52 protein-coding genes, 5 tRNA genes and 1 riboswitch are annotated in these 55,862 nt (G+C 70.9%); of the genes, 26 read left to right on the top strand and 31 right to left on the bottom strand.

What is annotated here, in order from left to right:
• Positions 1-183: 183 nt before the first annotated feature.
• The gene (gene ctaD / locus E1285_RS07920) at positions 184-1,881 is read left to right on the top strand and encodes a cytochrome c oxidase subunit I (protein WP_132149628.1); all 1,698 of its coding nucleotides are present in this window, start codon (positions 184-186) and stop codon (positions 1,879-1,881) included.
• Position 1,882: 1 nt separating this feature from the next.
• Here ctaD and E1285_RS07915 read toward each other — a convergent pair whose 3' ends face one another.
• The 4 genes from E1285_RS07915 to E1285_RS07900 all read right to left on the bottom strand — a co-directional run bounded on the left by E1285_RS07915 (position 1,883) and on the right by E1285_RS07900 (position 6,131).
• A complete protein-coding gene (locus tag E1285_RS07915; protein WP_132149626.1) occupies positions 1,883-3,505 on the bottom strand; it encodes a ubiquinol-cytochrome c reductase cytochrome b subunit in 1,623 nt (540 codons plus the stop codon).
• An 86-nt stretch (positions 3,506-3,591) separates the two neighbouring features.
• On the bottom strand, positions 3,592-4,680 hold the full coding sequence (locus tag E1285_RS07910) for a PrsW family intramembrane metalloprotease (protein WP_132149624.1): 1,089 nt from the start codon (positions 4,678-4,680) through the stop codon (positions 3,592-3,594).
• The gene (locus E1285_RS07905) at positions 4,677-5,246 is read right to left on the bottom strand and encodes a hypothetical protein (protein ID WP_132149622.1); all 570 of its coding nucleotides are present in this window, start codon (positions 5,244-5,246) and stop codon (positions 4,677-4,679) included. The genes E1285_RS07910 and E1285_RS07905 overlap by 4 nt, the downstream gene beginning before the upstream one ends.
• 81 nt (positions 5,247-5,327) lie before the next feature.
• Positions 5,328-6,131: a pentapeptide repeat-containing protein gene (locus tag E1285_RS07900; protein ID WP_207946470.1), complete on the bottom strand. Its 804-nt coding sequence runs from the start codon at positions 6,129-6,131 to the stop codon at positions 5,328-5,330.
• A 99-nt stretch (positions 6,132-6,230) separates the two neighbouring features.
• Here E1285_RS07900 and E1285_RS07895 point away from each other — a divergent pair, with 99 nt between their 5' ends.
• The 7 genes from E1285_RS07895 to E1285_RS07880 all read left to right on the top strand — a co-directional run bounded on the left by E1285_RS07895 (position 6,231) and on the right by E1285_RS07880 (position 7,998).
• Complete coding sequence (locus E1285_RS07895; RefSeq protein WP_132149618.1) at positions 6,231-7,013, top strand: putative protein N(5)-glutamine methyltransferase; 783 nt, start codon at positions 6,231-6,233, stop codon at positions 7,011-7,013.
• A gap of 53 nt (positions 7,014-7,066) precedes the next feature.
• Entirely contained in the window at positions 7,067-7,204 is a 138-nt protein-coding gene (locus tag E1285_RS45405; protein ID WP_165966503.1) for an LPFR motif small protein, read from the top strand.
• Between the two features lie 283 nt (positions 7,205-7,487).
• Positions 7,488-7,560, top strand: a tRNA-Phe gene (locus E1285_RS07890).
• A gap of 5 nt (positions 7,561-7,565) precedes the next feature.
• Positions 7,566-7,639: transfer RNA gene (locus E1285_RS07885), tRNA-Arg, on the top strand.
• A 27-nt stretch (positions 7,640-7,666) separates the two neighbouring features.
• Positions 7,667-7,739: transfer RNA gene (locus E1285_RS45400), tRNA-Gly, on the top strand.
• A gap of 87 nt (positions 7,740-7,826) precedes the next feature.
• Positions 7,827-7,898 (top strand) — tRNA-Gln (locus tag E1285_RS45395).
• A gap of 27 nt (positions 7,899-7,925) precedes the next feature.
• A tRNA-Val gene (locus E1285_RS07880) sits at positions 7,926-7,998 on the top strand.
• Positions 7,999-8,014: 16 nt separating this feature from the next.
• Here the strand turns inward: E1285_RS07880 and kdgD are convergent.
• Positions 8,015-8,929: a 5-dehydro-4-deoxyglucarate dehydratase gene (gene kdgD, locus E1285_RS07875; RefSeq protein ID WP_132149616.1), complete on the bottom strand. Its 915-nt coding sequence runs from the start codon at positions 8,927-8,929 to the stop codon at positions 8,015-8,017.
• Positions 8,930-9,003: 74 nt separating this feature from the next.
• Between kdgD and E1285_RS07870 the strand changes: the two genes are divergently transcribed.
• Positions 9,004-9,879 carry a LysR substrate-binding domain-containing protein gene (locus E1285_RS07870; RefSeq protein ID WP_132149614.1) on the top strand — a complete coding sequence of 292 codons (876 nt, stop codon included), beginning with the start codon at positions 9,004-9,006 and terminating at the stop codon, positions 9,877-9,879.
• Between the two features lie 136 nt (positions 9,880-10,015).
• Complete coding sequence (locus E1285_RS07865) at positions 10,016-11,182, top strand: acyl-CoA dehydrogenase family protein (RefSeq protein ID WP_132149612.1); 1,167 nt, start codon at positions 10,016-10,018, stop codon at positions 11,180-11,182.
• Here E1285_RS07865 and E1285_RS07860 read toward each other — a convergent pair.
• Entirely contained in the window at positions 11,175-12,599 is a 1,425-nt protein-coding gene (locus E1285_RS07860; RefSeq protein WP_207946469.1) for a HAMP domain-containing sensor histidine kinase, read from the bottom strand. The two genes, E1285_RS07865 and E1285_RS07860, sit on opposite strands and share 8 nt — an antisense overlap.
• Before the next feature lies 1 nt (position 12,600).
• Positions 12,601-13,281: a response regulator transcription factor gene (locus tag E1285_RS07855; protein WP_132149610.1), complete on the bottom strand. Its 681-nt coding sequence runs from the start codon at positions 13,279-13,281 to the stop codon at positions 12,601-12,603.
• Positions 13,282-13,419: 138 nt separating this feature from the next.
• Here E1285_RS07855 and E1285_RS07850 point away from each other — a divergent pair, with 138 nt between their 5' ends.
• Both E1285_RS07850 and E1285_RS07845 read left to right on the top strand, forming a co-directional pair.
• The gene (locus E1285_RS07850) at positions 13,420-14,112 is read left to right on the top strand and encodes a PepSY domain-containing protein (protein WP_132149608.1); all 693 of its coding nucleotides are present in this window, start codon (positions 13,420-13,422) and stop codon (positions 14,110-14,112) included.
• 126 nt (positions 14,113-14,238) lie between these two features.
• Positions 14,239-15,024: a metalloregulator ArsR/SmtB family transcription factor gene (locus E1285_RS07845; RefSeq protein ID WP_132149606.1), complete on the top strand. Its 786-nt coding sequence runs from the start codon at positions 14,239-14,241 to the stop codon at positions 15,022-15,024.
• A 40-nt stretch (positions 15,025-15,064) separates the two neighbouring features.
• On the opposite strand, the gene E1285_RS07840 is transcribed toward E1285_RS07845, so the two are convergent.
• The 4 genes from E1285_RS07840 to E1285_RS07825 form a co-directional block, all read right to left on the bottom strand.
• Positions 15,065-15,346 carry a hypothetical protein gene (locus E1285_RS07840; protein ID WP_132149604.1) on the bottom strand — a complete coding sequence of 94 codons (282 nt, stop codon included), beginning with the start codon at positions 15,344-15,346 and terminating at the stop codon, positions 15,065-15,067.
• 439 nt (positions 15,347-15,785) lie between these two features.
• A complete protein-coding gene (locus tag E1285_RS07835; protein WP_165966504.1) occupies positions 15,786-15,974 on the bottom strand; it encodes a DUF5999 family protein in 189 nt (62 codons plus the stop codon).
• A gap of 159 nt (positions 15,975-16,133) precedes the next feature.
• Positions 16,134-16,628: a hypothetical protein gene (locus E1285_RS07830; RefSeq protein ID WP_243722630.1), complete on the bottom strand. Its 495-nt coding sequence runs from the start codon at positions 16,626-16,628 to the stop codon at positions 16,134-16,136.
• Between the two features lie 259 nt (positions 16,629-16,887).
• The gene (locus E1285_RS07825) at positions 16,888-17,703 is read right to left on the bottom strand and encodes an SAM-dependent methyltransferase (protein ID WP_132149600.1); all 816 of its coding nucleotides are present in this window, start codon (positions 17,701-17,703) and stop codon (positions 16,888-16,890) included.
• Between the two features lie 224 nt (positions 17,704-17,927).
• Between E1285_RS07825 and E1285_RS07820 the strand changes: the two genes are divergently transcribed.
• The 3 genes from E1285_RS07820 (at position 17,928) to E1285_RS07810 (ending at position 20,866) form a co-directional block, all read left to right on the top strand.
• Positions 17,928-18,641: a DedA family protein gene (locus tag E1285_RS07820; protein WP_132149598.1), complete on the top strand. Its 714-nt coding sequence runs from the start codon at positions 17,928-17,930 to the stop codon at positions 18,639-18,641.
• Positions 18,642-18,967: 326 nt separating this feature from the next.
• Entirely contained in the window at positions 18,968-20,182 is a 1,215-nt protein-coding gene (fdhA, locus tag E1285_RS07815; protein ID WP_207946468.1) for a formaldehyde dehydrogenase, glutathione-independent, read from the top strand.
• A 108-nt stretch (positions 20,183-20,290) separates the two neighbouring features.
• Entirely contained in the window at positions 20,291-20,866 is a 576-nt protein-coding gene (locus tag E1285_RS07810) for an HD domain-containing protein (RefSeq protein ID WP_132149596.1), read from the top strand.
• A gap of 9 nt (positions 20,867-20,875) precedes the next feature.
• Here the strand turns inward: E1285_RS07810 and E1285_RS07805 are convergent, their stop codons facing one another.
• On the bottom strand, positions 20,876-21,988 hold the full coding sequence (locus tag E1285_RS07805; protein ID WP_132149594.1) for an FAD-binding protein: 1,113 nt from the start codon (positions 21,986-21,988) through the stop codon (positions 20,876-20,878).
• 9 nt (positions 21,989-21,997) lie between these two features.
• Positions 21,998-22,468, bottom strand: a complete 471-nt coding sequence (locus E1285_RS07800; RefSeq protein ID WP_132149592.1) for a MarR family transcriptional regulator — start codon at positions 22,466-22,468, stop codon at positions 21,998-22,000.
• A gap of 364 nt (positions 22,469-22,832) precedes the next feature.
• Here E1285_RS07800 and E1285_RS07795 point away from each other — a divergent pair, with 364 nt between their 5' ends.
• The gene (locus tag E1285_RS07795; protein WP_132149590.1) at positions 22,833-24,266 is read left to right on the top strand and encodes a trehalose-6-phosphate synthase; all 1,434 of its coding nucleotides are present in this window, start codon (positions 22,833-22,835) and stop codon (positions 24,264-24,266) included.
• Here the strand turns inward: E1285_RS07795 and E1285_RS07790 are convergent.
• On the bottom strand, positions 24,199-24,876 hold the full coding sequence (locus E1285_RS07790; RefSeq protein WP_132149588.1) for an ATP-binding protein: 678 nt from the start codon (positions 24,874-24,876) through the stop codon (positions 24,199-24,201). The genes E1285_RS07795 and E1285_RS07790 overlap by 68 nt on opposite strands.
• 194 nt (positions 24,877-25,070) lie before the next feature.
• Here E1285_RS07790 and E1285_RS07785 point away from each other — a divergent pair, with 194 nt between their 5' ends.
• Complete coding sequence (locus E1285_RS07785; RefSeq protein ID WP_131880646.1) at positions 25,071-25,301, top strand: DUF397 domain-containing protein; 231 nt, start codon at positions 25,071-25,073, stop codon at positions 25,299-25,301.
• A 72-nt stretch (positions 25,302-25,373) separates the two neighbouring features.
• Complete coding sequence (locus E1285_RS07780) at positions 25,374-26,906, top strand: acyl-CoA synthetase (protein WP_132149586.1); 1,533 nt, start codon at positions 25,374-25,376, stop codon at positions 26,904-26,906.
• A gap of 76 nt (positions 26,907-26,982) precedes the next feature.
• Here the strand turns inward: E1285_RS07780 and E1285_RS07775 are convergent, their stop codons facing one another.
• A complete protein-coding gene (locus E1285_RS07775) occupies positions 26,983-28,494 on the bottom strand; it encodes a DHA2 family efflux MFS transporter permease subunit (protein ID WP_132149584.1) in 1,512 nt (503 codons plus the stop codon).
• A 334-nt stretch (positions 28,495-28,828) separates the two neighbouring features.
• A complete protein-coding gene (locus E1285_RS07770) occupies positions 28,829-29,452 on the bottom strand; it encodes a hypothetical protein (RefSeq protein WP_243722629.1) in 624 nt (207 codons plus the stop codon).
• 481 nt (positions 29,453-29,933) lie between these two features.
• Here E1285_RS07770 and E1285_RS07765 point away from each other — a divergent pair, with 481 nt between their 5' ends.
• Positions 29,934-30,821, top strand: a complete 888-nt coding sequence (locus tag E1285_RS07765; RefSeq protein WP_243722627.1) for a helix-turn-helix transcriptional regulator — start codon at positions 29,934-29,936, stop codon at positions 30,819-30,821.
• A gap of 65 nt (positions 30,822-30,886) precedes the next feature.
• Here the strand turns inward: E1285_RS07765 and E1285_RS07760 are convergent, their stop codons facing one another.
• The 4 genes from E1285_RS07760 to E1285_RS07745 all read right to left on the bottom strand — a co-directional run bounded on the left by E1285_RS07760 (position 30,887) and on the right by E1285_RS07745 (position 35,399).
• Positions 30,887-31,087 carry a DUF397 domain-containing protein gene (locus tag E1285_RS07760; RefSeq protein ID WP_132149634.1) on the bottom strand — a complete coding sequence of 67 codons (201 nt, stop codon included), beginning with the start codon at positions 31,085-31,087 and terminating at the stop codon, positions 30,887-30,889.
• 543 nt (positions 31,088-31,630) lie between these two features.
• Entirely contained in the window at positions 31,631-32,266 is a 636-nt protein-coding gene (locus tag E1285_RS07755; protein WP_132149578.1) for a leucine-rich repeat domain-containing protein, read from the bottom strand.
• 11 nt (positions 32,267-32,277) lie between these two features.
• Positions 32,278-34,884 (bottom strand): NACHT domain-containing protein, encoded by a 2,607-nt coding sequence (locus E1285_RS07750; protein ID WP_132149576.1) that lies wholly within the window; start codon positions 34,882-34,884, stop codon positions 32,278-32,280.
• A gap of 119 nt (positions 34,885-35,003) precedes the next feature.
• A complete protein-coding gene (locus tag E1285_RS07745) occupies positions 35,004-35,399 on the bottom strand; it encodes an ATP-binding protein (RefSeq protein WP_132149574.1) in 396 nt (131 codons plus the stop codon).
• Positions 35,400-35,632: 233 nt separating this feature from the next.
• Between E1285_RS07745 and E1285_RS07740 the strand changes: the two genes are divergently transcribed.
• From E1285_RS07740 to E1285_RS07730, 3 genes are all read left to right on the top strand, one after another.
• Complete coding sequence (locus E1285_RS07740) at positions 35,633-36,433, top strand: helix-turn-helix transcriptional regulator (protein ID WP_165966502.1); 801 nt, start codon at positions 35,633-35,635, stop codon at positions 36,431-36,433.
• Positions 36,430-36,705: a DUF397 domain-containing protein gene (locus E1285_RS07735; protein ID WP_132149570.1), complete on the top strand. Its 276-nt coding sequence runs from the start codon at positions 36,430-36,432 to the stop codon at positions 36,703-36,705. Before E1285_RS07740 ends, E1285_RS07735 begins: the two co-directional genes overlap by 4 nt.
• A 70-nt stretch (positions 36,706-36,775) precedes the next feature.
• Complete coding sequence (locus tag E1285_RS07730; protein ID WP_132149568.1) at positions 36,776-37,363, top strand: methyltransferase domain-containing protein; 588 nt, start codon at positions 36,776-36,778, stop codon at positions 37,361-37,363.
• Positions 37,364-37,381: 18 nt separating this feature from the next.
• On the opposite strand, the gene E1285_RS07725 is transcribed toward E1285_RS07730, so the two are convergent.
• The 5 genes from E1285_RS07725 to E1285_RS07705 are packed head-to-tail and all read right to left on the bottom strand — an operon-like array spanning position 37,382 to position 43,819.
• Entirely contained in the window at positions 37,382-38,140 is a 759-nt protein-coding gene (locus E1285_RS07725) for an FkbM family methyltransferase (protein ID WP_132149566.1), read from the bottom strand.
• Between the two features lie 41 nt (positions 38,141-38,181).
• Positions 38,182-39,330, bottom strand: coding sequence for an acyl-CoA dehydrogenase family protein (locus E1285_RS07720; protein ID WP_132149564.1), 1,149 nt, complete (start codon positions 39,328-39,330; stop codon positions 38,182-38,184).
• 3 nt (positions 39,331-39,333) lie between these two features.
• The gene (locus E1285_RS07715; RefSeq protein WP_207946467.1) at positions 39,334-40,257 is read right to left on the bottom strand and encodes a hydroxymethylglutaryl-CoA lyase; all 924 of its coding nucleotides are present in this window, start codon (positions 40,255-40,257) and stop codon (positions 39,334-39,336) included.
• 2 nt (positions 40,258-40,259) lie between these two features.
• Positions 40,260-42,197 carry a biotin carboxylase N-terminal domain-containing protein gene (locus E1285_RS07710; RefSeq protein ID WP_132149560.1) on the bottom strand — a complete coding sequence of 646 codons (1,938 nt, stop codon included), beginning with the start codon at positions 42,195-42,197 and terminating at the stop codon, positions 40,260-40,262.
• Positions 42,198-42,205: 8 nt separating this feature from the next.
• Positions 42,206-43,819: a carboxyl transferase domain-containing protein gene (locus E1285_RS07705; protein ID WP_132149558.1), complete on the bottom strand. Its 1,614-nt coding sequence runs from the start codon at positions 43,817-43,819 to the stop codon at positions 42,206-42,208.
• A 78-nt stretch (positions 43,820-43,897) separates the two neighbouring features.
• On the opposite strand from E1285_RS07705, the gene E1285_RS07700 reads away from it, so the two are divergent.
• A complete protein-coding gene (locus E1285_RS07700) occupies positions 43,898-44,527 on the top strand; it encodes a TetR/AcrR family transcriptional regulator (protein WP_132149556.1) in 630 nt (209 codons plus the stop codon).
• Here E1285_RS07700 and E1285_RS07695 read toward each other — a convergent pair.
• Both E1285_RS07695 and E1285_RS45390 read right to left on the bottom strand, forming a co-directional pair.
• On the bottom strand, positions 44,524-45,885 hold the full coding sequence (locus E1285_RS07695) for an extracellular solute-binding protein (protein ID WP_165966501.1): 1,362 nt from the start codon (positions 45,883-45,885) through the stop codon (positions 44,524-44,526). The genes E1285_RS07700 and E1285_RS07695 overlap by 4 nt on opposite strands.
• A 10-nt stretch (positions 45,886-45,895) precedes the next feature.
• Positions 45,896-47,974 carry a VWA domain-containing protein gene (locus tag E1285_RS45390; RefSeq protein WP_165966500.1) on the bottom strand — a complete coding sequence of 693 codons (2,079 nt, stop codon included), beginning with the start codon at positions 47,972-47,974 and terminating at the stop codon, positions 45,896-45,898.
• Positions 47,975-48,198: 224 nt separating this feature from the next.
• Between E1285_RS45390 and E1285_RS07685 the strand changes: the two genes are divergently transcribed.
• Both E1285_RS07685 and E1285_RS07680 read left to right on the top strand, forming a co-directional pair.
• Positions 48,199-49,746, top strand: coding sequence for an AMP-binding protein (locus E1285_RS07685; protein ID WP_132149552.1), 1,548 nt, complete (start codon positions 48,199-48,201; stop codon positions 49,744-49,746).
• An 89-nt stretch (positions 49,747-49,835) separates the two neighbouring features.
• Positions 49,836-51,197 carry a chromosome segregation ATPase gene (locus tag E1285_RS07680; protein ID WP_132149550.1) on the top strand — a complete coding sequence of 454 codons (1,362 nt, stop codon included), beginning with the start codon at positions 49,836-49,838 and terminating at the stop codon, positions 51,195-51,197.
• Positions 51,198-51,353: 156 nt separating this feature from the next.
• Here the strand turns inward: E1285_RS07680 and E1285_RS07675 are convergent, their stop codons facing one another.
• The 4 genes from E1285_RS07675 to E1285_RS07660 form a co-directional block, all read right to left on the bottom strand.
• On the bottom strand, positions 51,354-52,127 hold the full coding sequence (locus E1285_RS07675; protein WP_132149548.1) for an adenosylcobinamide amidohydrolase: 774 nt from the start codon (positions 52,125-52,127) through the stop codon (positions 51,354-51,356).
• Entirely contained in the window at positions 52,124-52,894 is a 771-nt protein-coding gene (locus E1285_RS07670) for an ABC transporter ATP-binding protein (RefSeq protein ID WP_132149546.1), read from the bottom strand. The genes E1285_RS07675 and E1285_RS07670 overlap by 4 nt, the downstream gene beginning before the upstream one ends.
• Complete coding sequence (locus E1285_RS07665) at positions 52,891-53,946, bottom strand: iron ABC transporter permease (RefSeq protein ID WP_132149632.1); 1,056 nt, start codon at positions 53,944-53,946, stop codon at positions 52,891-52,893. Before E1285_RS07665 ends, E1285_RS07670 begins: the two co-directional genes overlap by 4 nt.
• Positions 53,947-54,295: 349 nt before the next feature.
• On the bottom strand, positions 54,296-55,213 hold the full coding sequence (locus tag E1285_RS07660; protein WP_132149544.1) for an ABC transporter substrate-binding protein: 918 nt from the start codon (positions 55,211-55,213) through the stop codon (positions 54,296-54,298).
• Between the two features lie 72 nt (positions 55,214-55,285).
• Positions 55,286-55,408, bottom strand: a riboswitch (cobalamin riboswitch).
• An 83-nt stretch (positions 55,409-55,491) separates the two neighbouring features.
• On the opposite strand from E1285_RS07660, the gene E1285_RS07655 reads away from it, so the two are divergent.
• The coding region (locus tag E1285_RS07655; RefSeq protein ID WP_243722626.1) for a TetR/AcrR family transcriptional regulator at positions 55,492-55,862 on the top strand (371 nt) is incomplete at its 3' end.

The following is a 55,862-nucleotide window of genomic DNA, read 5'->3' as shown; positions in this document are numbered from 1 at the left end:
GGATCGGGCCGTCGTGGGCGAACGCGGGGCTCCTCAGCGTCATCTCTTCCATGCCGCCGTGGTGCCCGGTAAGGGGCCGACAATGCCCCGGTGCGCACCCCGTTCGAAACGGGCCCGCCGCGTTTGAAAGGGGGCTGCGCGGTAACTGCCCCGGTGGGCTCGGACGTGGGGAGGGCAGGCTGGATGACGGCCGTGCACGGCAAGGACGACACCAGCGTCGCCGACGCGCTCGCGCGGCACCGGCGGGGCACCAGGATCGGGAACGTCCTGGCGACGACGGACCACAAGGTCGTCGGCTACCTGTACCTCGGCACCTCGTTCACGCTGTTCCTGCTCGCCGGGCTGATGGCCATGGTCATGCGGGCCGAGCTGCTGGAACCCGGACTCCAGGTCGTGGACAACCAGCAGTACAACCAGATGTTCACCATCCACGGCACGATCATGCTGCTGCTGTTCGCGACCCCGCTGTTCGCGGGGTTCGCCAACGTGATCGTCCCGCTGCAGATCGGCGCGCCGGACGTGGCGTTCCCCCGGCTCAACACGCTCAGCTACTGGCTGTTCCTGTTCGGCGCGCTCATGGTGCTGGGCGGATTCGTCGTGCCGGGCGGCGCGGCGGCCTTCGGCTGGTTCTCCTACTCCCCGCTCGCGTCGGAGACCTACTCGCCCGGCCTGGGCGGCGACCTGTGGGTGATGGGCCTGGTGCTGTCCGGGTTCGGGACGATCTTCACCTCGGTCAACCTGATCACCACGATCATCACGATGCGCGCCCCCGGCATGGTGATGTTCCGGATGCCGATCTTCTGCTGGAACGTCCTGCTGACCAGCCTGATGGTGCTGATGGCCTTCCCGGTGCTGGCCGCCGCGCTGCTGGCCCTGGAGGCCGACCGCAAGCTCGGCGCGCACATCTACGACCCCTCGCACGGCGGCGCGCTGCTCTGGCAGCACCTGTTCTGGTTCTTCGGCCACCCCGAGGTCTACATCATCGCGCTGCCGTTCTTCGGGATCATCACCGAGATCATCCCGGTGTTCTCCCGCAAGCCCATCTTCGGCTACCTCGGCATGGTGGGGGCGACCATCGCGATCACCGGGCTGTCGATGACGGTGTGGGCGCACCACATGTTCGCCACCGGGCGGGTCCTGCTGCCGTTCTTCTCCCTGACCTCCTTCATGATCGCCGTGCCGACCGGCATCAAGTTCTTCAACTGGGTCGGCACGATGTGGAAGGGGCAACTGACGTTCGAGGCCCCGATGCTGTTCGCGCTGGGGTTCCTCGCCACCTTCCTGTTCGGCGGCCTGACCGGGGTGATCCTCGCCTCCCCGCCCATGGACTTCCACCTCACCGACTCCTACTTCGTCGTCGGCCACTTCCACTACGTCGTCTTCGGCACCGTCGTGTTCGCCATGTTCGGCGGCTTCTACTTCTGGTGGCCGAAGATGACCGGCAAGAAGCTGGACGAGGCCTGGGGGCAGGTGCACTTCTGGTCGCTGTTCATCGGATTCCACACGACGTTCCTCGTCCAGCACTGGCTCGGCGCCGAGGGCATGCCCCGCAGGTACGCCGACTACGCCGACGAGTTCACCACGCTGAACCTCGTCTCCTCGATCGGCTCGTTCGTCCTCGGCGCCTCCACGTTCGCGTTCCTCTGGAACATCTGGCGGACGCACAGGCGGGCCCCGCTGGTCGAGAAGGACGACCCCTGGGGCGCCGGCGGGTCGCTGGAATGGGCGACGTCCTGCCCCCCGCCGCGGCACAACTTCGTCTCGATGCCTCAGATCCGCTCCGTGCGTCCCGCGTTCGACCTGAACCACCCGGCCCTGGAGCCACCGCAGGAGGCCGAGCCGTCCCTTCCCCCGCCCAGGGAGGACCGGGGCCGGGACTGACTCACTGGCCGTCCTGCCGACCGTCGCGCTCCAGGTCGCCCTGGCCGCCGCCGTACGACTCGGCCTGGTAGTTCATGTAGAAGCGGTTGACGCGGGTCCGCACCTGGGTGCGGGCGCGGTCGGGCGTCGGCAGCGGAAGTACGTGGTTCGGGTAGGGGGCGACGAGTTCCCCGGGCTGCCGCGTCCGCAGCAGCGCCTCCTGCTCCCGCGACGGCTGCTCGTGCCGCTCGCCGTAACCGCCTTCCGGGCTAAGCGAGATCAGGCCGCTCTCCACGCCCTCCCGGCGTTCCTGCAGGTCCTTGCGCTGCAGGCTGAGGCAGATCCGCCGGGCGACGATGAACGCCGTCACCGGCGCGGCGATGAACCCCACGCGGAAGATCCAGGTCGTCCAGTACAGCGGGATGCCGAAGACGTAGGCGATGATGTCGTTGCCGCCGGCCGCCCACAGGTTGCCGTACCAGGCGACGGCCGCGGCCCCGATCGCGGTCCTGGTCGCGGCGTTCCGCGGACGGTCGAGCAGGTGATGCAGGCGTTCGTCTCCCGTGGCCCAGCGCTCCGCGAACGGGTACATCGCGATGAGCGTGAAGAAGACCCCGGGCAGCACGACGGCGGGCAGCAGCGTGTTCCACGCGATGCTGTGCCCGAAGAGCGTCGTCTCCAGGGGCGGCATGATGCGCAGGGAGCCTTCGAGGAAGCCGACGTACCAGTCGGGCTGGGAGCCGCTCGAGATCTGGTCCGGCTCGTACGGGCCGTAGAGCCAGACGGGGTTGATCTGCAGGAACGCCCCCATCCCGGCCAGGATGCCGAACGCGAACAGGAAGTACGCGGCGCTCTGCGCGGCGAAGTGCGGGAACGTCGGCTCACCGGACACCGACCGCTCCCGGCGGCCCTTCCCCGGCCAGATCGTGTGCGTCTGGTGCCAGAGGATCATCAGGTGCGCCGTGATGAGCGCGATCAGCAGCCCGGGGATGAGCAGGATGTGCACGGTGAACAGCCGCGGGAGGAAGTCCTCGCTGGCGGGGAACTCGCCGCCGAAGACCCACAGGCTCAGATAGGTGCCGACGACGGGGATCGACAGCACGATGCCCTGCATGATCCGCAGGCCCGTGCCGGACAGCAGGTCGTCGGGGAGCGAGTAGCCGGCGAACCCCTCGGCCAGCGCCAGCACGAACAGCGTGACCCCGATCAGCCAGTTGATCTCGCGCGGCTTCCGGAACGCCCCGGTGAAGAAGATGCGCATCAGGTGGACGGTGATCGCGGCGAGGAACACGAGCGCCGCCCAGTGGTGGATCTGCCGCATCAGCAGCCCGCCCCGCACATCGAACGAGATGTGCAGCGTGGACGCGTACGCCTCGCTCATCACGAGGCCGTTCATAGACGTGTACGAGCCGTCGTAGACGACCGGCGCGCCGCTCGGCTTGAAGAACAGCGTCAGGTAGACGCCGGTGATCAGCAGGATGATGAACGCGTAGAGCGCGATCTCGCCCAGCAGGAACGACCAGTGCTTGGGGAACGCCTTGCGGATGTTGCGGTGGAGGAACTCGGTCGAGCCGAGCCTGTCGTTGACACCCCAGGCGACGTTCTCCAGCCCCTCGGCCTTCGACCTGCCCTTCCGACCCGCCATCACGCATCTCCCCTGGCCGAGCTGTGAACCCCGGAGGGCGGGTACCCGGGGCCCGGTGGGACAAACAGCGCTCCTCGGCCCCCATGTCACGCCGCGCGGGGATGTCCGGCCGAGGCGTCGAGGAGCCGGCGCAGGTCACTGACCTCGGCCCGCAGCCGGTCGGCCGACCGGGGATCGTGCTCCAGCCCGCCGAGGCCGTCCTCGATCAGGTCGAGCTCGGTCGCCCGCAGCCGCGCGAGGAGCCGGCGCGGCTCCCCGGCGGGCACCTTCCACTGCTCCTTCCTGCGCCACTTGGGGTAGGCGAGGACATGGCCCTCACCCGGGACGAGGACGCCCCTGATGGTCTCGGCGCGCGTCGTCCGCCGGAAGTGCGACAGGTAGCGGCGCCTGGAGACCCGGTACGTGACGATCGCCGCGAGCAGGATCGGCGCACCCTTCACCGGCAGCAGCAGCACCCCCTGCAAGACGGGCGAGTTGCACCAGGCGTGCAGCGCCGTCGCCAGGACGAACGCCCCCGCGGCCGCTGCCGCGCTCGTCCGCGACACCCGGCCGAGCAGGCACCCGAGGCCAGCGCCGGCGATCGCCGTCATCGCCCAGTGGCTCCACCACGCGCCGCCGATCACCCGGCTGCCGAACGAGAACAGCGCCGCGTTCACGTCCTGCGTCGCGCCCGTCAGCACGATGGTGTTGAGCACGTACAGGAAGTTCTCCGACGCCTGGAAGCCCAGCCCGCACAGCGCGCCGTACCCCCAGCCGTCCAGGGGGCCGCGGATCGCGGACGGCGCCATCAGCGCCAGCGTCGCGACGCCGAGCAGCTTCAGGATCTCCTCGTCGACCGGCGCGGCGATCGACGCGCCCCACGCGGAGTTGAACTCCGGCCCGGCCGTCTTCCCGATGACCGCCTGGAACGCCGCGTTGGTGGGCAGCGCCAGCCCGAACGCCGCCAGCCCGCCCCAGCCCACCGCGATGAGCGCGTACCCCGCCGGGCGCGACCGGACCGGATGCAGCCGCCGCAGCAGCCAGGTTCCCGCCACCGCGGTCGGCGCCAGCAGCACCAGACCGGCGATCGACCCGACCGGGAACGCCCGGACCGCCGCCTCCATCCCCCGCCACGCGATCCAGACGCCGAGCAGGCACACCGCCGCCCACAGCCAGAACGCGGGACGGCGCGTCATGGCCACGGCGATCTGATCCGCACGGTCCGCACCATCGCCTCGATCTGCGCGGCCGCGCTCCGGTAGGCGCGCGGCGGGCCCGCCGCCGTCACCGTGGCCCCGAGCGTGTCCGTGGCGAACACGGCGGCGGTGCCCGCGCGGTCCCGCCCGGTGATCCTCCCGGCCAGCCCCGTCAGGCCGTGCGCCGTCGTGGTCGGCGCGGGCTCGGCGCCCACCCGCGCCTGCCCGCCGACCGAGACGATCCGCCCGAGGCCGTCCCACAGCCTGCCGGCGTCCAGCGGGCCGAGCGGGACGACCACGTTCAGGTTGAACACGACGTCGCCGCTGAACAGTTCGACGCCGCTCGACAGCGAGGTGTCCGCCTCGCTGAGCACCCAGCCCGCGGACGGGACGGCGAACGTCACCGGTCGGACGCCCTCGCGTTCCGTCCCGGCCGACAGCACCGTCCCGGGCGCCAGCGGCCTGCCGCCGCTTCCCAGGGCGGTGTTCAGCAGCGGCAGCCCGGCGCAGAGGACCAGCAGCACGAGCGCCACGACGCCCGTACCCCACCATCTCACCCGCGTCACACAGTCCCCCCGATGACGTGCGCTGCGGAAATGCCCCGTGGCGACCGCCCTAAACAAGATCAGGAACGGGCCCGGGGGAGGTCACCAGTGCGCGGGCCTGCCCAGCGCCCCGGGCGTCCGCGTGGCGGCGTCGCCGCGGGCGGAGTCGAGCTGGGACCGCGTGACGAAGACGCTCCCGGTGAGGTCGGCCCCGCGCAGGTCGGCGTCCCGCAGGTCCGCCCCGATCAGGTCCGCCGCCCGCAGGTCGGCGCCGCGGAGGTCGGCGGCGATCAGGTAAGCGCCGCGCAGATCGGCCCCGCGCAGGTCCGCGCCCTTCAGCTTCGCCCCGATGAGGTCGGCTCCCCGGTGGTTCCTCTTCCGGCCAGGGACGGAGGCCCTGACGAGTTCGCTGACCCGGAGCAGCAGGACGTTCACCTTCTCCCGTACCGCCGGGACGTCCACGTCCGCGAGTTCCGCCGGGCCCGCATCGGTGAGGCGGGCGACGTCGTCCAGGGCCCCGCGGAGGTCTTCGTGGACGGGTTCGGCGGACGGCAGCGCCAGCGCTTGATCAAGGTAATAGAGCAGTTCGTGAAGCTGCCGCATGACGGGGAAGACCCGGAACATCTGGCGCGCGACGTCCGGCCCCCGCCGCCAGTCCCGCCCGCCGAAGGTGCCTTGCGACACCTTCTGCCCGGCCCCGAAACAGTCGAAGACCGTGCAGCCCTGGAAACCCTGTTGGCGGAGATCCGCGTGGATGCCGCACCGGAAGTCGGCCAGGAGATTGCGGCACGGCTCGCCCGCCTCCTTGTCGACCGCGAAATCGGCCGACTTGGCGAACGGCAGCGCGACGCAGCACAACCCGAAGCAGTTCGCGCAGTCGGCCGCGAGGCCGCGCCTCTCCGACAACACTGACCCCCGATATCTGGACTGCACACCATTGTCCCGCCGCCCCGCCCATGCTCGGGACGGCCGTCGGCAATCCTTGGGATAATGTGGCCGTCGCCCATGCAGACACCGCACACCGAGTCCGCCGTCGTCTCCAGGCTGCGCGCCGCCGGCTGCGTCTTCGCCGAGGACGAGGCGAGGCTCATCCTCTCCACGGCCCGCACACCGGACGACGTGTCCGCGATGGTGGAGCGGCGCGCAGCCGGGCTGCCCCTGGAACACGTCCTCGGCTGGGCGGAGTTCTGCGGTCTCCGGATCGCGGTGGACCCCGGTGTCTTCGTCCCCCGCCGCCGGACCGAGTTCCTCGTCCGGGAGGCCGCCGGCCTCACTCCGCCCCGGCCGGTCGTCGTCGACCTCTGTTGCGGTTCCGGCGCGCTGGGGGCCGCGCTGGTCTCCGGCTTGGACGAGTACGCGCTGCACGCCGCCGACGTCGAACCGTCCGCCGTGCGTTGCGCCCGCCGCAATCTCGCGCGGTTCGGCGGCCAGGTGCACGAGGGCGACCTCTTCGAACCGCTGCCGGACGCCCTGCGCGGCCGCGTCGACGTCCTGCTCGCCAACGTGCCCTACGTCCCGGCGGACGATCTGGCGCTGATGCCGCCGGAGGCGCGGGACCACGAGCCGCGCGTCGCGCTGGACGGCGGTGCCGACGGCCTCGCCGTCCTGCGCCGCGTGACCGCCGAGGCGCCGCGCTGGCTGGTGCCGGGCGGCCACCTGCTGTTCGAGACGAGCGAACGGCAGGTTCCGGACGCGGTCGCGGCGGTCGAGCGCGGCGGGCTGGCCGCGGCCGTGTCGACGTCCGAGGATTTCCACGCCACGGTCATCATCGGGGCCAATCCCGTGTAAAACCCCATGTACGGGTATAGGGCGCTTTAGGACGACTCAAAGGAGTGAATCCAATGCGCCGCATCAGCGCAGCGCTCAGCGCCATCATCGGCACGATCGTCAGTATCGTGACCCTGCCGCTCAGGGTCCTGCAGCGTCTGCTGACCCCTTCGCGCGGCCGCTCGACGCGTACGCGCCGCCGGGGCATCTGACCGGACCACCGCCGCACCGGGGCCCGTGAGCCACACGGGCCCCGGTGCGGTCCGCGTAAAAAGCGATTGCACATGCGCGGGCCGTGCCGCACCATATGAGTAACGGAGCGAGCCACGGCACGGAAGGGAGCCGCACGATGACCGGGATTTTCGCCCAGCAGCAGCGCCGCCCCTTCGGCGTCCGGCCCCAGGGCCGATTCGCCGTGCCCGTGGATGCCTCTGGATAGAGCCGAAAGGTTCCAGTGGAGGCCGCCCGGGAGACCATCCCCGGCGGCTTTTTCATGGCCTTCTAGCTCATCTGGAAGAGCGCCCGTGTGAAGAGCGGGAGGCATGAGGTTCGACTCCTCAGAAGGCCACGCAAGCCTCTGTAGCTCAGTGGATCAGAGCGTCGCACTACGAATGCGAAAGTCCCAGGTTCGAGTCCTGGCAGAGGTGCTGCGGAGCCCGCGGGCTCCGCGCTACGCCGCACAAGCCGAAATGGTCAGGCGCCTGGCTTCCACCCAGGAGTCATCGAGTTCGATTCTCGAGTGCGGCTCTGGACTGGACCGGCGGGAGTAACGACCCCCGGCCGGTCCTCCCGTGCCCAGGCGGGCGGACGCCACCTCCCGCCGGAGGGCACCCGTGCTGGATCATCCAAACGGAAGGATGCGCGACTCTGGATCGCGTCATGCAGGTTCGAATCCTGCTCCGGCAGCGAGCCCCGGAGTTCGTCTCCGGGTGATGACCGGTAGCTCAGGTGGCAGAGCGGCTGCCTTACAAGCAGCGGGTCGCAGGTTCGAGCCCTGTCCGGTCAACGATCGGCGGGGTCCGTCATGCCGCCTTCCCGATGAGTCCGGCCAGGGCGGTGGACTCGTCCTCGGCCAGGTCCGTCAACGGCGGGCGGACGGGGCCCGCCGGGCGCCCGACGGCCCTCATGCCCGCCTTCACGATGCTCACGGCGTAACCGGCGCGGCGGTTGCGGATCTCGCAGTACGGCAGGACGAACTCCTCCAGGCGGCGCCGCACCCCGTCCCGGTCGCGGGCGCGGACGGCGTCGTAGAACGCGAGGGCGAAGTCCGGGACGAAGTTGAAGATCGCCGAGGAGTACGTCGTCACGCCCATCTCCAGGTAGGGCTGCGCGAACGTCTCGGCGGTCGGCAGCCCGCCGATGTAGACGAGCCGCTCCCCGAGCCTCGCCCGGATCCGCGTCATCAGCTCCAGGTCCCCGACGCCGTCCTTGAACCCGACGAGGTTGGGGCACGCGTCGGCGATCCGGGCGACGGTCGTGTCCTGGTAGACCGCGTTGGCCCGGCTGTAGATCGTCACGCCGAGGCGGGTCGCGGCGCAGACGGCCCGCACGTGGGCGGCCAGCCCGTCCTGCGACGCCTCGGTCAGGTAGGGCGGGAACAGCAGGACTCCGTCCGCGCCGGCGCGCTCGGCGTCGCGGGCCATCTCGGCGGCCGCCGCCGTCCCGTACCCGGCGGGCGCGATCACCGGGACGCCGTCCGGCGCGTCCCGCACCGCCGCGCGGACGACCCGCCGGACCTCGTCGGCCGTCAGGGAGAAGAACTCGCCCGTCCCGCCCGCCGCGAACAGGCCGGCGAGGCCCTCCCGGCCGAGCCCGGCGATGTTCTCGCGGTAGGCGCCCTCGTCGAAGGACAGGTCCTCGCGGAAGTGGGTGACGGGGAACGACAGGAGGCCGGAGCCGAGCCGGCGGGCGATCTCGTCGGGCGCGGTCTGCTGCATGGCCCGAGGCTAGGATGGCGGATTGATCCAGGTCCAACACGAAAAAGGCATTCACTGATACCCGCAGGGAATCGATGTTCACGCTCAACCAACTCGCGAACTTCGTGGCCGTCGCCGAGGAACTGCACTTCGGCCGGGCCGCGGAGCGGCTGCGGATGACGCAGCCGCCGCTGAGCCGCCAGATCCAGCTGCTGGAGAACGACCTGAAGGTGCGGCTGTTCGACCGGACGAACCGTTCGGTGCGCCTCACCCCCGCCGGGCGCGCGTTCCTGATCGAGGCCCGCCGGCTGCTCCACCAGGCCGACCACGCCGCGATGTCGGTCCGGCAGGTGTCGGCGGGGGAGACCGGGAGCATCGCGGTCGGGTTCACCGCCGCCAGCGCGTACGCCGCGCTCGGGCGCCTGCTGGAGGTCGCGCGGACGGCGCTGCCCGGCGTCGGCATCGTCCTGCGGGAGATGGTCACCAGGGACCAGGTACAGGCCCTGGCGGAAGGCGGCCTGGACCTCGGGCTCGTCCGCCCGCCGGTCACCGACCCGGACCTGGAGGAGCGCGGCGCCGACCGCGAGCCGCTGCTGGCCGCGATCCCCAACGGCCACCCCCTCGCCGACGGGGACGGCCCGGTACGCCTTGGCGACCTCGACGGGCAGCGGTTCATCATGTACTCGCCGGTGGAGGCCCGCTACTTCCACGAGCTGCTGATCAGCCTGTTCCGGCAGGCCGGCGTCACGCCCGTGTACGCGCAGCACCTCAGCCAGGTGCACAGCATCCTGGCGCTGGTCAACTGCGGCTGGGGCCTCGCGCTGGTGCCCGCCGCCGCGGCCCGGCTCCGCTACGCGGGGCTGACGTTCCGGGCCGTCGAACTCGACGATCCGGCCCCCGTCGAACTGAGCCTGACCTGGCGGCGCGGCAACGACAACCCGGCGCTCGCCGAACTCCTGCGGCGGCTGTGACCGGCGTCGAGGCGGTGTGACGCGTATCGCCCGGCCCCGACTTGACCGGGCGGCGCGGCCTCGATTATTTTGGCGTTCAAATATTGGCCGTCAAACTAAACGGCCGCCGACGCGGCCGGGACACCGCGGAGGAACGATGAGCGACTTTCCCACCTACGCGCCATCCGAGGAGCACGAGATGCTCCGGCGCACGGTGCGCGAACTGGCCGACGCCAAGATCGCTCCGTTCGCCGCGGAGGTGGACGAGGAGTCGCGGTTCCCGCAGGAGGCCCTCGACGCGCTCGCGGCCGCCGATCTGCACGCGGTGCACGTCCCCGAATCGTACGGGGGATCGGGCGCGGACGCGCTGGCGACGGTGATCGTGATCGAGGAGGTGGCCCGCGCGTGCGCCTCCTCGTCGCTGATCCCGGCCGTGAACAAGCTGGGCACCGTCCCGGTGCTGCTGTCCGGCTCGGAGGAGCTGAAGAAGAGGTACCTCGCCCCGGTGGCGCGCGGCGAAGGGATGTTCTCCTACGCGCTGTCGGAGGCCGACGCGGGGTCGGACGCGGCGGGCATGAAGACCCGCGCGGTGCGCGACGGCGACACCTGGGTGCTCAACGGCACCAAGATGTGGATCACCAACGCGGGGGTGTCGGAGTACTACACGGTGATGGCGGTCACCGACCCGGCGGCCGGAGCCCGCGGCATCTCGGCGTTCGTGGTGGAGAAGTCCGACCCGGGCGTGTCGTTCGGGCCCAAGGAGCGCAAGCTGGGCATCAAGGGCTCCCCGACCCGGCAGGTGATCCTCGAGGACGTGCGGATCCCGGCCGACCGGATCATCGGCGCCGAGGGAACCGGCTTCAAGACGGCGCTGGCGACGCTGGACCACACCCGGATCACCATCGCCGCACAGGCGCTCGGCATCGCGCAGGGCGCGCTGGACTTCGCGGTCGGCTACGTCAAGGACCGGCGCCAGTTCGGCAAGCCGATCGGCGACTTCCAGGGCGTGCAGTTCATGCTGGCCGACATGGCGATGCGGCTTGAGGGCGCCCGCCAGCTGACCTACCACGCCGCGATCAAGTCCGAGCGGGCGATGCACGGGGAGAAGATCGCGGACCTGACGTTCGTCTCCTCGGCCTGCAAGGCGCTGGCCTCGGACGTCGCGATGGACGTCACCACCGACGCCGTCCAGCTCCTCGGCGGCTACGGCTACACGCGGGAGTTCCCGGTGGAGCGGATGATGCGCGACGCCAAGATCACCCAGATCTACGAGGGCACCAACCAGATCCAGCGCATGGTGATGGCCCGCCAGCTCCTCAGGTAACCGGCAGCCGCAGCTCGAACAGCGCGCCGCCTTCGGGGGCCTCGCCGACCGTGAGGTCCCCGCCGTGCGCCATCGCCAGATCCCTGGCGATGGCCAGGCCGAGCCCCGACCCGCCCTCGTCCCGGCTGCGGGCGTCGTCCAGCCGCACGAACCTCTCGAAGATCCGCTCGCGGTCGGGGGCCGGCACGCCCGGCCCGTCGTCGGCGACCCTGATCACCGCCGCGCCCGCCTCCTCGGCCAGCGACAGCCGGACGACCTCGTCCGCATGGCGTCCGGCGTTGTCGAGCAGGTTGCCGACGAGCCGTGACAGCTGCCGCGGCACGCCCGTGACCTGCGGCTCCGCCTCGATCGACAGCCGGGCGGGGACCCGGTCGCCCGCCGCCCGGTGTTCCACCTCGTCCCGCAGGAGGCCGGCGAGCGCCACGGTCTGCCGCGGTGCCCGGTCCCCGGCGTCGAGACGGGCCAGGAGCAGCAGGTCGGCGGCCAGGTGCTGGAGCCGCACGGTGTCCTCGATGAGACCGTCCACGTCCAGCAGCGCCGGATGCGCCGCCGCGACCTCCAGCTGCGTGCGCAGCGACGCGATCGGGCTGCGCAGCTCGTGCGACGCGTCCGCGACGAACCCGCGCTGCTGCGCCGTCGATTCCTGCAGCCGGGCCAGGGTCTCGTTCGTCGTGGCCGCCAGCCTCGCGATCTCGTCCCTCGATCGGGGGACGGGGACTCGCCGGCCGAGATCGCCGGCCGCGGTGATCTCGGCCAGTTCCGCCCGGACGGCCTCGACCGGACGCAGCGCACGCCGCGTGACCCGCCACGTCACGCCCGCCACCACGGCGAGCACCAGCGGAAAGCCCGCGAGCATCGCCCGGGTGGCGGTGCCGACCGCGTCCCGGGCCGCGGCCAGGTCAGCACCCGCGTACACGGTGACCGTCTCGTCCCGCGGGGTGGTCACGTCGACGGCCGCGAACCGGTACTCGGCGGTCTGGCCGTCCACGGTCGCGCCGCCGGTGGAGAAGCCGGGGTCCCTGTCCGCCACCTCGCCACGCTCGGGATCGTCGTCGTCATCGTCATCATCGTCGTCGTCACCGGCCGGCGGAGCCGGCGCGGGCCGCACGCCGGGGGAGCCGGTTCCCTCGATCGCCTCCAGGTCCTCGCTGGCCGCCAGGATCCGTCCGTCCTCGGCGACCACCTGCACCGGGTGGTCCTCGCCGTCCGGCAGGTCGAGGCCCCCGTAGCGGGCCCCCGCCGCGATCTGCGACGCGATGTCCCGCGCGGTCACCTCCGCCTTCAGGTCCGCCTGGTCGCCGAGGCTCGAACGCAGCAGCAGCACGACGGCGAGCCCGGCCACGATCAGCGCGCCGGCCACCACGGCGGTGGCTCCCAGCGTCGTCTGCGCCCGTACCGACGACAGGGGCCTGCCCACGTCAGGCGCCCCCGTCCCTGGCCAGCCGGTACCCAGCACCGCGCACCGTCGTGATGGACCTGCGCCCGAACGGGACGTCGAGCTTGCGGCGCAGTGCGCTCACGTACACCTCGACGATGTTGGGGTCGCCCTCGTAGGCCAGGTCCCAGACGGCCTGCATGATCTGCGACTTCGACACGACCTGGCCCGCGTTCGCCGCCAGATGCTCCAGCACGGCGAACTCCTTGGCCGTCAGCTCCACCTCCACGTCCCCCCGGAACACCCGCCGCGCCGACGGATCCACGGTGAGGTCGCCCAGTTCGATGTTCGGCGCCGCGCCGCGCGTCCGGCGGCGCAGCAGCGCGCGGACGCGGGCGACCAGCACCACGTAGGAGAAGGGCTTGGTGAGATAGTCGTCGGCCCCCGTGTCGAGGCCCTCGGCCTCGTCGTACTCGCCGTCCTTGGCGGTCAGCATCAGGATCGGCGTCTCGTCGCCCGCCGCGCGCAGCGACGCGCACACCCGGTAGCCGTTCATGCCGGGCAGCATGATGTCCAGGATGATCAGGTCGAACTCCCCGCCGAGTGCCCGGTCGAGACCCTCGCCGCCGTCATGGACGGTCTCGACCACGAACCCCTCGGCCGTCAGTCCCTGTGCGAGAGACCTGGCCAGGCGTTTCTCGTCCTCCACGAGCAGCAGGCGCATCTCCACAGAGTGCCAAACCCAAGCTGAAGGCGGCTTCAGGTTGCTTCAGGTTCGGTACAGGAACCATCACCATCGTGGAGATCGCACGGGGAGGCCGGATCACCGGCCCGGATGCGACACCACGGAGGTGGGGGTTCGATGAGCAACAACGTACGGGGGATCTTCTCGGGTCGGGGACTGCTGGTCACGGTGGTCACCACCGGCGTCCTCGTCGGCGGCGGAGCCGCCGCGGTCGCCGCCGCGGGCGGCGGCGAGCCGCGCGGGCAGAACGCCGCCACCACCGGCGCCGCATCGGCGGCGACCCCGTCCCCGTCCGACGACCGGCCCGCCACCCGGCCGTCCGCCAAGCAGGTCACGGCGGTGCAGGCGGCCGCCGCGGCGCTGCAGAAGGTCCCCGGCAAGGTCGACGGGATCGAACTCGACGACTCCCGCTGGGAGATCGACATCCTGGCCGAGAACGGCGAATGGCGCGAAGTGACCGTCAGCGCCGAGAACGGCGAGGTCCTGTCCAACCGCGCGGACGACGACGATGACGACGACCGGGACGACGCCGCCGCGCTGCGGAAGGCGAAGGTCACGGCGTCGGCCGCCGCCGAGGCCGCGCTGAAGACCGCGCCCGGCACCGTGACGTCCGTCGACTTCGACGATGACGACGGCAAGGCCGGCTGGGAGGTCGAGATCACCGGCCAGGACGGCGACGAGCGCGAGTTCGACGTGAACGCCGCGACCGGCAAGGTCCAGGCGGACGACGATGGCGACGACGGGGACGACCGCGACGACAGGGACGACCGCGACGACAGGGACGGCGATGACGACCGCGGCGACGACTGACGGCCGCCGGGGCGCAGCGCGAACGTCCCTCTGACGGACGGCGCAGCCCGAGCACGCGTCCTTGACATGCAGCCATCCGGGTGCCTATATTTTAGGCAGCCGGATGGCTGCATATTTGGACGGTACATGGACGAGGTCTTCAAAGCGCTGGCCGACACGAGCCGGCGCCGGCTGCTGGACAGCCTGAACGCGCGCAACGGGCAGACGCTCCGGGAACTGTGCGCCGGGCTCGACATGACCCGGCAGTCGGTCAGCAAGCACCTGGCCGTGCTGGAGGCCGCGACCCTGGTGACGACGGCCCGCCGCGGCCGCGAGAAGCTCCACTACCTCAACGCCGCCCCGATCAACGCCATCGCCGACCGCTGGATGAGCCGGTACGACCGTGCGCGGGCACGCGCACTCGCCGACCTGAAGGCCGTATTGGAGGAGACCCCGATGGCCATGAGCGAGTTCGTCTACACGACCTACATCAGGACCACGCCGGAACGACTCTGGGAGGCCCTGACAGACCCGGCCTTCACCCGCCACTACTGGGGTGTCGCCTTCGAAACGGACTGGAAGCCCGGCTCCACCATCACCTGGCGCGACGAGGGCGCGACGATGTCCGATCCCGAGCAGGTCGTTCTGGAAGCCGACCCGCCGCGCCGCCTCTCCTACACCTGGCACACGTTCACGCCGGAGTGGGCCGCCTCGGTCGGCGTCGATGAGGAGACGCGCGCCAGGCTCCTCACCGAACCCCGCTCAAAGGTGACCTACGAGATCGAACCGGCCGGCGAGACCGTCAAACTGACCGTCGTCCACGAGGCGGGCGAGGCCCTCCTGGACATGTCCCGCCACGGCTGGCCCTCCATCGTGTCCGGCCTGAAGACCCTCCTGGAGACCGGCACCCCGCTCCCAGCCCCTGCCGAGTGAAGGCGCGGGGTTCACGCCTGTGGGCGCGGGGCTGGGCGGTTCACAGGAGCATGTCGCTGCCGCCGGATTCTTCCTCGCCGTCCGTGGTGTGCTCCAGTTCGGCGTACTCGTCTTCGGGCCAGAGAGCGTCGGCGAGGAAGGCCAGGTACTCCTCGTCCCCGGGGTCGAGTTCGGCGGTCATCGACTCAGGGTGGACGTCGTCCTGCGGTGGTGGGCCGGGGGGCGGGTCGTGGTCGGGCGCCGACGGCATGGGACGGAGCAGGTTCGGCAGGCAGAGGCCGAACAGGGCGACCAGAGACACGAGGACCAGCACCGTGATCACACCACACCGTCCTTTCGCGGTCGAGTTCCACATGATTCTTGCGTAAGTAGCAAAACAGTTGAACGTTAGCGGGCCGGCCCCGCGGATGGGAGGCCGACATGCTGACCGCCGGTGCAATGGTCCCGTGGAGTCGCGTTCGGACGCGCGTGCACGTGAGCCAGTCAAGATCGCCTGGGGCCTTTCGCCCTACGCCCACTCCAAGGCTGACGTGAACCTGGCGCTGGCGTGTCACGACACGCGGGGCGGCGGGCCATGCGGACCCGGCTTTGGCGTGGGGGACGGGCTCCGCGGTGGAGAGGGGATCCCGGTCGCGAGGCCGTCCATGTCGCGGGGCGCCGGCCGCGGTGCGGCGCCGGCGCGCGGCGTACGGGGCTCGGGGGCGACCGGGTCGGGGCGGACGAACCGCCGGTCATGTGCTTTCGGGGGGAACAGGAAGGACTTAGACGGCCGTGGCGGGGCGGTGCGGGTCGATCACCCGGCCGTCGGGCAGCAGCTCGCCGGTGTCCTCGAAGACGACGATGCCGTTGCAGAGGAGGCTCCACCCCTGCTCCGGGTGGCTGGCGACGGTGCGCGCGGCCTCGCGGTCCTGCGCGTCCGGCGTCGGACAGGACGGCTCGTGTGTGCAGATCGAGTCGTTGTGTGCGGTCACGGGTTCCTCCACGGGTGTCCCTGTGATTAAGGACATGGATTCAGCCTGCCGTCGTTCGTCCGAAATATGCAAGTAGATGAGAAATTCTTTACCGTTCAGTACGTGTGAAGACGGACAAGACCGGGCAACTTGTGACATTCAGTACAGGCGGCCGTCCGGTTCGTCGCCGTGGTCCACGTCCAGGCCGACCACGGAGGTGCAGCCCGTGCAGACCCACTCCCCGATGACCGCCTCGGAGTTGGTGCCGTGGGTGCGGTACGGGCGGTCCACCCTCCTGCGCCGCATCCCGTGCCCGCAGGACGAGTGCAGGAGCCGGCCGCACGTGGGGCACGGCCAGACGTCCTCCCGGCGCAGGTTGCAGTGGGGGCACAGGGGCGACGGGTAGGGTCCGTCCGGGTCGGCGGGCTCGGATTCCCCGATCCACTCGTACTCGAGGTCGAGGTACTCGTCGCCCGGCCAGTGGTGATCGGCCAGCCAGGCGAGGTACTCCTCGTCCCCCGGGCCCAGGACGGCCGTCAGGGACTCGGGGTGCTCCTCCTGCGGTCGGTGTCGGCGCCTGCCGTGCCGCGCGGTGGCCAGGAGCGTCAGCAGGCCGAGGAGCGCGGCCGCGGCCAGGCCTGTCGCCATGGGCATCGCGGCGTCCTTACATGATCTTGTGGCGGGAAATCCGATCATGAATGCACTTCACAAAACGCTGCGAACGCTACAAGAAAGGCTGTTTACGGAAAAGTCGATCAAAAAGATCCTTTACCCGGACCGGGTGGGCTGGGGTGTCCGAAACCGGGACTGGATCCGTCCGGAACCCGTTGCTGCCTGCGGGAACCGAGGGCCCGAGCCTTCCGGGCCGCCCGGCCCGACGGTGCAAGTTTCACTCTCCGCTGAATCCGCCCGGTCAGTCCTTGCGGCCCAGCACAGCCACCATCTGGGTGTGCAGGGGATGCTCAAGCGGTCCCGCGGGTGCGTCCGGCCGCCACGCGGTCACGTGCGTCACCCCCGGGTCGAGGATGGTCAGCCCGTCCATGAAGCGCTCGATCTCCGAGGAGTGGCGGAAGTAGGACCCGCCGAGCCCCGACTGCAGGATGCCCTTGGCCTCCTCGACGCGCGGGTCGTCCCCGGAGTCGTGCAGGTGCGTGAGCATGACGTGGCTGCCCGGCGCCAGGAACGGGTGCAGCCCCCGGACGACGCCGGCAGGGTCCCGTTCGTCGGGCACGTGGTGGATGATCGCGGCCAGCACCACCGCCACCGGGCGCGACAGGTCGAGCATCCTGTTCAGCGCCGGATCGCTGAAGATCTTCTCCGGCTCGTAGAGATCCCCTTGGATGAACGCCGCGACGCCCGTCTCGGTGAGCAGCGCCCGCCCGTGCGCCAGCACGATCGGGTCGTTGTCGACGTAGACGACCCGCGCGGCGGGATTCGCGGCCCGCGCGAACTGGTGCACGTTGGACGAGGTGGGCAGCCCCGACCCGATGTCGACGAACTGGTCGATGCCGAGTTCGGCGGCCAGGTACGTCACCGCCCGCTCGATCGCGACGCGGTTCCCCTGCGCCACCACGGGAGCCTCCGGCACGAGCCGCATCACCATGTCGGCCACCTCGCGGTCGGCGGCGAAGTTGTCCTTGCCGCCGAGGAAGTAGTCGTAGACGCGCGCGAAGGTCGGAGTGGAGGGATCGATGCCGGCAGGCGCGCTCTCTGGGAGGTCGTCGGCCACGCGGCGGCTCCTTCGGGGGGCAGGCCCGTGGCGATGCGCACGGGTAAGAGCGGGGGTTAACGATATTAAGCTGGTTCACCGTGGCGGGGAGTGCTTTCGCGTCACCCCGTCCCCGTCCCCGTACCGAGGGTGTGTTTCCGCAGGGGACGGAGTGTGGTATTCGGCCCCCGGGTATGCGTCGTTCTTCGTAGTGACGAGGTCAAACGATCCCTAATATCTCAGGCATGATCGAAACTGTGTACGCGGCGGCGTCCGAAGGCGGGCCCACCGACGGCATCGCCGGCTGGGCGACCGACCTGATGGAGAAACTCGGCGCGCCGGGCGCCGGGCTGGCGATCGCGCTGGAGAACCTGTTCCCGCCGCTGCCGAGCGAGGTGATCCTGCCGCTGGCCGGGTTCACGGCCGCACAGGGCAAGATGAGCCTGGTGGGCGCGCTCGTGTGGACCACGATAGGGAGCGTCGTCGGGGCGCTGGCCCTCTACGGCATCGGAGCGCTGATCGGACGGGACCGGATCCGCGCGCTCGTGGCGCGGCTGCCCCTGGTCAAGATCGAGGACCTGGACCGGACGGAGGCGTGGTTCGCCCGGCACGGATCCAAGGCGGTGTTCTTCGGCCGGATGATCCCGATCTTCCGCAGCCTGATCTCCATCCCCGCCGGGGTGGAACGCATGCCGATGATGACGTTCCTGCTGTACACGACGCTCGGGAGCGCGCTGTGGAACACGATCTTCATCCTCGCCGGGTACCAGCTCGGTGACAACTGGCACAAGGTCGAGGAGTACATGGGCACCTACTCCAAGGGGGTGCTCGCCCTGGTCGTCCTGGCCGTCGTGGCGTTCATCGCCGTCCGTATCGTGAAGGCACGGCGCGGTGGAGGCAGGCCGCCGGGAAAACACCACGCGGGACCTAGAGAATACGAGCGTGACGGCACCGCCTGACGTTCGTGGCCCGGGTGCCGTCGTGCGGGCCGCGTCGGGGTTGGTTCTGGGTGCCTTCACCGCGAGCGTGGAACTGGTCCTGCTCGCGGTGGCGGCGCTCCTGACGGCCTGCTCGCTCTCCTTCTCCCGCGGCCGGCGGACGGTCCCGGCGATGGTCGCCGGGGACGTCGCGAACGGGTGCGCCGAAATCGGACTAACGGGCATGGACGGGGTATGGCTCCGGGCGTACCATCGCGCACACCCGAGCCGCCCGGGGGCGGGGCGACGAGCACGGGCCTTCGCCCAGGGCGCCGGCGAGCCGAATCCTCAACGTGGAGGGAGAGGTCGTGGCGGACACCAACCGAGGCGTCGTGTACCAGGGACCGGGCAAGGTCACGGTCGAGGACCTGGACTTCCCCCGGCTCGTGCTGGCCGAGCAAGACGGCCGCAAGCTGGAGCACGGCGTAATCCTGAAGGTACTGGCCACCAACATCTGCGGATCCGACCAGCACATGGTGCGCGGCCGGACGACCGCGCCCGCCGGGCTCACGCTCGGCCACGAGATCACCGGCGAGGTGATCGAACTCGGCAGGGACGTCGAGTTCGTCAAGCAGGGCGACCTCGTCAGCGTCCCGTTCAACATCGCCTGCGGCCGCTGCCGCAACTGCAAGGAGCGCCACACCGGCGTCTGCGAGAACGTCAACCCGGCCCGCGCGGGAGCCGCGTACGGATACGTCGACATGGGCGGCTGGCACGGCGGCCAGGCGCGGTACGCGGTCGTCCCGTACGCCGACTTCAACCTGCTGAAGTTCCCCGCCGACCGCGACACCGTGATGGCGAAGCTGCCCGACCTGGCGATGCTGTCCGACATCCTGCCGACCGGCTACCACGGTGCCTACACGGCGGGTGTGACGACCGGATCGACCGTGTACGTCGCGGGCGCGGGCCCGGTCGGGCTCGCCTGCGCCACCGCCTGCCTGCTGCTCGGCGCCGCCGTCGTGATCGTCGGCGACATGAACCCGCAGCGGCTGGAGCAGGCCCGCCGGTTCGGCTGCGAGACGATCGACCTGTCCCGGCACGACAACGTGCCCGAGCAGATCGAGCAGATCCTCGGCATCCCGGAGGTGGACGCGGCGGTCGACTGCGTCGGGTTCGAGGCGCGCGGCCACGGTCCCGAGGGGTCCGCCGGCGAGCAGCCCGCGACCGTCCTGAACACGCTGATGGACATCACCCGCGCCGCCGGCGGGCTCGGCATCCCCGGCCTGTACGTCACCGACGACCCGGGCGCGCCGGAGGAGAAGGCCAAGGCGGGGCAGCTCGGGCTGCGGCTCGGCCTCGGCTGGGCCAAGTCGCATTACCTCGTCACGGGCCAGTGCCCGGTGATGAAGTACAACCGGCAGCTGATGATGGCGATCCTGCACGACCGGGTGAACGTCGCGAGCAACGTCAACGCCGCGGCGATCCCGCTCGACCAGGCGCCCGAGGGCTACGCCGAGTTCGACCGCGGCGCGGCGACCAAGTACATCCTCGACCCGCACGGCGTGGTGGGAGCCGGGGTCTGACCCCGGCTGCGCGGGCTCACGGACGGGGCGTGCCCGTGAGCCCGCCGCCCACTGCCCGTCCGACGTCCTCGCCCTCGCCCTCGCCCTGTGACCGGATACCGTGCCGGGATGTCCTCCCTCCACCGCGCGCTGACCGATCCGGGCCTGCGGCCGCTGCCGGAACGGGTCTCCCTGCTGCTGAAGGAGCTCGACGCCCCGCCCCGCCTGGCCGCGCACCTGCGCGCCGTCCACGACGTGGCGGCCGGGCTGGTCGCCTGGGTCCGTGAACGCCACCCGGCGCTCGGCGTCGACGGCGAGGCCGTCCTGTTCGGCGCGGCCACGCACGACGTCGGCAAGACCTTGCACCCGTCCGAGCTGACCGGTCCGGGCGGCGAGCATGAGCCGGCGGGGTACGCCCTGCTGCGCGAGCGCGGTGTGGAGGACCGGCTCGCGCGGTTCGCGCGCACGCACACGTCCTGGGGCGATCCGGACATCGGCATCGAGGACCTGCTGGTGAGCCTGGCCGACAACATCTGGAAGGCCAGGCGCCTTCCGGATCTCGAACAGCACGTCGTGGACATGCTGTCCGCCGCTTCCGGAGAGCCGAAATGGCAGGTCTTCATGGGCCTGGACGACGTCTGCGACCGCCTCGCCGCCGGAGCCGACCGGCGCCTGGCCTTCCAGTCCGCCTATCCGGTGGCCTGAGGGCCGGCGTCACCCGGGGACCGAGTCGACGGCGTAGCGGGTACCGCCCTCCCCGCGGGCGCGGTCGAGGAGGGCGCGGTTGGCGGCGAGCATCTCCGGGACGGAGGCGCAGCCCGGTGAGGCGGTCCGCAGGACGCTGAACAGGACGGGATCCCTGGGGGCGCCGAGCATGGGGACGCCGCCGATCCGCAGGGCCTTGATCAGGATGACGCCGCTGAGCCCGAGGTCGCCGGTCGTCATGGCGCCGAGGGTGGACTCGATCACGGCGGCGGCGCGAGGCGCGGGCAGGAAGACCATCCCCCACGGGTGCGGCCGCGCCCACTCGCCGAGTGCGACCAGCTCCTCGACGTCGGGACGCATGCGGTCGCAGAAGTCGAAGAAGGAGAGCTCCTCGGTCTCGGTCGTGCCCGGCGGTGGCTCGCGCCCGTCGCCGTACAGGACGGCCTTGGCCTCGAAGCGCCATCCGTCGTCGGACGGCAGGGCCCGAGACGTGACGTCGTCGGCGCGTACCTCCCGCTGGACGCGCAGCACGTCCTCGGCGTCCCGGCACGGGATGGTGCAGCACAGCACGCGCTCCGGCGCGGGGACGAGCCGCAGCGCGGCCCCGGTGATGACGCCGTGCCGGCCGCGCCCGCCGCGGACGGCGTCGAAGAGGCCGGGCCGGACCGTGGGGGAGCAGGTCACGGGATCTCCGTCCATTACGACGTCCAGGGAGGCGACATTGCCGGCCTGCGTCCCGTGGACGTGCGACGTTCCGCCGACGCCTCCCGCGGAGAGCGTCCCGCCGACGGTCAGGTCGAGGTAGTCGGTCAGGACCGGCGGGGTGAGTCCGTGCGGCAGCGTCGCGGCGAGGACCTCGCGCCAGGTGGCCCCCGCCGCGGCGGCCGCCTGGCCGGCGCCGACCTCCACGCCGGTGAGGCCGCGCATATCGAGCGACACGCCCGAGGTCAGCGACTGGCCGTACGTCGAGTGCCCGAGGCCGCGCGGCACCACGTCCACGCCCTGCGCCGCGGCCTCGCGGACGGCGCCGGCGACCTCGCTCGCCGACCCGGGCCGGATCATGCGGGCGGGCGAGCGTTCCACGATCCCGCCGAAGTCGCGCATGCCCACAGCCTCCCGCATGTCCGCCGGCTACGGCTCGCGCAGCCGGCCGGCCACGCGGCTGAGCGCGTCGCCGAGCAGGTCGATCTCCTCCGGGGTCAGTACCTCGATGAGCGCTTCGCGGACGACGCGGCGGTGCCCCGGCCGGACCCTGGCGAGTGCGGCGGCGCCCTCGCCGGTCAGGTGCGCCCAGACCGAGCGGCGGTCCGACTCGCAGCCGGTGCGCTCGACGAGGCCGGCCCGTTCGAGTCCGGCGACCTGGTAGGTGAGCCTGCTCTTGGACACCATGACCTGGCGCGCCAGGTCCGACATGCGCAGCCGTTTCCCGTCCGCGCCGTCCAGCTTGACCAGCACCTCGAACTCCGGGTGGGAGAGCCCGCCGTCCCGCTTGAGCTGGTGCTCGATCTCGTGGTCGATCAGATGTCCGGCGGCCAGGAAGGCCATCCAGGCGCGCAGTTCCCGTGGGTCCAGGGCGTCGCCCGCATCACCCGCATCGCTCATGCGGTGATTCTAGTTGGCGTGAAAGTCGCCTTGAGTTTTCTAGATGGTCTGAATTTGAATCAAGCCCGCCGGGGCATCCGGCGCCCGCGTGTCGCGACGATGGGCGGCCGGATTCCGGCCGGGCGGTGGTGTGATCTGAGTAACATTTTCGCCTCCGGCCCGTGGAACGTGACCCGTGGGTAAACAACGGTTACCTGGCGGGAAAGGAATATGGCCCGCTCCAATCGCCGCTGCGGGCCGCCCCTCCCGCCTGACATCCCCCTTTGCGGATCTCCGGTCTTAGCGTCGAAGTGACAAGATGTTCCCGATGACCGTTTCTGGGCATGAGTGAGCGCTGAGAGTTCGCTGGAGAGGCGGGTCGTACGTGTCGCGCGGTAGTGAGTTCGTTGTGGTGGCCAATCGGCTTCCGGTCGACCGGATCGTCGGAACGGACGGGGTGCCACGATGGCGGCGCAGCCCCGGCGGCCTGGTCAGCGCCATCGCCCCGGTGATGCGGCGCAGGCAGGGGACCTGGATCGGCTGGACGGGCGCGCCGGACGAGGAGCTGGAGCCGTTCGAGGAGGACGGCATGTCGCTCCACCCCATCACGCAGTCCTCGGAGGAGGTCAAGCTCTACTACGAGGGCTTCTCGAACGCCACGCTCTGGCCGCTCTACCACGACGTCATCGCCCCGCCCGTCTACGACCGGACGATGTGGGACGCCTATGTCCGGGTGAACAAGCGGTTCGCGCGCGCCGCGGCGGAGGTGGCCTCCGAGGGCGCGATCGTCTGGGTGCAGGACTACCAGCTCCAGCTCGTCCCCCGGATGCTGCGCGAGCTTCGCCCCGACCTGCGCATCGGCTTCTTCCTGCACATCCCGTTCCCGCCGCTGGAGCTGTTCTGGCAGCTGCCGTGGCGGCGGCAGATCCTGGAGGGGCTGCTCGGCGCCGACCTCGTCGGCTTCCAGCTCCCCGGCGCGGCGGCCAACTTCGTGCGGCTCTGCCGGCGCCTGCTCGACGCCCGCTACGTGAAGCAGGACGTCTTCTGGGAGGACCGGGTGGTGCGGGCACGCGCGTTCCCGATCTCGGTGGACGTGGGGGAGCTGGACGCTCTGGTCGGGCGCCAGGAGGTCCAGGAGCGCGCACAGGAGATCCGGACCGACCTGGGGGACGCGACGGTCCTGCTCGGTGTCGACCGGCTCGACTACACCAAGGGCATCACCCAGCGCCTGCAGGCGTTCGGGGAGTTGTTCGAGGACGGTCACCTCAAGCCCGGGCAGGCCGTGTTCGTGCAGATCGCCACGCCGAGCCGGGAGCGGGTCGAGCAGTACCAGCTGCTCCGGGAGGACATCGAGCAGCAGGTCGGGCGAATCAACGGGGAGTACGGCGAGATCGGGTTTCCGGTCATTACGTATTTGCACAGTTCGTATGACCGTGACGAGCTGACCGCGCTGTACCTGGCGGCGGACGTGATGGTGGTCACCCCGCTGCGGGACGGCATGAACCTGGTCGCCAAGGAGTACGTGGCGTGCCGCAAGGACCTTCGCGGGACGCTGGTGCTGAGCGAGTTCACCGGTGCCGCGGCCGAGCTCAAGCGGGGCGCGTTCCAGGTGAACCCCTACGACATCGACGGCCTGAAGGGCACGCTGCTGTCCGCGCTGGCCGCCGAGCCGGCGGACCAGGCGCGGCGGATGCGCACGATGCGCCGCCGCGTGATCGAGAACGACGTGGACCGCTGGGCCCACTCGTTCCTCAGTGAGCTGGAGCGTCCGGAGCGCTCCGTCCAGGCTCGGCCCCTTCCCGCGGCGACGGAGGGCTGACCCGCAGGTCGAAGGCGGCCCAGACGGCCTTGCCGCCGGTGGCGAGCCGCGCCCAGCCCCACGCGTCGCTGACCGCGCCGACGACCAGGAGGCCGCGGCCGCCCTCGACGAACCGGTCCGGGTCGCTCGGGACGGGCTCGGGCGGGCGTCCGCCCGGGTCGGTCACCGAGACGACCAGCCGCCGCGGGTGCCCGATCAGGACGAGCTGGATGGGGCACAGCGGAAGCGGCTGGGGGAGTCCCTCCATGCCGTGCCGGAGCGCGTTCGTCGCCAGCTCCGACACCGCGATCACGATGTCGTCGACGTCCGCGGCGAGCCCCCAGCCATGCAGCGTGGCCTGGGTGAACTCACGCGCCGACCGGGGCGTGGTGATCTCCGCGGGGAACACGCGACGCGCCATGCGCGGCGTGCCGGCGTGCGGCGCGGGCCAGAGCCCGGCCAGGCCCGGCTCGGCGACCCGGGCGGTCGCGGGGCCGTTCGCGGTGCTGTTCGGGCCGGGGTGCGCCGCCGGGGGCGCGTCCGGCCAGGGATGAACGGCTGCGGCGTGCCGCGGCCGGCCGCCTCCCATGGCGGCGGGAGCTGCGACGTCGTCTGCCTGATCAACGGTCATGGTCAAACCTCAGAGGCGTGCGGGGTCGGTCACCGGCGAACGTTCGCTATCTTGCTCCCCAAGCCGTGCAGATGCAAGACCGTCTGCATGAACGAATGCAAGAACGAATGCACGTGCATCTCGTACCATTGTGTGGGGTGGGGCGAGATCGCGGCCTTCCTGCGGGGAGGCCGAGACGCCTAAAGGGGGCAACGATGGACGGCCAACCGATGTCGGACGTCTGGCGCAACAGGCTCGTCTGGCAGAAGAGCCGGCGCAGCAACCCGTCGGGTAACTGCGTCGAGATGGCGGAGCTCCCCAGCGGAGACATCGCCGTGCGCAACTCCCGGGACCCCGAGGGAGCGGTGCTCGTCTACACGCGCGAGGAGGTGGAGGCCTTCGTGGGAGGAGCCAAGGACGGCGACTTCGACCACATGCTCGTCTGACCCGGGCGGATGACCGGAGACCTGAAACCGAACGGGATTCCATTCCACCTCGCCTGCCGGTAACGTGCGGCCATGCACCTGGGGCAGATCGCCGCACAGACGCCCGACAAGCCCGCCGTCGTCATGGCGGGCTCCGGGCGAGTCGTCACCTTTCGGGAACTGAACGAGGAGTCCAACCGGCTCGCGCAGCTGCTCCACGCGGAGGGGCTGCGTCCGGGGGACCACATCGCCTTCATGCTGGAGAACCATCCGCTGTACCTGGCCATCGCCTGGGCGGCCCAGCGGTCCGGGCTCTACTACACCGCCATCAGCACGCGGCTCCAGCATGAAGAGCTCGCCTACATCGTGGACAACTGCGAGGCCAAGGCCTTCATCACCAGCGCGTCGATGGAGACCGCGGCGCGGTTTCCGCCGGACGTGCCGCTGCGCCTCATGCTCGGCGGCACGGCACCCGGCTACGACTCCTACGAGGAGCGCGTCGCGCAGCACCCGCCCACGCCGATCGAGGACGAGTGCGAGGGCGTGGACATGCTCTACTCGTCCGGGACGACAGGCCGCCCCAAGGGGGTGAAACCAGCACTCTCCAAGGCGCCGATGGGCGAGCCGGGGCCGCTCTACCAGCTGATCTCGCTGCTCTTCCAGCCCGACGCCGACTCGGTCTACCTGTCCCCGGCGCCGCTCTACCACGCCGCGCCGCTGCGCTACTGCCTCACCCTGCACCGCTTCGGCGCGACGGTCGTGGTGATGGAGAAGTTCGACCCGGAGCAGGCGCTCGCCGCGATCGAGAAGTACGGCGCCACGCTCAGCCAGTGGGTGCCGACCATGTTCATCCGGATGCTCAAGCTCCCGGAGGAGACCCGCGCCCGCTATGACGTGTCCAGCCTGCGCGCCGCCGTGCACGCCGCCGCGCCCTGCCCCATCCCCATCAAGGAGCAGATGATCGAGTGGTGGGGCCCGATTCTGCACGAGTACTACGCCGGAACCGAGGGCAACTGCTTCGTCTACACCAACTCCGAGGACTGGCTCACCCACAAGGGCACCGTCGGACGCTGCGTCCTGGGCGAGGTCCACGTCTGCGACGAAGAGGGCAACGAGCTGGGGCCCGGTGAGCCCGGAACCCTCTACTTCGGCAACGGCCCCGAGTTCGAGTACCACGACGACGACGGCAAGACCGCCGCGTCCCGGGACCCGAAGGGCCGCGGCTGGAGCACCCTCGGCGACGTCGGCTACGTGGACGGGGACGGCTTCATCTACCTCACCGACCGCCGCGCCTACATGATCATCAGCGGCGGGGTGAACATCTACCCGCAGGAGGCCGAGAACGTCCTGGCCGTCCACCCCAAGGTCATCGACGTCGCCGTCTTCGGCGTCCCGGACGCCGAGATGGGCGAGGCGGTGAAGGCCGTCGTCCAGCCCCTGTCCATGGACGACGCAGGCCCGGAGCTGGAGGCCGAGCTCATCGCGTACTGCCGCGAGCAGCTCGCCGGCTACAAGTGCCCGCGCTCGGTCGACTTCCGCCCCGAGCTTCCCCGGCATCCCACCGGCAAGCTCTACAAGCGGCTGCTGAAGGACGAGTACTGGGCGGAACGTCCCACGACGGCCTGAGACGGCCCAGGAACGCGAAACCCCGGCCGGGGTCACTCGGGATCCCGGCCGGGGCTCAAACGCGCCTGAGGCTCGCTCAGTGCAGGGGCATCGGCACGTCGGATGCCGGTGTCTCCGGCTTCCTGCGCGGCAGCAGCAGCGCCGGGATGAACGCCAGGGCGAGCAGCCCGGCCGCGTACCAGTAGGTGTGCTGGAACGCGTCCCCCATCACGGGGGCGATCTTCTCCATGATCGCGGGCGGTACGTCCTCGGTGCCGCCGATCTCGCCGCCGGCCCCATCGCCGAGGTTGGCCGTCAGCTGGCGGGAGAGCAGCACCGTCATCATCGCGGTGCCGATGGACGCCGACACCTGCTGGATGATGTTCAGCATCGTGCTGGCGCGCGGTACCTCGTCGTGCACGAGAGTCTGGATGGCCGCGGCCATGGTCGGCATCATCGTCATGCCCATGCCGAGGCCCATCAGGAACAGCACCGCGCCGAGCGACCAGTAGGACGTGTCGGACCCCAGGATGGTCGCGAACGCCACCATGGACAGCACCACGACGGTCATGCCGCCCAGCACGACCCGTCCGGGCCCGATCCGGTCGGTGAGCCGGCCGCCGATCGGCATGGTGAGCATCGCGCCGAGGCCCTGCGGGGCCAGCAGCAGTCCCGCGTTCATGGCGCCCTCGCCGCGCACCGTCTGGAAGTACAGCGGCAGCAGGAGCATCGCGCCCATGAACGCGACCATGAACAGCACCATCGTGCCGGACGCCGCCGCCACCGACCGGCGCTTCAGCAGCCGCAGGTCGATCAGCGGGCTCTTGGCGTTCAGTGCCCGGAACACGAACCCGATGACCAGCAGCGCGCCGACGACCGTGAAGACGAGCGGCTCCGTCGCCAGGAAGTCCGTCTTCTCAGAGCCCTTGGCCACGCCGTAGATCAGCGCCGCCAGGCCGGGCGACAGCAGGAGCAGACCGATGAAGTCGAGCCGCTCGGCCGGCTTCGGCTTGTCCGGCTTGAGGATCTTGGCCGCCAGCGCCAGCGCGATGACGCCGATCGGCAGGTTGACGAAGAAGATCCACCGCCACGACACATCGTCGACGAGCCAGCCGCCGAGGATCGGTCCCGTGATGGGGCCGAGCAGCATCGGGACACCGATGATGCTCATCACCTGGCCGACCCGCTGCGGCCCCGCCGCCTGCGTCATGATCGTCATACCGGCGGGCATGATCATTCCGCCGCCGAGGCCCTGCAGGATCCGGAAGAAGATCAGGGACTCGGCCGACCAGGCGAACCCGGCCGCCGTCGAGCCGAGCACGAACAGCAGCAGCGAGATCATGTACAGCCGCTTGGTGCCGAACCTCGCCGACGCCCACCCTGTGATCGGAATCACCGTGGCCAGGGCCAGCGTGTAGCCCGTCGCCACCCACTGGATCGTCGCCAGCGGTGTGTTGAACTCCCTGGCCAGGTCGTTGATGGCGACGTGCACGATGGTCACGTCCAGGATGGACATGATCGCGCCGATGACCACGACACCGGCCACCGCCAGCACGCCGCGGTCGAGACCTCCGCCCGCGTCAGGTTGTTTCTCCGGGTCGTCCGCCATCTTCGGAGATGCGGGAGCGGTCAAAACACTCATCCAATCGTCAGGGCCCGCGTGTGGGCACGCGGGCACCGGTTGCACGGTTCAGGGGGTTACCGCCGCAAAATACTGCAGCGACTGACACTTCCGCGAACGGTTAACTCTCGCGGGCTCCGGGAGTATTCCAGCCGGTTCCGACGAATCCGCACTGCTCTCCGGCCCTCACCCTCGGACCTCGACCACACTCGAGGTCAACCCGGTGTGACGCACCCGACACCGGAGCCACCCCCGTGTCCCGCCAAGACGGACAACCCGCCCGCCCAAGGCCAGGCTTCAGCGTCACGGAGGCCCGCCCGGCCTAGGCGACGTGACCCTCCGGCGCCGCAGCGAGCTGGAGCACGGACGGCACGTGCACGAACCCCTGGCGCCGCCGTCCGCCGACCGAGACCCTGAAGTCGGGCTGGTAGGTGCTGGGACAGATCCCGTCGTACCCGTGCCGCACGATCCCCCAGTAGATGTCTTCCGACACCACGAGGACCAGTGGAGCCGGAGACTCCCGCAGGCACTGCTTCAGCTTCTGCGCATCGACCAGCCGGCACGCCAGATCGACGGCCTCCCCGAAGCAGCCCTTCCCGTCCCAGTGGACTTCCCCCGCATGCACGGCGACCCGTACCCGCAGCCCCAGCCGGGGACGTTCGGCGGCCGGGAGGCCCTCGTTGTACTCGACGAGCAGATGTGTGAGCTTCGGCACCAACCTGGACAGCAGCAGCGTCTTGGGCAGTTCGTCCACCGGGTGCATCAGGACGAGAACTCCGTCGCCCCGGTCCTCGAACGGGTCGCACCAGCGGCCGTCTATCCCGGCGTGGTCCATCGCCGTGCCGAGCATGCGATAGACCTGCGTCCGCAGCTCCTGCCGTATCGGGTTCGTCCGCATGGCCGCCGTCGACCCCTCGACGTCGGTAACAAGGATGCTCCTGTGCACTGGCTGGCTACTCATTGGAGCGACCCCCAATCTCGCCTTTCCGCCGGTACGCCCCGCCTGCGAGGCAGGGCATCGAAGCGCGGCCACGTGCCCTTGCCGTGACCGAGAAGGTGACCCGGCGAACCGCCATTGCCTCGCGGGCCTTGCTGACGTGCGCCCGATCCGGATGCGGGGCCTCCGAACCGCGCCTTGCCTGTGCGGCTGATCAACCACTCCCAGGGTGTTATGTCCTAGTTTGCGGACCCAGTAAGGATCATGCAAGATGCACAGCTAAATGCATAGGAGCGGGAAACGGCTATGTGGCGTCCAGGGCAGGATGGGGGAGTGATTCCACTTGGCTGAGTTGTCGACTTGTACAGGTGGTCAGCCCTCTAATGACGATCTAGTGTGATCGGCGAACGTGCCGTAGGATATCTCTGCAAGTTGCAAAGCAAGAAGCCTTGAAGATTGCTCGCAACGGTGATCGACCTCGGAGGGCATCGTGGCAGCGACACCGACGGTCCGTCAGCGTCGCCTCGGGGCGGAATTGCGTCGGCTCAGGGAACGGCTCGGGCCTACGGCCACGGCCGACGAAATCGCCACCCGCCTCGGATGGTCGCCGTCCAAACTCAGCCGCATCGAGAACGCTCGAATCGGGGTTCGTGTCTCTGACGTACGTCTGTTGCTGGAGTTGTACGAGGTCGACGAGGGGCACATGGGAGAAATCCTCGCCCTTGCCCAAGCCGCGACGCAACGTGGCTGGTGGGACGGCTACCGGCACACCTTGCCGGCAAGGTTCGCAGCCTACGTCGCCCTTGAGGACGAGGCGAGCGAAGCGTTCCTCTACAGCACTTACAGCGTGCCCGCGCTTCTCCAGACCCGGGAATACGCCCTCAGTGTCATCGAGACGGGCCGGACGGTCACACTCAGCACGCCGCGCGAGATGAAACGCACCCTGGACGTTCGCATGCGCAGGCAAGAACTGCTCAGGCGACGTCAACCGCTAGACTACTCTGCGGTCATAGACGAATCAGTGCTACTGCGTCTGGTGGGAGACTCCGGAATAATGCGTCGCCAACTAAAGTCGCTGGTGGCGCTGGCTGAGTTGCCCAACGTCAACTTGTTCGTACAGCGACTGAGCATTCATCGCGAGCCGCTCATGGGCGAATCGTTCACATTGTTGAAATTCGATCCGGCTTATGATGTACAGTTTCCAGATGTAGCCTACGTCGACAGCTTTCAGTTGCAGGTCGACGTTCAGGATGACACTATCACCGATAGGTATGGTCGAGCGTGGGAAGCGCTGAGGCGGGCATCTCTCTCCAGTGAGGAATCGAAAATATACATATCACGGATCGCGCACGAAATCTGGCGTGACCAGGCGAGTTGACCCGATGGCCTCAGTGGTGTGCATGTCCCTCTCAGGCTGCCCTGTGAGGGACCGCTCGACGAGCGTCAGTGCAGGTCAAGGCCGCCTGTTTTGATACTTGCGACGAAGGTGGCGAACTCGTCCCTGGAGAACGTCAAGACCGGGCCGTCCGGTCCGGTCTTTGTGTCGCGAACGGCGCGTGCGCCCAGTGTGTAGTCCGCGATTTCCACACAGTTCGCATCGGCTGTGCATCGAGAACTCTTGCGCCAGTACGGCATCGGTGTCATAGCCACGGAAGGCAATCCTTCTAGGTGTATGGTTGATGACCTCGCCGCGCCGTGATCGGATAGATACATGTGCACCGCTCCACGTGTGGAAGAGGTCATGCTGCTCACGGAGCGGCGATGGCAGGGCAGGATGCCCTAAGCGCCGAGAATATTGAAATCAGAATGGTCGGCGCGCCCCTGATCGGTCACGCCCAGATGTCGAAATGGAAACGAATTAGTCACGCCCAGGGGCCGAAAAGGACAAGGGTGCCGTTTGGGGTCAGCACATCTTAAAGAGGGCGGGTCGTGCGAACGAGGGGCGGCTGCAGGTTCACGGTGAAGCCCCAGCGCGGCCGGGGCGAGCTGCCCCGCGCCACGCGCGTCCCGGCCGCGGGTCGTCATCGCGTGTCAGGGCGGCAGGGCGGCCGTCAAGGAGCACCCGGCATCTCATGTTGCCGAACAGCCAACTGGAAGGCATCGAGCACGAGATGCGCGGCCGTTTCGCCGACGTCACCCGTCGGGAGCCGTCCGAAGTCACAGCCTTCTCGGCGGCGCCCGTTGCCGCTAGCCATGGGAGCGGGCGTAGGTGCCGCAGGAGCGGCTGCAGCGGCAGGGGAGTAGTTGTGGACGATCGGCCGCCCACGCACTCGACTCCGGTCCTCTTGAGTGGGATGAAGCAGGGTACGGATCGCGCCACGAGACGTGCAGGCGGCGCCCCAGTGTCTCGGCCCCCTGGACGTCCTGGTCCCGATCGATATAGACGGTGAGCTTGCGGTTGCCTGCCAGCGGCGCGAGGTCTAGCCCGTCCGCAGCACGCCGGAGGTGCAGTTCCCTCAGCTTGGACAATGAGGCGAGCGGCTGAAGATCGGTAAGAGCGTTACAGTCGTTCAACCACAGGGTCGTCAGTCCGGAGAGGTTCCGCAGCGGCGCGAGATCCTCGATGAGGCTCCCGGACAGGTTCAGAATGCGCAGCTCGGTCAGCGAATTGAGCGGAGTGAAGTCTTCTACGTGTCGACATTCGCCTATGTAGAGCCCGGTTAGGTGTAGATCGACGAGTGGCCTGAGATCGTCTACCCACTCACATGTGTTTACGACAAGGCTCTGAAGGTGCGGGCTCGCTTGGCAGATTCCTTCCATGCCTTCCGCGAGATGCGAGCCGCTTACCCCTAGCATGCGCAGCGAGTCGAGTGTGGGCAGCACGGTGAGGCTGGTCAGCTGGGTACAGCCGTATAGCCACAAGACCGAAAGCCCGGTCCGCCGTGCAAGGGGTGAGTGATCGGTGATCGCGTCACATGGGGACAGCCAGATTTCGCGAAGCTGCGGTAGGCTGCGCTCCAGAAAGCCGATGTTGTTGAGGCCGGGAAAGCCAAAATGCAGGCGTCGAGGTCGTCTGCGTGCTCATCCAGGTAAACGGAGAGCTCGGACAGCGGAGGCACTTTGCCGAGGGCACGCACCTGCCGCGGCTTCTGGAACAGCGTGACCTCCCCGCCTGCGGGGGAGTGCGCGAGGACGCATTCGGCGAACTCGTCAGTGTCGAAGTAGGCCCAAGCCTCGATTATCTCCTCCCGCACACGTGGGCGGGTGTCGGCTGCGTAGCGTGCGAGCAGGTCTAAGGCGTCCGGTCCGTTGATCAGCCAGGCCGCCTGGACCGTTGCGGCGGCGGCCGCCGGGCTGAGGCCCTCGAGGGTCTCGGGCAGACGGGTGAGGACGGGTTCGCCCGCGGTGGCCAGGGAGCGGGCCGATGCCGGGTCGCGCGGTGGGACGAGGTCGTTCAGGCACTGGTCGATGCCGGCGCGCAGACCGTCCGGCACGGACGGGAGCGTTTCCAGGCACGCGACCGCCACGAGTTTCAGCGTGCGGGCGCGTCGCTCCTCCTTGCGAGCACGGGCCAGGATGCCGGTCAGCAATTCGCGTCTCAGCGGCTCGTTGGCGTGGCCAGCGGCCATGATGACGGTTTCGCGCCAGGTGTCGCGGTGGGCGTACCGCACGAGCAGGTCCATGTCGCCGAGGTCGGCTGCATGTTTGGCGGCGAGGTACTCCTGGACGGTCCGGTGCACGAAGTCGATGCGGCCCGGTACCGGTTCGCGCAGGACGCCGCTGCGCTGGAGAAGCTCGTCCAGAACTTCTTCGGGTGGTACCCGGACCTGCGGCATCGACGCCAGGCGGTCGGCGGTGAGCCTCGCGACCATGGCCTTGGGCAGTTCGACGCGTGCGCTGGTCGACAGGTGACAGGCGATGTCCTGGAGAATGCGGATCTTCTGCTCGCGTTCGAGCGTGCTCGATATGCCGCGTTTCGCGTCCCGTGTCTCAAGGAGCATGTCGAGGGCCGCGCCGTACAGTCCCATGCGGTTGCGGGGGAGCGTCTCGCGGTCAAGGTTGAGGGCGCACAGTATCGCGGCGAGCAGCGGGCTGGACGCGAGTGTCCGCAGGTGGGGAGCGGCCTCCAGTCGGGCCAGCAGCCGCGCCTCATAGGTGGGTAGCCGTTCCGGGGCGCAGGGGAGACCGGCGCAGTCCCGGACGGCGTTGTGCCAGTGCTGGACGAGCGTCCGGACGTCCGCTGGGGAAAGCTGTTCGAGGAAGGCCGTCGCGAAGCCCTCGGCGCGCAGCCAGCCGGAGTCAGCCGCCGCTGGGCGGGAGGTGACGACGATCCGGATGTCGCGGAAACCAGCGACGATCTCCTTAAGCCACTGCCGGACCGCCTGCCGCTGCGTGCTGGCGATCTCGTCCAAGCCATCGACCAGGAGCAATGCACGGCCGGATCTCAACTGGCGGTGCGCCCATCCGCGCGGCATGATCCCGGCCAGGTTGCTGGCGACGTCGTCGAGGAACTCCTCGGGGCGCGGCAGCCGCCCGCCCGCGTGGCTGCGCAGCTTGATGACGAACGGGACGCAGCCGTTCCAGCCGCGCAACGGCCCGCTGAACGAACCTCTGGCGGCCGTCACCGCGAGCCACCGGAGCAGGGTGCTCTTACCGCTGCCGGCCTCACCGCGCAGTAGCGTCAACCGCTGCTTGTCCAGCGCCGCCTCCACCCGGACTGCGCCGGGCCCGGCCTCGTCACGCCAATCACTGATGGGCACAGCGGCCGCTTTCGGCGGGCGGTGGTCACGGCGGCTCTCATCGGACACGTTCAGGCTGATGTAGGCGACGCTCAGCGTCGTCTGCGGCCGGGTGAACCGCTCGAAGCGCACACCGAACAGTTCGAGCGTGTCCAAAGATTCGCTGATCGACGCGAGGTAGCGGCGCGTGAACGCGTCATCGTCCGACTCGCCCTCGGGCGCGTCGAGGGTGCGTGCGGGGAGCCGTGCCAGGACGGCGCTCACCTGGTCGGCGAGGCTGCTGAGCCGCCCGAGCATCTCGGCGGACGCGCGCGGTCCGAACTGCGGCAGGTGAATCATGATGCGGGCCAGGCAGTCGCAGCATTCGTCCAGGACGACGTCGTAGAGCCTGGCTCCGGCCTCTCCCAGCTCGTACTCGGCGCGCCTGGCGGGCAAGCGTGATCTGACCCGCCGGGCCAGTTTCACCGGATCGGCATCGGCGGCCAGGAAAGCCTCGTCCGACAGGTCGGCGCGGTCCAGGGTGCGGACGACCTCGAACAACGCCGCCTCGCGATCACCATCTGTGAGCCCGCCGAACTCGTGCCCGGCGAAGGTGAGCAGGCGCTCGGCGACCGAATCGGCGATGCCCTCGAACTGCCGCTGGACGCGCCGCCGCCTGATCTCGTCCGGGAACCCCGTCTTGATCAGCTCGGCGAGGTCCTTCCCGGCCCCGTCCCTGCTGGAACGCCCCGCGAGCCACCGCCCGGCGGCCAGCTGCGCCACAGATCCGCCTATCCGCAACGCAGCCACCTCGACGGACACGGTGCCCCCATTCACGATGGAGAGACCATTATGGCGAAGAAATCCTCATTCATTCAGGATTCGCCGCGGACGGCGGGTGCCTAACGGGGGCTGATCTCGAACCACACGGCATGGCCCTGATCCCGCCGGGTAACGCCCCAGTCGGTGGCCAGGAACGCCACCAGGCGAAGGCCCCGGCCGCAGACGTCCGTCTCGGCCGCTGTGGCCAGGTGGGGGACGGTCGCGGCCCCGCCGTCGTCGATGACCTCGATGCGGACCACCTTGTCCGAGTGGCACACCTCCACCCGGATCTGCCCGTCCTGGCCGGACTCGGTGTACCGCAGCGCGTTCGCCACCAGTTCGCTCGTGCAGAGCGCGGCGTCGTCCAGCGCCGGATGCTCGCCGAGCACGTCGCGCAGCCACCGCCGCGCGTGCCCGGCGGCCCGGTGCATGCCTGGCAACAAAAGCGTGTCGAACCTCAAGGTCGGCACCGTCACTGCTCCACTCCTTCGGTCGTCGTGTCCGGAAAGAATGGGCTGACCGTGTCTGATCAAGCGATACGTTCGCCTACCTCGTCCCGAGGTCCCCGGTCCGGAGGTCCCCAGTCACTTTTGACTGAGTCACTTTGGCCAGCTTGGGAGAACCGCTTCGCGGTCACGCAAAGTCAGGCAATGATTACGCCATAGACAACTCGCAGCGTCCGACCATGCGAAGCCGCAAGCTCGGCACGATGCTGCGCGAGTTGCGGGAAAGTCGTGACCTCAACCTCCAGAAGGCGGCGCGGCTGCTGAACCGTACGCCGTCGTCACTGAGCAAGCTCGAAACCGGCAAGCGCGGCATCCGCCGTCCCGCCCTGGAGCACATGCTCGACCGCTACGACCTCACCGACCCCGACCAGCGCAAGGCCCTCTTCGACCTTGCCCGCCATGCCGTCGATAAGGGCTGGTGGCACCGCTATGAAGGGAAACTCTCCCCCTCAATGCTCGACTACATCTCGCTGGAAGCCGAGGCCACGTCCATCCGGTCCTTCCAGCTCCACCTCATCCCCGGGCTCCTGCAGACCGATGAGTACGCCCGCTCGGTCATCACGTCCGGTATCTCCCAAGGCAAGGCGCCGGACATCGACGGTCTGGCGGAGATCCGCATGCGCCGCCAGCAGATCCTTTGCGAGGAGAATCCGCCCCATCTGTGGGCCATCGTGAGTGAGGCCGCGCTCCGCCAGCAGTTCGGCGGGCCCGAGGTTATGCGGGCGCAGCTCGACCGGCTGATCGAGCTCTCGGTGCTCCCGAATGTGACCCTCCAGGTCCTTCCGTTCTCGGCCGGCGCGCACCCAGGTCACAACGGCTCGTTCACCACGCTGGCGACGAACGAGCTTTCTGTGGTGCTCGTCGAGAACCTGACCAGTGGCTGGTATCTGGAGTGCGTGGACGACATCCGCCGCCACAACGTGGTCTTCGACCATCTCAGGGCCGCCGCGCTCTCCCCGTCCGATTCCCGATCGTTGATCGAACGGCTAGTGTCAGAGGCATGACCAGTCGGCAGTTTGTCTTCTCCCCCTGGCGCAAGAGCAGCAGCAGCGGAGGCGAAGGGCAGGAGTGCGTCGAGGTCGCCACCTTCTGGCGCAAGAGCAGCCACAGCAGCGGCAGCGAAGGCCAGTGCGTTGAGGTGGCTCCGCTGACCAGGCACGGTGTGGCGATGCGGGACTCCAAGGACCCGGACGGGCCGGTGCTCGCCCTCGCGCCTTACGCGTGGGCGTCCCTCCTGACCGGCATCAGGGACGGCTCGCTCGACCCGACACCCTGACGAGGCACGCCGCCTGGCCCGGGCCGAAGGATTCCCTGCGTGACGTCGGGGAACGTCCAGCGAGGTGGAGGTGACGCCGTGGACCTCGGGCAGGGCGACCCGCTCGCCCTTCGTCATTCCGAGCGGGCCGCGCGGGTGGCTGGCCGGACGCCTCATGCTGTGGATGAACAAGCAGGACGAGGTGGTCGACCTTCTCGATGTCCAGGCGGGGGAGCACATCCTGGAGGTTGGGTACGGGCCGGGTGGGCTGATCCGCTGCCTCGCCCGGAGCCCGGCGGGACGGATCTGCGGGGTCGACCCGTCCCCGGCGATGCGCGCTCTGGCGCTGAAGCAGGGAACGGACGCAGATCTGCGGCTCGGCACCGCTGAAGCGACCGGGTTCGGCGACGCCGAGTTCGACTGCGTGGTCACCGTCAACACGGTGGGGCTCTGGCCGAGCCTGGAGCGCGGCCTGGACGAGCTGCACCGCGTCACATGTCCCGGCGGCCGCGTGGTGATCGCCTGGCATGGCGGCAGGCGGCCGTCCAAGTTCACCCGCCACCTCATGCTGCCGGACGACCGGCTGGAATGCATCGAGCACGCGATGTGCGGCCGATTCGCCGATGTCACGCGGCGGGAGCTGTCCGAACTGACCGTCTTCGTGGCCCGGCGTCGCTGAGGCGGCGACCGTCGCCGGTCAGGGACGGGTGCGGAGGCGGGCGTAGATGTCGCCGGAGCGGCCTCGGGGGCGGATCCGGTCGAGTCGGCGTTCCAAGGTGGCGGCGTCGAGCCAGCGGGGGCTCGCCAGGCGCATCGTCTCGATCGGGGAGTAGTTGTAGACGTAGCCGCCCGCGTCCGCGCCGAGCCGCTCCACGTGGCGGAGGGCTTCCAGGGCGGCGTCGTGGGCGGACGGTATGTATTCGAAGGACAGGGCGGGAAGGGGCCGGGTCAGGCCCGCGAGGACGTCCGCCTCGAAGCCCTCGACGTCGATCTTGCAGAAGGCGGGTACGCCGTGGGCTGCGATGAGGTCGTCGAGGGTGGTCACCTCGATCTCGACCGTGCGGTCCCAGCGGACGCCGGCGAAGCTGCTGTCCTGCGTCACCGACGTGATCCAGTCGCGTGACATCGAGGAGACCGTCGGTGTCGCCGTGGACAGGGCGAGGTCCGCGCGGCCTGGCTTGGCCCCGGCGGCGCCGGGGACGATGGTGACGCCCTGGTCGCGGCCGTAGAAGAGCCGCAGGACGCGCAGGCAGTCGGGTTGCGGCTCGACCGCGATCACCTGTGCCCCCAGGTGCCGCCAGACGCGCACCCGGCCGCCCACGTGCGCGCCGATGTCGAACGCGACGTCGCCGGGCTTGAGGAACTCGCCGTACAGGCGCGTCGCGCGCCGGTGCTTCCCTGGAACCCCGTAGTACATGACCAGGGACCGGGCGATGCCGTAGGCGCGCAGCAGCATCCGCCGACACTACCGTGCCGGCGGGCCGAGAGCCGCGAACGTCAGGACGGGGGGAGTCCTAGGGCGCGGGCGATGAGCATGCGCTGGACTTCCGAGGTGCCCTCGCCCACTTCGAGGATCTTCGCGTCGCGGTAGAAGCGGCCGACGGCGTACTCGTTCATGAAGCCGTAGCCGCCGAAGATCTGGGTCGCGTCGCGGGCGTTGTCCATGGCGGCGTTGGACGCGACGAGCTTGGCGATCGCGGCCTCCTTCTTGAACTCCTCGCCGGCGAGGAGCTTCGCGGCGGCGGCGTAGTAGGCCAGGCGGGCGGTGTGGGCGCGCGTCTCCATGTCGGCGATCTTGAACTGCATCGCCTGGTAGCGGCCGATCTCCTTGCCGAACGCCTCCCGCTCGCGGGCGTAGCGGAGGGACTCGTCCACGCAGCCCTGGGCGAGGCCGACGGAGAGCGCGGCGATGGCGATGCGGCCCTCGTCCAGGATGCGGAGGAACTGCGCGTAGCCGCGGCCGCGCTCGCCGACCAGGTTCTCGGCGGGGACGCGCACGTCGTCGAAGGACAGCTCGCGGGTGTCGGACGACGACCAGCCGACCTTGGAGTACTTGCGCCCGACGGTGAAGCCGGGGGTTCCGTTCGGGACGATGATCGTGGAGATCTCGCCGTCGCCGGTGAAGGCGGTGACCGTGACGAACGCTGTGATGCCGGTGCCGGAGTTGGTGATGAACGCCTTGGAGCCGTTGATCACCCAGGTGTCGCCGTCCAGCCGGGCGGTGGTGCGCATGCCGCCGGGGACGTCGGAGCCGCCGCCCGGCTCGGTCAGGCCGAACCCCGCCAGCCTCTCACCGGACGTGAGCTGCGGCAGCCAGCGCTTCTTCTGCTCGGCCGACCCGAACCGGTAGATCGGCATCGCGCCCAGCGAGACACCGGCCTCAAGCGTGATGGCCACGGACGAGTCGACGCGGGCGAGTTCCTCCAGGGCCAGGCAGAGGGCGAAGTAGTCGCCGCCCATGCCGCCGTGCTCCTCGGGGAACGGCAGCCCGAACAGGCCCATCCTGCCCATCGCGGCGACGATCTCGTACGGGAACTCCCCGCGCTCGTACAGGTCCCCGATCACCGGGGCGACCGTCTCGCGGGCGAACCGCTCGACCGTGCTCCGCAGCTCCTCCTGCTCGTCACTGAGCGTGAAGTCGATCATGAACTACTCCGATCCGGGGGAGAGGGCCTGGACTACGCGGGAGGGGCTGGGGCGGCCCAGGTGGCGGGCCATCCACCGGCTCGTGGCGGTGAGCTCGTCGAGGTCGACGCCGGTGTCGATGCCGAGGCCGTGCAGCATCCACACGAGGTCCTCGGTGGCCAGGTTGCCGGTGGCGCTCTCGGCGTACGGGCAGCCGCCGATGCCGCCGGCGGACGCGTCGACGACGGTGACGCCCGCGCGGACGGCGGCGAGGGTGTTGGCGAGGGCCTGCCCGTAGGTGTCGTGGAAGTGGACCGCGAGCCGCTCGGGGCCGATGCCCGCGGCGCCGAGCGCCTCGATGAGGGCGGTGACGTGGCCGGGCGTGCCGACGCCGATGGTGTCGCCGATGCTGAGCTGCGAGCAGCCGAGCTCCATCAGGCGGGACGCGACCGACACGACCTGCTCCATGGGGACGTCGCCCTCCCACGGGTCGCCGCACGCCATCGACACGTAGGCGCGCACCCAGAGCCCTTCGGCGTGGGCGCGTTCGACGACGGGCGCGAACATCGCGAGCGACTCGTCCACGGTGCGGTTGAGGTTGCGGCGGGCGAACGACTCGGTGGCGCTGCCGAAGATCGCGATCTCGGTGACGCCGTTGGCGAGCGCCCGGTCGAGGCCCCGCTCGTTCGGGACGAGGACGGGGTAGCGCAGGTCCGGCGAGCGGGGCAGGACGTCGAGGAGCTCTTCGGCGTCGGCGAGCTGCGGCACCCATTTCGGGTGGACGAAGCTGGTCGTCTCGATCGTGCGCAGCCCCGCGCCGGCCAGCCGCGTCACGAACTCGGACTTGACGTCCACGGGCACGACGGCCTTCTCGTTCTGCAGCCCGTCGCGCGGTCCGACCTCGTAGATCGTGACCCGGCCGGGAAGGCCGGAAAGGGGTACCCGCATCGTCATTCCTCCTCGATCACGGCCAGCACCGCGTCGAGGGCGACCTGCGCGCCCGCGCGGACCGGCAGTTTCGCCACGACGCCGGCGAGCGGCGCGGTGACGGCGTGCTCCATCTTCATCGCCTCGACGACCACGAGCGGCTGCCCCTGCGCCACCCGTTCGCCCTCGGCCGCCTTGACGGCCAGGACCGTGCCGGGCATCGGGCTGCGCAGCACCCCGTCGCCCGTCCCGGCGGCCGCGGCGCCCGCCTCGGCGCGGACGTGCTCGCTCAGCGCCCACGCGTGCCCGTCGCGGCCGAGCCAGAGCGTGTGCCCGTCGCGGGCGGCCTCGAACGAGGTCGTCCTACCAGCGTAGGTCAGTGTGAACGGCCTGCTCAGCGAGGCGGTGACCGGCGGGTCGCCGCCGATCGCGACGCGCGCGGACGCGGCCCGGCCCTGGACGCGGACCTCCACCGGGTCACCGCCGGACGGGGTGATGATCCACGGTGTCCAGGCGTGGGCGCCGGGGCGCCAGCCGTCCGGGATGTCCCACGGGTCGTCGCCGGTTTCGAGCGCCAGCATCCGTTCCAGCGCGGCGGCGGCGAACACCTCGGGCGGGACGGACATGCCGGACACCAGGTCGTCCAGCGCACGCTCGACCAGTCCCGTGTCGAGGTCGCCCGACACCACGGACGGGTGCCGCGCGAGCGAGCGCAGGAACGCGACGTTCGTCGGGACGCCCAGCAGCGTGTACGAGGCGAGCGCCCGGTCGAGGCGCCGCAGGGCCTCGGCCCGGCCAGGTCCGTGAACGATCACCTTGGCGAGCATCGGATCGTAGGAGCCGCCGACCTCGGTGCCGGCGTCGAGCCCGGAGTCGACGCGGGCGCCGCCGGGTTCGGTCAGGGCCAGGACGCGGCCGCCGGTGGGCAGGAAGCCCCGGGCGGGGTCCTCGGCGTAGACGCGGGCCTCGATCGAGTGCCCGTCCATGCGGACGTCGGCCTGGGTGAGCGGCAGCGGCTCGCCGGCGGCCACGCGGAGCTGGAGTTCGACGAGGTCGAGGCCGGTGACCAGTTCGGTGACCGGGTGCTCGACCTGGAGCCGTGTGTTCATCTCCATGAAGAAGAACTCGTCCGGGCGGTCCGCGGAGACGATGTACTCGACGGTCCCGGCGCCCGCGTATCCGACGGCCTCGGCGGCGGCGACGGCGGCGGCGCCCATCCGCTCGCGGGACGCCGCGTCCAGCAGCGGGGACGGCGCCTCCTCGATGATCTTCTGGTGCCGCCGTTGCAGGCTGCATTCGCGTTCGCCCAGGTGAATGACGTTCCCGTGGGCGTCCGCGAAGATCTGGATCTCGATGTGCCGGGGGTTGTCGACGAACCGCTCGGCGAGCAGCGTGTCGTCGCCGAACGAGCCGCGCGCCTCGCGGCGGGCGGACGCGATCGCCTCCGGCAGATCCGCCGCGTCCCGGACGAGCCGCATGCCCTTGCCGCCGCCGCCCGCGGACGGCTTCAGCAGCACCGGCAGCCCGACCTCCAGCGCGGCGGCCTTCAGTTCGGCATCCGAAAGGCCCGGCTCGTCCCTCCCCGGGACGACGGGGACCCCGGCCGCCGCGACGGTCCGCTTCGCGCGGATCTTGTCGCCCATCGCCTCGATCGCCCCGGCGGGCGGGCCGATGAACACCAGCCCCGCCTCGCCGCACGCCCGCGCGAACGCCGTGTTCTCCGCGAGGAAGCCGTACCCCGGATGGACGGCCGGCGCCCCGGAGTCGCGCGCCGCCGCGATCACGGCCTCGATGTCCAGGTACGACGGGATCCGCAGGGCCTCGTCCGCCTCCCGCACGTGGCGGGCCAGGGCGTCGGCGTCGGTGTGGACCGCCACGGAGCGGACACCGAGCCGACGCAACGTCCGGAACACGCGGACGGCGATCTCCCCGCGGTTGGCGACCAGCACGCTGTCGAACATCAACACCCTCACATCCGGAAGACGCCGTAGCCGACCGGCTCCAGCGGCGCGTTGGCGGCGACCGCCAGCCCGAGCCCCAGCACGCGCCGGGTGTCGAGCGGGTCGATCACTCCGTCGTCCCACAGCCGCGCCGTCGAGTAGTACGGGTTCCCCTGGGCCTCGTACTGGTCGCGGATCGGTGCCTTGAAGTCTTCCTCGTCCCGCGCGGGCCACTCCTCGCCGCGCGCCTCCATCTGGTCGCGGCGGACGGTGGCGAGCACGCTCGCGGCCTGCTCCCCGCCCATCACCGAGATCCGGGCGTTCGGCCACATCCACAGGAACCGCGGCGAATAGGCCCGGCCGCACATCGCGTAGTTGCCCGCGCCGAACGAGCCGCCGATGACGACGGTGAACTTCGGGACGCGGGCGCACGCGACGGCGGTGACCATCTTCGCGCCGTGCTTGGCGATGCCGCCCGCCTCGTACTCGCGCCCGACCATGAACCCGGTGATGTTCTGCAGGAACACCAGTGGAACATTGCGCCGGTCGCACAGCTCGATGAAATGCGCGCCCTTCTGCGCCGACTCGGAGAACAGGATGCCGTTGTTGGCGACGATCCCGACCGGGTGGCCGTGCACGCGGGCGAAGCCGGCGACCAGCGTGGGCCCGTACTCCTTCTTGAACTCCTGGAAGCGGCTGCCGTCCACGATCCGGGCGATGACCTCGCGGACGTCGTAGGGGGTGCGCGGGTCCTGCGGGACGACCCCGTAGAGCTCGGCGGGGTCGACGGCCGGCTCCTCGGACGGTGCGACGTCCCACGGGCGGGGCTCGCGCGGACCGAGCGTGCCGACGATGTCGCGGACGATCCGCAGCGCGTCCGCGTCGTCCTCGGCGAGATGGTCGGTGACGCCGGACGTGCGCGAGTGCAGCTCGCCGCCGCCCAGCTCCTCGGCCGTGACGACCTCGCCGGTGGCGGCCTTCACCAGCGGCGGCCCGCCCAGGAAGATCGTCCCCTGGCCGCGGACGATGACGGCCTCGTCGCTCATCGCCGGGACGTAGGCGCCGCCCGCCGTGCACGAGCCCATCACCGCCGCGATCTGCGGGATGCCCAGCCCGGACATCGTGGCCTGGTTGTAGAAGATGCGGCCGAAGTGCTCACGGTCGGGGAAGACCTCGTCCTGGCGGGGCAGGAACGCGCCGCCGGAGTCGACCAGGTAGACGCAGGGGAGCCGGTTGTGCAGCGCCACCTCCTGCGCCCGCAGGTGCTTCTTCACCGTGACGGGATAGTAGGTGCCGCCCTTGACGGTGGCGTCGTTGGCGACGACGACGCACTCGCGGCCGGCGATCCGCCCGACTCCGGTGATGATCCCGGCGCCGGGGGCCTCGTCCCCGTACATGCCGTTCGCGGCCAGCGGCGACAGTTCCAAGAAGGGGGAACCGGGGTCCAGGAGCGTGTCGACCCGGTCGCGGGGGAGCAGTTTGCCGCGCGCGGCGTGCCGCTCGCGGGCCCGCTCGGGACCGCCGCGCCCGGCCCGGTCGACGTGCTCGCGCAGCTCCGCGACGAGGGCCTCGTTGTGCGCGGCGCTCACCTTGAACGCCTCGCCCGTCACGTCGGCGCGGGAGCCGATCTCGGGTCCGCTCATGGCCTCCCCTCCCGGTTAACGATCGTTAACAACGCCGATGTTAATGGCCATTAACAACTCTAGTCTAGACTGGCCGCCATGACGTCCCGCCCCGCCGGGGCGGCCTCCGGGCCCGATTCCCCGGCAGGCCCGCCCAACCCGCGCCGGGCCGAGATCCTCGGCGCCGCGGCCGAGCTCTTCGCGCGCCGCGGCTACCACGGCGCGTCCATCGGCGACCTCGGGCGGGCCGTCGGGCTCACCGGCCCCGCCCTGTACCGGCACTTCAGCGGCAAGGAGGCCGTCCTCGCCGAGATGCTCCTCGACATCAGCGAGCGGCTCCTCGCCGAGGGCGTCCGCCGCGCCGCCGCCCCGGACCCGGGCCGCGCCCTGGACGCGCTGCTGCGCTGGCACATCGCGTTCGCCCTCGACAACCCGGCGCTGATCACCGTCCACGAACGCGAACTGGACAACGTCCCCGAGCCGCAGCGCCACCGCATCCGCCGGCTCCAGCGCGCCTACGTGGAGGAATGGGTCGCCGTGCTGTGCCGCCTGAGCCCCGGCCTGCCGGACGACCGGACCCGCGCCGCCGTCCACGCCTGCTTCGGCCTGCTCAACTCGACCCCGCGCAGCGCCACCGGCCTCGGCCGCGAGGCGATGGGCGACCTCCTGCACACGATGGCCCGCTCCGCCCTGGAGAGCGCCGCGCACCGGCCCGGAAGCGCCTCCTAGCAGGAGGCCGCGCGGCCGTCCAGGGACGCGCTGACGGCCTCGGCGAACTCCCGGACGTCCAGTCCGGCACGGTCGAAGATCTTCTGCACGCAGTCCCGGAACGTGCTGGAGAACGTGCTGTAGTGCGGGGTGACCGGACGGGGATCGGCGCGGGCGAGCGCGGTCACCACCGCGCGCCCAAGCTCGGCGAGCTGCACCGGGCCCGGCGCATCGGCCTCACCCGGGCCGAGCGGCTCACCGGTGAGGGACGAGCACGTCCGCGCCTCCACCTCGGCGGGGGAGCGGCGGTCCGGGGCCAGCCCGAGCGCGGAGTACCGCCCCGGCGCGAAACCGCCGCACGAGAACAGCAGGCGCTGGCTCCGCGTCCCGCTCAGGAACTCCACGAGCTCCTGGGCGAGCCCCGGGTTCGGGGAGTGCGTGGAGACCGCGAGGTTCTGCCCGCCGAGGACGGTACGGCCGGGCAGTGCCCGCACCCCGAACCTCAGCCGGTCGCCGTCCCGCATGCGCGGCTCGCTCGCCAGCGCGGAGAACACGTACGGCCAGTTGCGCATCAGCCCCGTCCCGGAGGCGAACGCCTCGATGCTCTCCCGCTCCCCGTACAGCCGCGACGCGGCCAGCGCCCCTCGCGCGTACGGGGCCATCTCGACGAGCGCCGGATACACCGAGTCGCGCAGCTCCTCTTCGCTCGGCCGTCCGTCGCCGGTGAGCAGGCCGCGGCCGCCGCCGTTCCACACCGCCTCGAGCGCGTTGACCGTGAGGCCCTCGTAGCCGGAGAGCTGCATGGCGACACCGGAGCCGAGAAGCCCCGGCCACGCCGTCGGCGGCGCCACGCCCTCCCGGTTGTAGAGAAGCCCGACGTCCACGTTGAACGGGATCGCGTACTGCTCGCCCTCCCATTCACCCGTCCGCAGCGCGGCGGGGAAGAAGTCGTCCAGACCGGCGACGTCCTCCAACGCGACCAGGTAGCCGGCTTCGGCGAACTGCGCCGTCCATGTGTTGTCCATGATGAGGACGTCATAGGCGCAGCTCCCCGACTCCTGGACCGCCTTGATCTGGCTGTGCTGCTGGTCGGTCGACTCCGCCACCTCCACGGGTGTGGCGTGGGGGTGGGGGCGGCCGTCCGGGAAGCGTCCCTCGTTCCACTGGCGGATGAGCGCCCGGCGCTGGTTCCGAAGGCTGACGTCGGTCCCTCCGGCGACGAACAGCTCCTCGCGGTCGCAGTCCATCTCCATTGCCGGGTACGAGGACTCCAGCGGCCCGAGGACGACGACCAGGGCCGCGATCAGCATCAGCACCGCGCCCGAGGCGAGGGCGGCCTTGGCCGTCCGATCGTGCGGGAGGTACCACCGCCGCGTCATCATTGCTCCGTCATCTCAGACCCGACAGCAGCTCGGCGGCCTGCTCCGCCTCGGGGGCATCGGTCAGCTCCACGCACCCGGAGCCGCCGTCACCGGGGCCGAGCGCGTCCACGACCTCCTCGACGGGCGTGGAGCCGCACGTCGCCGGCCCCGTCAGCACGACGGTCACCCGCAGGTCGGGATGCTGGTCGCGGAACTCGCCGGACAGCCACGCGGCCCGCGCGCCGAGGCGGGGATTGGTGTCCGGGCCTTGCCCGTCGGTGACGAGGATGAGGTTGGGGCGTCCGGGGCCGAGGTCGGCCGCCTCGACCGTGTCGGCGAGCGGACGGTCGGCCCCGGTGGAGGCGACAGCCTCCAGGCCGTTCGTGACGGCGTTCTTCTGGCCGGGGGACGCGGCGCCCTGGGGAACGTTCCCGACCGTCCCGCTGTCGCCGGGCGACGCCGTCGACGACGACACCTGAAGGCCGGCGCGGTCGTTGCCCTGCAACTGCGTCACCAGGCTGCGCAGGAAGGAGGCTCCCCGGCTGAGGCGCGAGCCGCCGTGCGCCCGCGCCGCGCCGCCCATCGATCCGGACACGTCCAGCATCAGCGACACCGAGACCCTCGGGCGTGCCGCTCCGACACGGTCCAGGGTCGCCTGCACGCCCTCCGGTCTCGTCAACGCGACGGCGGCCGGCATCACGCGTCCGCCCACGACGTCGTGGAGGCGTGCCAGGGGGTGGTGCTCGGTGTCGCCCTCGCGGGCGGGCGGGACGGTGCCGCGGGTGTCCCGGAAACCCTGGAGGGTGAGCGGGTTGTCACCGAGCCAGCGGTGGAACCCGGTGACGCCCGCGTCCCGTGCCTCGGTGTCCTGGCCGCCCCACTTCACCTGAATGAACGGGTAGTCGAGCGTCGGCAGGTCGGTCGCGTAGTAGGGGTACAGCCGCCATTTCGCGTCCGGGCCGGCTCCTCCGGGACCGCCGTGTCCGCCGGTGCCGCCGCAGCGGTCGCCGAGCGGCCGCCCCATGTCGTAGTCGTACAGCACCTGCTCGGGGACGGCTACGGCCATGTCGTCCGGGGGTTCGGAGTCCTGTGCGGCGGCGCGTTCACGGAACCGGCACAGCAGCGAAACCGCGTCCGGCGCGGCCAGGCCGGCCGGCGCGGTCACCCGCTCGTTCTGCGCGTCGCCGCCGGGCATCGCGTCGTACAGCGCGGGCGTGACGGCCAGCGCCGCCGACGACGTCTCGGGGACGGGACGGGCGATCCCGCGCAGCGGCACGCGTGCCGCTTCGAAGCGCTCCAGCAGCTCCGCCGCGCTCGGCGCCATCGGCGGTGCGAGCGGGTCGTGCACGGACTCGTGGGCGCCGGAGAACAGCGCCAGTACGAGCGGCGATGATCCGAGGGAGCCCAGCGACCGGAAGGCGGGACCGCCGTCCGCCGCCCCCGTTGCTCCCGCCCGCCCGGCCTGGCCGACCTGGCCGGGACCTTTCGGGATGAATTCGTACTCGGCGGTCGAAGCCGGAATCCAGACGTCGGGCTGCGGGCCGAACAACCGCTCGCCGTCGGCGCGCGGCCCGCCCTCGGAGGCGCTGCGCCGCCACAGCAGCCTGAACCCGTCGTACAGGGGGAGCGGCCCCTCCTCGGGGACCACGGTGACGCTGTACTCGCGGCAGCCGCCGTCCTCGGCGGCCGTTTCGAACTCCGCCGCGGCGGCGCGCAGCGGGGTGAGCGTCTCGGGCGCGGTCAGGACCCGCAGCTCCAGCGGCAGACCGCATGCGCCCGTGTGCTCCTCCAGGAACCGGACGGAGGTGGCGCCGGCGAGCAGGACGACGGCCATCAGCGCCGCGCCGGCGGCGCCCCACACCAGGGACGTCAGAGCCGTCAGCAGCGGCGCCCTGACCCGGTCGTCCATCGACTTCAGCAGCCGGAAGGCCAGCCAGCCCAGCAGCATGACGCACATGACCGTCACGGTGGCGGTGATGAGCGTGCCCAGCCACGGGACCGCGTAGACCTGCGTCATCGTCACGGTGACGATGACCCCGGAGCACACGCTGAGGATGACGGTGAGCGGCCAAGGCTCGCCCCCGCCGCCGTTGCCGGAATCACTCATGCGGACTCCATGCCGCGCTGGCCTCGACTGGTCGGCCCCCGGAAACCGACCTCATGATATTTGCGGGCGCGGGACAGGTCAGGAAAAACAATGACCTGCATCGGCCGATGCGTCCCCGCCCGTATGCGAACCGTCCGCTTGTCTTGACGCGCTCGCGGCGAGATAGGCCAGGATGGACGGGAGGTCACCCGGCCGTCTGACTGACCCGGACCGAGGAGTGCCGCATGGGCGTTGAAGGTGTCGGCTTCTACGAGATCGCACGCAATCATCCGGACCGTCCAGCGCTGCTGGCTCCCGGCGTACCGATGACCTACGGCGAGCTGCACGCCGAGGTGAACCGGCTGTCGAACGCGCTGGGCGGGCTCGGGCTGGGTCCCGGCGACTCGCTGGCGACCGTGCTCGGCAACCGGCCCGAGTTCCTCACCGTCCTGCTCGCCGCGTTCCAGAGCGGCCTGTACCTCGTCCCCGTGAGCCGCCACCTGACCGCGTCCGAGATCGGGTACATCCTGGCCGACAGCGGCGCCAAGGCCGTCGTGACCGAGAGCGCGCTCGCCGGCGTCGTGGCGGGCGCGGCGGACGAGGCGGGCATCCCGGCCGGGAGACGGGTGAGCGTCGACCCCGCCGAGGGCTTCGGGTCCATGGCCGAGCTGTGCGCCACGGGCAGCGCCGACCCGCCCGAGAAGCGGCAGATGGGGTCGATCATGCTCTACACGTCCGGGACGACGGGCCGGCCGAAGGGCGTCCGGCGGCCGCTCATGGACATCCCGCCGGAGCTGGTGCTCGACCTCATGCGGCAGACCCTGATGAGCCACCTCGGACTGGAGCCCGGAGACGAGGTCCATCTCGCCATCGGGCCGCTCTACCACTCCGCGCCGTGCGTCCACGCGCTGATGTCGCTCAACCTCGGTCACGCCCTCGTGGTCGCCGAGCACTTCCAGCCCGAGGAGACCCTGGAGCTGATCCAGCGGCACGGCGTCACCAACTCGTTCATGGTGCCGACGATGTTCCACCGCATGCTCGCGCTGCCGGACGACGTCCGGGCGCGCTACGACCTGTCGTCGCTGCGGCAGGTGTACCACAGCGCCGCGCCCATCCCCGTCGAGACCAAGCAGCGGACGATGGACTGGTGGGGACCCGTCCTCTACGAGTACTACGGCTCGACCGAGAGCGGCCCCGTCGTCGTCGCCACCCCGGAGCAGTGGCTCGCCCGCCCCGGGACGGTCGGGTGCGCGGTCGACGGCGTCCAGATCAAGATCCTCGACCCGGACGGGGCCGAGCTGCCGCCGGGGGAGACCGGCCTGATCTACGCGAGCGGGCAGCCCGGATTCGAGTACCACGACGACCCGGAGAAGACCGCGTCCGCCATGCGCGGCGACTTCTACACGCCCGGCGACCTCGGCCACCTCGACGAGGACGGCTGGCTCTACATGAGCGACCGCCGCACCGACCTCATCATCTCCGGCGGCGTCAACATCTACCCGGCCGAGATCGAGAACGCGCTGCTGCAGCATCCGGCGGTCGGCGACGTCGCCGTCATCGGAGTCCCGGACGACGACTGGGGGCAGCGCGTCGTCGCCCTCGTCGAGCCCGCCGGGGGCGCGGCCGCGGGCGACGCCCTGGCCGCCGAGCTGCTCGCCCACTGCGAGCCCCGGCTGTCGAAACTGAAGCATCCGCGCCGGATCGAGTTCCGCGAATCGCTGCCGCGCACCCCGTCCGGCAAACTCAGCCGGCGCCGCGTGAGGGAGGACTACCTGGGGGAACGCGCCGGCTGAGCGAGCGGTCCGGTACGCCGGGCGGGACGCGTCCGAAGTCGTCGCGGTGAACGTCGAACGCCTCCGGAGGGTTCTGCGTACAACGGCACATGAAGGACCAGAAGGTCGCGCCGCTCGACGACGTCGCCCCGACCCCTGCCCCGACGAAGACCGACCTTCCCGTCATCACCGACCCCGCCGCCTACCTCGGGGCGGCGACCGCGGACGCCGCGTCCCGCGGGGACACACCCGCGGACCAGGCTCGCGCCGACCAGGCCCCCCGCGCGGACCAGCCCCCCAGCGCGGACCAGGTTCCCCGCGCGGACCAGGCTCCCCGCGCCGAGCCGGGCGACGAGGACAACCGCGCCGGGATCGCACGCCTCGGTGACCCGGTCGCGGTCTGGCCGTGCGCCGGCTGCGGACGGCCCGTGCCGCAGCCGGTGCGCGGCGCCCGCACCATCCGCTACTGCCAGGACGGCGACGGGGACTGCGAGCGGTCCGCCCGCGAGAACCGCGAACGCGGCCGCCAGTCGCCGGGCCTCACCGGCCAGGTCGCCTGGGCGTGGGAGATGGTCGAGCGGCTGGAGGGCGCCGCCGACCGGCTCGCCGGGTCCCTCATGTCGGAGCTGGGCGTCGCCGGCGTTGAACGGCGGGTCGCCGACGCCCACGCCGACGCCGCCGGGCACGTCGCCGTCGCGCAGCGGGAACGCGACGCGTCCCAGCGGCAGGCCGAGGTCGCCTGGCGGGAGACCGCCACCGCCCGCGCCCGCGCGGACGCCGCCGAGCAGGAGGCCGCGTCCACCCGGACCCGGGCCGAGCGCCTGGCCGCCGAGCTCGACGCCGCCGGCCGGGAACGCCAGGAGGCCCGGGACCGGGCCGACGCCGCCGACGCCGCGCGGCTCGCCGCCGAGCGCGACCGCGACCGCGTCGCCTCCCGCGAGGGCGAGCTGCTCGCCTCGCTGGAGAGCGCCCGCGCGGAACTGGTCTCCCTGCACGGGCGGCTGTCCGAGGCCGAGACCCTCGTCGAGGGACACCGCGTCGAGGCGGAGGCGGTGAAGCGCACCACCGAGGACCTGCGCTCCGCCGTCCGCGACGCCGAGGCCAAGCGCGGCCAGGCCGTCGCCGACCGCGACCAGGTCCAGGCGCGCGCACGCGACCTGGAGCAGCACAACTGGCAGCTGTCCCGCGCCGCCGAGGAGCTTCGGGCGGTGGTGAAGGCGCTGACCGCCGAACGCGACGCCGCCCGCGGCGAGGCCGAACGGGCCCGCCGCCGGGTCGACGCGCTCACCGGCCTCGCGGACGGGCAGCGCGACGGCGGCCCCCGCCCGCCCGCCGGCCGGGAGCCGCCGACCGGGCTGCACTCCGTGCCGCCGGTGAACGGATCGTCCCTGGACGGCGGCGACCCCCTCGCCACCGACCCCGCAAGACGCCACGGCCCGCTCAACGGACATCGCCTTCCCCACGTCGGCTGACCGTCATGCCGGCGGACCGAAGCACTGCGAGGAGGTGAGGCCCTTCCCACACTGCACTGGCCCTGATTCCGGCCGCCGTATCGCACCGGGGTGGTACGGCGGCCGGTGCCTGTCCACGGGGGGTGTCGGCCGCGGTCCTCCAGGTGGCCCGGTTCGCTACGTGGCTCGGGATTCCAGGTAGGCGGTGTAGTCGAGGGCGCCCGCATGGACGGCGGCGTGCACGGCGCGGGCGATCCTGGAGCCCCAGACGGAACGCGGACCCGCGAACGGCTCGGCCGCTCCGCCACCGGTCACCGCCGCTTCCGCCTCCCCTCCGCCATCGGTCGCCGCCGCCCCGCTACTGGTCGCCGCCGCGCCGCTACTGGTCGGCGCCGCGATGCAGACGGCGTCGGACGCGGTCCCCGTGCACGGATACCCCGCTTCGAGGAGCGCCTGCGTCTTCGCCTCCGTCGCGGTGATGACGGCGTTCACCAGCGCCGCGTCGTTCAGCGGAACCGGGACGGCGACGACGATGTTGATGGTCCCGGGGGTCCACGCGGGCGGAGACGTCCCGTCCAGGCGCATCGGCGCCAGCTCGGAATCGCAGACGCCGGCGGGCGAGGCGGCCCACGTCGGGACCCGCAGCCCCACCGTCGCCGAGACGGCCACGCCCTCGTCGTCCCGCCGCATCGTGCGCGACACCGACGCGGCCGTGAGCATCCCGACGCCCGGCCCCTCCAGGCCGTGCGATCCGGCCAGTTCCATCAGGTGGACGACCGGGTCCATGCGCGAGTAGCCGCCCGCGACCTGCGCGTTCAGCACCCACCCGGCCGGGCCGATCCCGCCGCCCAGCATCGCCGACGAGATCATCCGGTATCCGGCGCCGGCCCGCCACACGGTCGAGGCGAGCCGCGTCCCGTCCTCCACGCGCCACACCGTCTCAAGCCTCATGGACGCTCCAACGACAGGATCGGCCGGCCGCCGGGGCCGGGGGTCACGTGCACGCGCGCGTCGAAATGCTCCTCGACCGCGGAACGGGTGAGGACCCGCGCCGGTTCGCCCGCCGCCGCGACCCGTCCGCCGGAGATGAGGACCAGTTCGTCGGCGTACTGGGCCGCCAGGGTCAGATCGTGGATCGTCGTCACCACGGTCAGCTCGTCCGACAGCCGGAGCCGGTCGACCAGCTCCATCACCTGCTGCTGGTGGCCGATGTCGAGGGCGGTGGTCGGCTCGTCCAGCAGCAGCACCGGGGTCTGCTGCGCCAGCGCGCGCGCCAGCACCACCCGCTGCCGCTCACCGCCCGAAAGGTGATCCAGGAACCGGGACGCGAAGCCGGTGAGGTCCAGCCGGTCGAGGACCTCCGCGGTGATGTCCCGGTCCCGTGCGCTCTCCCGTCCCAGGTGCGGGATGTACGGGGACCGGCCGAGGAGGGTGTAGTCGAACACCGTCATCCCCGCCGGGAGGTTCGGGCTCTGCGGCGCGTAGGCGACCAGCCGGGCCCGCTGCCTCGGCTTCAGCGCCCCCAGGTCCTCGCCCGCCACCTCGATCTCGCCGTGGGACGGCACCAGGCCCAGGACCGCGCGCAGCAGCGTCGACTTCCCCGCCCCGTTCGGCCCGATGACCGCCGTCCACGACCCGGCCGGGACGTCCGCCGACACCCCCTTCAGCACGGGCCGCCCGCCCAGCGCCACGTCCAGGCCCCGCACCCGCACCGTCACGTCTCCACCTGCCTGCGGCTCGCGCGCAGCACCGCGACGAAGAACGGCCCGCCGACGAACGCCGTCACCACGCCGAGCGGGACCTCCGCGGGGGCGATCACCGTCCGCGCCGCCAGGTCCGCCACCGCCAGGAACGCCGCGCCGCCCAGCAGCGACAGCGGCAGCACGACCCGGTACGAACCGCCCGCCAGCCGCCGAACCAGATGCGGCACCACGATCCCGACGAACCCGATCAGCCCGCTCACCGCGACCGCGCACGCCGTCGCCAGCGACGCCGCGACCAGCACCGTCATCCGGACCCGCGACGCCGACAGGCCGAGCGACGCGGCCTCCTCGTCCCCGACGCTCAGCACGTCCAGGAGCCGGCCGTGCGCGAGCAGGACCGCCGTCGACACCAGCGAGTAGGGGGCGATCAGCGCGAGCTGGTGCCAGTCCGCCGACCCGACTCCGCCGAGCAGCCACGAGAAGATCCGCTGCAGCTCCTCCGTCTTCACCTGTTGCAGGAACGTCTGCACGGCCGCCAGGAACGACGACACCGCGACCCCCGCCAGCACCAGCGTCGCCGCCCCGTTCCCGCTTCCCGCCGTGCCGCCCAGCACGTACGCCAGGAACACGCCGGAGATCGCGCCCACGAACGCGGCGAGCGGCACCGCGTACCCGGGATCGCCCGGCACCACAACGATCACCAGCGTCGCGCCGACCCCGGCGCCCGCCGCCGCGCCCAGCAGGTACGGGTCGGCGAGCGGGTTGCGGAACACGCCCTGGTATCCGGCGCCCGCCATGGCGAGCATCCCGCCGACGAGCGCCGCCATCAGCGCCCTCGGCACGCGCAGCTCGAACAGGATGTTCTCGTCGATGACGCTGAGCCCCGAGTCGATGTGCACGAACGGGAGCCGGCCGGCCAGCGCCTTGAGCACCCCGCCGACGGGCAGGCCCGCCGAACCGACCAGCACCCCGGCCAGCAGGGCCGCGGCCAGCAGCGCGACCGCCACCGCGAGCGACACCGGCCGCAGCCTCGCCTGCCCGGCCGTCTGCGGCAACCCCTTTCCCATCACCCAGGGCCGCTTGCCCCAGGGCCGCTTGACCCCGGGCCGCTTGACCCCGGGCCGTTTGGACGCGCGCTGCTCGAACTCGGCCTGTTCGATCTCGGGCCGCCCGACCTTGGGCCGCTTGACCTCGGGCCGTTTGGCCATGGGCTGCTCGAACTCGGGCCGTTCGACCTCGGGCCGTTCGACCTCGGGCCGTTCGACCTTGGGCCGCCCGCGTCCGGACGTCTCGGAGACGTCCTGCGGCTGCTCGCGGACGTCCGGGGACGTCCCGGCCGGGTCATGTGGATCGGCCGGGACGTCCCGGGAACGGCGGGACCGGGGTTTCACGGGCGGGTGCCCGGCAGGGCGGTGATCACTGGACGTTCTGCACCGCGTCACCGATCGCCTTGACGAACTCGGGCAGGCGGGGACCCCAGCGGGAGGCGATGTCGTCGTCGAGTTCCACTACGCCGTCGTTCTTGACCGCGCCCAGGTCCGACCAGCCGGGGCGCTCGGCGACGGTGGCGGCGTTCTGGCCGCAGCATTTGGTGTCGGCCAGAAAGATCAGGTCAGGGTCCTGTTTGAGGAGGTAGTCGCGCGACAGCTGCGGATAGCCGCCGGCGGCCTTCTCCGCCTCGTCGGCGATGTTCTTGAGCCCGAACAGCCCGTACAGCTGGCCGGCGAACGTGCTGGACGTCACCGAGTGCAGCTGGTTGTCGAGCTCGTGGTAGTAGCTGAGGCCCTTGCCCTTGGACGACGCGGCGACGGTCTTCTGGATGCTCGACCGCATGTCCGCGACGAGCTTGGCGGCCTCGGCGGTGCGGCCGGTGGCCTTCCCGAGGTCGTTGATCTCGTCGTAGGCCTCGTCCAGCTTGGTCGCCGCCGGCTCCAGCAGGACGGGGATCTTGACCTTCTCCAGCGACTTGACGATGCCGTTCAGGTCGTCGGACACGACGACGAGGTCGGGCTTGTACGCGATGACCGCCTCGGCGTTCGGCTTGAAGCCCGACAGCTTCGTCCGTGGCGCTTCGTCCGGGTAGTTGGAGTAGTCGTCCGCCGCCACCACCTGCGGCCCGGCGCCGATGGCGAACAGCGTCTCGGTGTGGGTGGGGGAGAGCGACACGATGCGCTTCGGGTCGGCCGGGACGGTCACCGCGCCGTTGGCGGCCTCAACGGTGACGGTCTTCGCGCCCGAGGCCGCGTCGCCGGTCTTCTCGTCGCCGCCGCATCCGGCCGTGAAGATGACGGCGACCACCGCCAACACCGCGCCGAGGGTACGTACGGGTCTCACTGGAGCCTCCTGGCAGCCAGGGAAGCCGCGGCCCGCTCATGACGGATCGCCCTTCCACGAGGTCGAAAGATCGTCGGCACGCGAGGAGGCGACCTGGCTCGGCCACTTCGAGAGGGGCACCACAGTTGCGGGACAGCGCCGGGTTCGCACCGGACTTCGCTCCTTGCGCGCAGCATCGCAACGTTATCAGGCACCGAATCCGATCCGTCCCGATCCAGCGGAGTGAGGTCTCACTCCGTCATTGACGGTGTGAGGACTCACTCCTTATCGTGGGCGGCATGGAGCCCACGAGCCGGCGCCGTGCCCCGGGCATGAGCGCGCACCAGCGCCGCGAAATGATCGTCCGGACCGCGCTGCCGCTGGTCGCCGAGCACGGGACGACCGTGACGACCGGCCAGATCGCCCGCGCCGCCGGGATCGGGGAGGCGACGATCTTCCGCGTGTTCGCCGACAAGGACGAACTGCTGGACGCCTGCATCGCCGAAGCGCAGCGCGCCGACGATGTCCTGGCCGAGATCGCGGCGATCCCGCTCGACCAGCCGCTACCGGACCGGCTCGCCGAGGCGGCCACCGCGATGGAGGCCTACCTCGCCCGCATGGGCACGGTCATCGGCGCCCTCCACGCGACCGGCCGCCCCACCCGCCGCCC

The organism is Actinomadura sp. 7K507, from assembly GCF_004348425.1.
Classification (GTDB): domain Bacteria; phylum Actinomycetota; class Actinomycetes; order Streptosporangiales; family Streptosporangiaceae; genus Spirillospora.
This window is presented reverse-complemented; position numbering and strand designations above follow the sequence as displayed.

What these genes read in the sequence shown, in the direction of transcription:
- E1285_RS45405 (WP_165966503.1), top strand. Translation starts at nt 7,067, where the DNA reads ATGCGCCGCATCAGCGCAGCGCTCAGCGCCATCATCGGCACGATCGTC.
- E1285_RS07680 (WP_132149550.1), top strand. Translation starts at nt 49,836, where the DNA reads ATGAAGGACCAGAAGGTCGCGCCGCTCGACGACGTCGCCCCGACCCCT.
- E1285_RS07665 (WP_132149632.1), bottom strand. Translation starts at nt 53,946, where the DNA reads ATGGGAAAGGGGTTGCCGCAGACGGCCGGGCAGGCGAGGCTGCGGCCG.
- E1285_RS07870 (WP_132149614.1), top strand. Translation starts at nt 9,004, where the DNA reads ATGTTCACGCTCAACCAACTCGCGAACTTCGTGGCCGTCGCCGAGGAA.
- E1285_RS07800 (WP_132149592.1), bottom strand. Translation starts at nt 22,468, where the DNA reads ATGAGCGATGCGGGTGATGCGGGCGACGCCCTGGACCCACGGGAACTG.
- E1285_RS07740 (WP_165966502.1), top strand. Translation starts at nt 35,633, where the DNA reads ATGCTGCGCGAGTTGCGGGAAAGTCGTGACCTCAACCTCCAGAAGGCG.
- E1285_RS07700 (WP_132149556.1), top strand. Translation starts at nt 43,898, where the DNA reads ATGACGTCCCGCCCCGCCGGGGCGGCCTCCGGGCCCGATTCCCCGGCA.
- E1285_RS07695 (WP_165966501.1), bottom strand. Translation starts at nt 45,885, where the DNA reads ATGACGCGGCGGTGGTACCTCCCGCACGATCGGACGGCCAAGGCCGCC.
- E1285_RS45390 (WP_165966500.1), bottom strand. Translation starts at nt 47,974, where the DNA reads ATGAGTGATTCCGGCAACGGCGGCGGGGGCGAGCCTTGGCCGCTCACC.
- E1285_RS07775 (WP_132149584.1), bottom strand. Translation starts at nt 28,494, where the DNA reads ATGGCGGACGACCCGGAGAAACAACCTGACGCGGGCGGAGGTCTCGAC.
- E1285_RS07820 (WP_132149598.1), top strand. Translation starts at nt 17,928, where the DNA reads ATGATCGAAACTGTGTACGCGGCGGCGTCCGAAGGCGGGCCCACCGAC.
- E1285_RS07830 (WP_243722630.1), bottom strand. Translation starts at nt 16,628, where the DNA reads ATGCCCATGGCGACAGGCCTGGCCGCGGCCGCGCTCCTCGGCCTGCTG.
- E1285_RS07725 (WP_132149566.1), bottom strand. Translation starts at nt 38,140, where the DNA reads ATGCTGCTGCGCGCCTACGGCATCGCCCGGTCCCTGGTCATGTACTAC.
- E1285_RS07805 (WP_132149594.1), bottom strand. Translation starts at nt 21,988, where the DNA reads ATGCGGGAGGCTGTGGGCATGCGCGACTTCGGCGGGATCGTGGAACGC.
- E1285_RS07710 (WP_132149560.1), bottom strand. Translation starts at nt 42,197, where the DNA reads ATGTTCGACAGCGTGCTGGTCGCCAACCGCGGGGAGATCGCCGTCCGC.
- E1285_RS07865 (WP_132149612.1), top strand. Translation starts at nt 10,016, where the DNA reads ATGAGCGACTTTCCCACCTACGCGCCATCCGAGGAGCACGAGATGCTC.
- E1285_RS07715 (WP_207946467.1), bottom strand. Translation starts at nt 40,257, where the DNA reads ATGCGGGTACCCCTTTCCGGCCTTCCCGGCCGGGTCACGATCTACGAG.
- kdgD (WP_132149616.1), bottom strand. Translation starts at nt 8,929, where the DNA reads ATGCAGCAGACCGCGCCCGACGAGATCGCCCGCCGGCTCGGCTCCGGC.
- E1285_RS07850 (WP_132149608.1), top strand. Translation starts at nt 13,420, where the DNA reads ATGAGCAACAACGTACGGGGGATCTTCTCGGGTCGGGGACTGCTGGTC.
- E1285_RS07780 (WP_132149586.1), top strand. Translation starts at nt 25,374, where the DNA reads ATGCACCTGGGGCAGATCGCCGCACAGACGCCCGACAAGCCCGCCGTC.
- E1285_RS07685 (WP_132149552.1), top strand. Translation starts at nt 48,199, where the DNA reads ATGGGCGTTGAAGGTGTCGGCTTCTACGAGATCGCACGCAATCATCCG.
- E1285_RS07735 (WP_132149570.1), top strand. Translation starts at nt 36,430, where the DNA reads ATGACCAGTCGGCAGTTTGTCTTCTCCCCCTGGCGCAAGAGCAGCAGC.
- E1285_RS07915 (WP_132149626.1), bottom strand. Translation starts at nt 3,505, where the DNA reads ATGGCGGGTCGGAAGGGCAGGTCGAAGGCCGAGGGGCTGGAGAACGTC.
- E1285_RS07760 (WP_132149634.1), bottom strand. Translation starts at nt 31,087, where the DNA reads ATGACACCGATGCCGTACTGGCGCAAGAGTTCTCGATGCACAGCCGAT.
- E1285_RS07705 (WP_132149558.1), bottom strand. Translation starts at nt 43,819, where the DNA reads ATGAGCGGACCCGAGATCGGCTCCCGCGCCGACGTGACGGGCGAGGCG.
- E1285_RS07810 (WP_132149596.1), top strand. Translation starts at nt 20,291, where the DNA reads ATGTCCTCCCTCCACCGCGCGCTGACCGATCCGGGCCTGCGGCCGCTG.
- E1285_RS07790 (WP_132149588.1), bottom strand. Translation starts at nt 24,876, where the DNA reads ATGACCGTTGATCAGGCAGACGACGTCGCAGCTCCCGCCGCCATGGGA.
- E1285_RS07845 (WP_132149606.1), top strand. Translation starts at nt 14,239, where the DNA reads ATGGACGAGGTCTTCAAAGCGCTGGCCGACACGAGCCGGCGCCGGCTG.
- E1285_RS07855 (WP_132149610.1), bottom strand. Translation starts at nt 13,281, where the DNA reads ATGCGCCTGCTGCTCGTGGAGGACGAGAAACGCCTGGCCAGGTCTCTC.
- E1285_RS07910 (WP_132149624.1), bottom strand. Translation starts at nt 4,680, where the DNA reads ATGACGCGCCGTCCCGCGTTCTGGCTGTGGGCGGCGGTGTGCCTGCTC.
- E1285_RS07675 (WP_132149548.1), bottom strand. Translation starts at nt 52,127, where the DNA reads ATGAGGCTTGAGACGGTGTGGCGCGTGGAGGACGGGACGCGGCTCGCC.
- E1285_RS07720 (WP_132149564.1), bottom strand. Translation starts at nt 39,330, where the DNA reads ATGATCGACTTCACGCTCAGTGACGAGCAGGAGGAGCTGCGGAGCACG.
- ctaD (WP_132149628.1), top strand. Translation starts at nt 184, where the DNA reads ATGACGGCCGTGCACGGCAAGGACGACACCAGCGTCGCCGACGCGCTC.
- E1285_RS07895 (WP_132149618.1), top strand. Translation starts at nt 6,231, where the DNA reads ATGCAGACACCGCACACCGAGTCCGCCGTCGTCTCCAGGCTGCGCGCC.
- E1285_RS07785 (WP_131880646.1), top strand. Translation starts at nt 25,071, where the DNA reads ATGGACGGCCAACCGATGTCGGACGTCTGGCGCAACAGGCTCGTCTGG.